The sequence below is a fragment of the Enterovibrio paralichthyis genome (assembly GCF_019209835.1).
In the GTDB taxonomy this organism is placed as follows: domain Bacteria; phylum Pseudomonadota; class Gammaproteobacteria; order Enterobacterales; family Vibrionaceae; genus Enterovibrio; species Enterovibrio paralichthyis.
The window spans coordinates 113,812-171,482 of record NZ_JAHUTS010000002.1 but is presented as its reverse complement, the minus strand read 5'-3'; the positions used below and the strand labels follow the sequence as shown (position 1 = coordinate 171,482).

Here is a 57,671-nt window from a genome sequence, read left to right as displayed (position 1 = left end):
TTGGCGACAGTACTGGCGCGCAGCAAATTCAATATGCAAGAGCGTGAAGCGGGTAAAGCGTCGTTTGTTCTGGGTCTGTGCTTTATCTCAGAAGGTGCGATTCCATTCGCAGCCCGCGACCCAATGCGCGTAATCCCAGCTTGTATGGTGGGTGGTGCGCTGACGGGTGCACTGTCTATGCTGATTGGTGCGAAACTGATGGCACCGCACGGTGGTATCTTCGTACTCTTTATCCCTAACGCAATTACACCTGCGTTGCTGTACCTGGGTACCATCGCAGTGGGTACTGTAGTGACGGGTGTATTGTATGCAGCACTGAAGCAGTCTGAAAGCGTTCAGCCTGTAACCCAAAACGCTTAATCAAGCGTGGAAAGACAAAGCCGACCTTAGGGTCGGCCTTGTGCGTTAATGAAGTAGATTTCTAGAGCGGTCGCTGTGGCTGATAGAGGTTGAGGTTGTTTTGACCCACCATAAAAGCGACATGCAGTTCGATGAGTTGCTTGCTTTCACTTAGCCAGCCAGCGTCGTTCTGATGCTGGCAAAATTCCATCATAGAAACAATCAGCTGATCGAGTTTCTTCAGGCTCCAGCGTCTGACTTCGGTTTCAATGTCTGTGCGTGATGCCAATGCCTGCAGTTTGGCGTAACAAAACTGAAGATAACTGTATGCATCGGTCGATTTGCCTTCAAATTCGTAGTGACGCTGTAACCGAATACAGCCATCCACAAAGTAGGCGATAGCATCACTGGAAGTATGGTCAATCGGTGGCTCAAACAGAGAGGCGGGCGCCTGTTCAATCACTGCCGAAAGTTGGCCGATGTCCCTGTGTTGTGGGTTTTCGTACCATTGCTGGATGTCCTGCAGCCATTTTTCTATGTGGTTCACAATGTCCTCCCGGTGACAGGCCATGTGTAAAACGGGGTAGCATGATAAGGGGAATGTTATATCCCCAGATCATCCATCAGTGAGTTTGCTTCTTCGGCGGCGTTGGCTTTCGATTTTTTCTTGCTGCTCTCAAGCTTACTCGCCGTTTCTTTTTCCAAAATTTCATCCGGATTGATTTCGTCACCTTCTTCAAACTCTTCCAGCTGAATGAATTCGGTGCGCTCCATCGATAGTTCGAGATAGAAGATGTTGTTGTCTTCCGTGCTGAAACTGACGCGGCGGGCTTGTGGGCGCTCTATATTGCTGTCTACGGTGACGTTAATGTTCTTGTTAATCGCCATCATTTTGGGCTGGTTCTGGGTAATGTTGGTTTGCAGTGAGCGTTTTACTTTGCCCGTAAAATCGCCCACGATCTGGTTCATCAGCTCGCCCAGAACATCTGCCACTTCGTCTGAGGTATGCAGGGTCGCCAGTTCTTCCTGCGGAATGCCCATGTGTGACATGTATTTTTGGTAGAGCTCAAGCGCGGCTTTCGCTTCGAAGTTAATAACGACCAGTCCTGAAAACCCGCCATCGAAAAGAACAAAGCAGCCGAAATCAGGTTTCAGGCTGGTTTTGGTGATCTTTTGAACCATTGCTGAATGATGAACCGAGGAGTCGGTTGCTTTTGTCAGTACGGCAGTAACGGATTGGCAGAGTTTCAGCAAAATATCTTCAGAGGTGACAATTTTTGTTTTTCTCATTGTTATTCCACTCGTTCCGGTGTTGATATTGGACTTTACAAGTGTGGCACCAAAACGCGCATTTTGCTGAAAACTCAAACATTCGGCGTGTTCGTTTCCTCCAAATCGTGGGATTGAACCAATGTCAGGTGTTTTCTGCGAACCGCAATGACGGTTTGGTTTAAATCCTCACGAAGGGCACTGAGTGGAATGGCGACATCGTCGCTTTCTTCAGCGGCGTACTGCTCTATCTGAAAACAAAGATCGGACAGTTCTATAGCGCCAATGCTCCGGGAAGAGGTTTTTAATTTGTGGGCAGTTGCTTTCAGCGCTGCGTAATCAAAAGGACGCCCCATTTGTACCATGTTGGTCAACTCAGGCACGCAATGCTTCAAAAACTCCAGCAGTACCTCTGCATAGGTCTCTTCGTCGCCCCAAAACAGCTTCTGTAATACATTTGGGTCCAGTTCGATGCGGGTGGGCGCTTCTTCTGGCTGTGCATCTACCTCGTCTTCCGGATCGAGCACGAGGGGGGCGAGAAGGTCATCAATCTTGGGTTCTTCGAACGGCAGGCTCTGCTGGCTCCATTTGCTCAGCACTTTCTGGATGACATCAATCTCAACCGGTTTGGCAATAAAGTCATTCATGCCGGTTTCAATGCAACGCTCGGCTTCACCGACCAGGGCATTGGCTGTCAGCGCGATGATTGGGACAAATTCGCTACGTTCTTTCTGAATTGCCCGAATGGCATGGGTTAACTCATAGCCATCCATGTTTGGCATATGACAGTCCGTCAGCACCAGTGTGAATGCCTGTTTGCGATAGGCACGCAGGGCTTCTTGTCCGTCAGCCGTCATCACCACGTCATAACCCAGATAGGTTAACTGCTTTTTGATGACGGTCTGGTTGGTGACGTTGTCTTCCGCAACCAGCACTATGCCTTTGTCTTTCTCACTTCGTTCAATAAAGGCTTCACGTGCCGAAGTATCCAGCGCCGGATAATCTGGGCTTTCCAGTCCGACACAAATGCGCAGACCACGCAGCAGGGTTGAAAGTTTGAGTGGCGAGGCATAGATGGCGAATACATCAATACCGCCGTAGCGCTTAACAGGCTGGCGGCGATCCAACTCCAGATAACGGATATCGACTTTATTGGGGAATGCGGCGGGCATAAGTCGCCTTGTCTGCAGGTAATCCCGACACAAAATAACGTACTTCACGTCCTGGCGATCGAATTGCTGCAAGTGCAGGGATTCAACGCTAATACTCTGGCTAACCAGGTTCATTGCCTGCAAATAGTTGTCGATGCTTACCTTCAGAGCGCCATTTTCAAGGGTGTTGATGCACACCGTCTTATCCAGCGATTTGGCTGCATGTTGTAACCACTCAATGGTGCAGTCTTCTGGCGCGTTGATTTCCTCGGTCTGAGGCAGTTTAAACTGCACAGAGAAGGTGGAACCGATGCCTTCCTCGCTCTCGGCTTCAATTCTACCTCCCATCAGGGATGCGATGTTGCGACTGATCGCAAGCCCAAGACCGGAGCCGCCATAACGGCGTGTTGTGGAGTGCTCTGCTTGCGTGAATGGGCGGAAGATGGATTGAAGCTTGTCTTTGCTGATGCCAATACCGTTGTCACGGATTTCTATATCAATTTCACATTGTCCATCTGCCGACAGTTGGCTGTTTACCCAAACCTGGACTTCACCGCGGTGAGGCTGTCCGCCGGAAAACTTAATGCCGTTTCCAATCAGGTTAAACAGGATTTGCTTGATGCGTGTCGGGTCTCCAATTAAAGAGGTAGGGAGGGATGGAGCGATAAAAAGGGTGAGAGAAACATTTTTCTCGGCCGCTTCCATGGCAAGGTTATCCATCACCTGCTCGGTAATATGGCGCAGGGAGAAGGTGACACTGTCGATGCGCATTTTTCCGGCCTCAATGCGTGAAAAGTCGAGAATGTCATTGATGATAGCAAGCAGCGAAAGGGCAGAATCGCGAACAGTGTTTGTCACGCTGATTTGTGCTGCATCCAATTTTGACCGGCGCAGGATGTCAATCATGCCTATCACGCCATTCATTGGCGTGCGGATTTCATGACTCATGGCTGCAAGGAACTGGGCTTTGGCTTTTGAGGCGGACTCGGCCAGCTCTTTTTGGTAAAGCAATTGCTCCCGCGCTTGGTTGCGCGAAATGATGTGATCGCGGAATGAGTTGATGGCGTGGGAAATCTGACCTACCTCATCCGTGCGCTCTTTGTAGAGAATAGGGATTTCTGTGTTTCCATCTGCCAGATCACGCATGGTTTCCGCGAGGCGCGCAATAGGTTGGGTGACCTTTTTGTAGATGTAGAATGTCACCAGCACAGAGACCAGTGTCATGATGACAAACAGGGAGAAGAATGAGAATTGGTTGTTTTTTAGCACATTATGTAAGTTTGCCATCGAGTTGGCAGCGCTGAAACTGGTTTCCCGAGAAAACTCGGTCAATGAAGACTCGAGTGTTTTGTATTCATCGTTGTTGATGGATTTCAGTGACCTGATTGCCTCCTGCTTCCGGGCTGGATTGTAATGGACAATAACGGTCTCAATGCGTGAAGCCATATCGTTTTCGACCTGCCTGAGTGTATTGAGTTTTGTCTGAATTTCCGCGTCGAGATAGTGTTGCTGCAGATAGCTGATATGACTATTGAAATAGGCGTGGTTAGTATAGAACTTTTCCTTTTGCCCGATATCGCCGTTGATGTAAAAAGTGAGTGAAGAAGAGATATCATCGGCGTCTTCTCGAAGCAACCACATAAGCTGTTCTTCGTAACGGAAAGGGGATCTGGAACGGAATACTTCGCTGGACGTCAGCGATTGGATGGCTTCGAATAACTCAGGTTCCAACACAGTAGATACGTGCATTTTTTCGCTTTTAGCCCACACCTCGCGCGCCGGATCATAACGCCCAGTTACCTCTGCTTCAATTTTGCTAACAAAGTCATTAAATATCATTGAGATATTGGCAAGGGCGCTGGACTCCATGCCATGCAGTTTGTGCAGTTCGTTCAGAGAGACTTCAAACTGGTTTTTGTTGCGGTAGTATGTTTCGAGGGAAGCATTTTCGCCCAAGGCGTAGCTCAATATGCTTCGGTTCATTTCACCGGCATAGCGCAGCATAGACACTGAAAGCAGAGCGCTGGGAATTTCAACGCGGCTGGTTCGGGTGGTGTCACTACTCGCAGTATCGTGCATGATGTATGTAGAAACTGAGAGCAGGGATGCGCACAGTGTCATCATTGCCATGATGAGTCCAACCTTGCCAACAATGCTCTTGGGAAACTGAAATCGGCTGGCCCGTTGAATACGATCTTTAGACATGAGACTTCCTTTTGTTGTCCAACTAATCATTGATAAGTCAATGCGTTGAACGACCACAAGTGATGCATTTTCTGTCGCTTTGATGACACGGCAACCCGGTGTTTTCCGGGTGGTTAACCGTCAAGGAACTTATAATGTAGACATGAAAATCTCAATAATGATACTTAAGATTCAATATAGTGACATGTGACGAAATATTTGATACCAATTTGAACACCTTCCCCATAAAATTAAGCGCAGAGAAATGTTCACTGGAGGTTTAAATGGTCGTTGAGTCAGAAGGATACGCAGCGCTGATTGAGTATTTTATCGAGAATCTAGGGCAGTTTTCTGCACCGGGTGACCAAGTCGGCTCTGAAACTATCGACGAACTCGTCCATGAGTTAGTAGCCAGCCAAATCATGGCTATCTGTGACCAGAACAAGGATATGCCTCAGGCTCTGCGCTTTGAGATTATGCGTGAAGCCGACCAGATTGTGGCTGACCTCGAAGAAATCCTCAGTTCCAAGTGGAAGCAAAAGCCGACCTACGCACAAATTAATATTCTGGAAGAGTTTATCGGGCTGGTGAAAAACCTGTTTGATGCGTCAGTTGCTGAAAGCATTTAGAAGTGCCGCAAGGTAATAATCTTATGTCCTGCCGCAACAAAATGTTGCACGTCTTTCTCCCCTGAATACAATGCGCCTTTTATCGATACTGGGCGCATTCAATGAAACTTCACGCCGTTCACAGGCTATATGAGCAACGCCTTGCTCAATCAACCCGTCCTTTCAAGGCTCGAGGTGCCAGTGTGGAGCGCTGCAAACACTGCATGTTGGTTACGCGCTTGTGTGTCTGTCGCGAACGAAAAACGCTGACGACAAATGCGGGTTTTCTGCTGGTGATGTATGACGATGAAGTACTCAAACCGAGCAATACCGGCCGTCTTATCGCTGATGTGGTAGAAGACACCTTCGCTTACATCTGGTCGCGCACTGAGCCGAATCAGGAGATGCTTGACCTGCTGGCGGATCCTAAGTGGTTTCCTATCGTCATATTCCCCGCCCAATATGCAGCGCCTGAGCGAGTGGTCTCTGAGCCTTCTGTGCCGGAAGGCAAAAGGCCGCTGTTTATCATGATTGACGGTACCTGGAGCGAAGCGAAAAAAATATTCAGAAAGAGTCCTTGGATGGACAAATTCCCGGTGTTGGGCTTTAAACCAGAAGCGTTGTCGCGTTACAAGGTAAGGGAAGCCGCGGGTGACAACCAGTTGGCAACGGCAGAAGTGGCAGCAAAAGTACTTATGCTGAACAGTGAGGAAGCGGCAGGTGCTTGTCTGGACGCTTGGTTTGATGTGTTTAGTGAGCATTACATCACCGGGAAAAAACAGCGCCAACTCCCTGAAAATGGGGCATTGCAGCGTTTTTGTACCGCTTTCAACGGCTGAAAAATGCGAGCTGATACGCATATTTAGCGGGTTAGGCGCTAAGGATAAAAGCTTAATTTGTCTCGAATCACATTCAGAGCGATGTGAAACAGGGATAATCCGCAGCAATATTGCGATTTTGATTTTTGGAACAACGGAGTAAAGGATGTATTACGGCTTTGATGTAGGTGGAACGAAAATTGAGTTTGGCGCGTTTGACAGCCAATTACAGCGTCAGGCAACGGAACGTGTACCTACACCGGGTGGCGATTATGATCAGCTGATTGAAACGCTGGCGTCACTGGTTGCCAAATATGATGAACAGTTTGGCTGCGAAGGCACTGTGGGTATCGGTATTCCGGGTATTGAGAAAGCGGAAGATGGTACTGTTCTGACTGTTAACGTACCTGCGGCAAAGGGAAGAACACTTCGCCGTGACCTGGAAGCAAAAATTGGACGTGCAGTTGCTCTGAACAATGATGCGAACTGTTTTGCGCTTTCTGAAGCGTGGGATGAATCCCTGCAGGGTGAGAAAATTGTTTTAGGCCTTATTCTGGGCACTGGCTTTGGCGGCGGTATTGTTGTAGACGGTCAGGTTCTTTCTGGCAAAAACAACGTCGCCGGCGAATTGGGTCATATGCGCATGCCAATCGATGCATGGCTGCATCTTGGCGAAAATGCGCCGATTTTTGACTGCGGTTGCGAGAAAAAAGGCTGTCTGGACAACTACCTCTCAGGCCGCGGCTTTGAAATGCTATACACCCATTACTTTGGTGAAGAGCGTAAAGCGATTGATATCATCAATGGCTTTAAGGCTGGCGAAGAGAAAGCAGCAGGCTTTGTTGACCGTTATATCGAAATGTTGGCGATGGTGTTTGGTGGTTTGTTCACCGGCCTGGATCCTGATGTGGTTGTGCTGGGTGGCGGTCTGTCTAACTTTGATTACATCTATGAAGAGATGCCGAAGCGACTGCCAAAGTATTTGCTGTCTATTGCCAATCCACCGAAAGTGATCAAAGCAAAACACGGTGACTCAGGTGGTGTGCGCGGCGCTGCATTCTTGAATATTCGCCACTAATTTATTGAAAATAATCTAATTATAAGTGCAAAGGCATTGGGTTAAACCGGTGCCTTTTGTGCAATTAAAACGACCGTTAAACGGTTTTTGAATTGTTGTTAGCAAGAGTTGTAGAAGCCTTTGTTTACCAAGATTTACTCGCGAACACTGTTCGTCATTTTTGTCTTACTTTTCTTTTCCGTTGCTGCGATTTCCTGGTTTATCTCGGGAGGTGCGCATTCCACCTATCACATCTCTCCGACTGAGTTTCAATTCCGGTATATCGATGACAACCCAATGGGTGGTGATACCCTTGGTGAGGTTTATCAAAACGAGGATGGGGATGTGGTGCTGGACTGCGAATTGGGCAAAGCCTACCGTTGGCCATTTTGTGAGTTGGCGATTAGCCTGACACCAAGCGCCATGAGAGGGGTGAACCTCGACAATTACCACTCAATGGTGATTGAGGCAGCCTACAAAGCGCCGGCACCGAATCAGCGTTTGCGGGTATACCTCCGAAATTACAATGAAGCGTATTCGACGCTGGAAGACCCTGTTTCCTTGAAATTTAATGGCATCGAATATAACCCGACGGACACATTTTCTGAGATTGTCCTTCCACTGAACTCATTTCAGGTTCTCTCCTGGTGGATTTCCGATCTCGCCGTGCCTATCGAACATGCAGGCCCGGAGCTCAGCAATATCTCACTGATTGAGATTGCCACAGGCAGTGCGCCAGTGATTGGCCATCATGAACTCATTATCAAAAGCATTCGTTTTGAAGGCCAGATGATCACGGAAGCGGGGTTTTTCCGTGTATTGACTTTCGCATGGCTGGCCACAGCCATGATCCTGTTGATGGTGAAGTATTGGCAGAGCCGGCTCATCTACCGCAGGGAGCGTTATCGCGCTGAGCGACTGAAACAAATCAACAATGCGCTGAAACAGCAAAGCGAAACCTTGTCGATCATGGCAACAACAGATGCTTTGACGAGCCTTCGCAATAGGATGAACATCTATCCTGAGCTGGACAAACTTATCGGTGCACGTACCAACAGAGCTTGTACCGCATTGTGTCTCGACATCGACCATTTTAAACAGGTCAATGATACCTTTGGGCACGACATGGGGGATAAACTGCTGATCGCTACCGCACGACTGTTAAAAGAGTGCGCCAGTGGCACCGATGTGGTGGTCCGTTGGGGTGGCGAGGAGTTCGTGATTTTTTGTCCAAGCAGAAACCTCGCCCAGGCTTCGTTCCTGGCGGAGAAAATCCGCGCGGCATTTGAGCAGACTGAGTGGTCGCATGGGCAGCCATTGACCTGCAGTGTTGGTGTATCTTCTATGCGTGAGGGCAGCATCGCAGCGATGATTGCGGATGCAGATGACGCCTTGTACCGCGCCAAGCAATCAGGCAGAAATCGAGTGGAAGTCTTTGCTGAATCTCTCGTTGCGTAGTTGGGTGTGAGACAAAAAAAAGCAGCATCAAATGATGCTGCTCTTTTTATAAATATCACTTTATTGCTGCTTTTCTGCGTTCGCTTTGCAGTGCGCAATCGCCTCTTGCAACAGACCCAGCGCGTCGGTTTCCGGCTCTCGAAGGGCAGCTTCCGGCGAATTTACCGGTGTGGTGCGTGAGCCCCAGCGAACAACCCCAGCACCCCAGGTCAGACCCGCACCGAATGCAGCCATCAAAATAGTGCTGTTAGGTGTAACTCGTCCTTCTTCCACAGCCTCACACAGTGCAATTGGAATGGTAGCAGCAGAGGTGTTGCCGTATTTGTGGATGTTAATGAACGCTTTTTCCAGTGGGATCTTAGCGTGATCGCACAGGGCTTCGATTATGCGCTTGTTCGCCTGATGCGGGATCACCAAGTCAATGTCTGATGCAGTCGTGTTGGCGCGTGAAAGCACCGTTGCGGCAGCAGAGCCCATACCTTTCACGGCGCGCTTAAAAATTTCGCGGCCGACAAAGTTAAAGGAAAAATAACCGGCATCCTGATCGAAGCGCTGCATTGCAGTACCGAACTTCGGAATAGACAATACATCACGGCCAGCTGAGTCGCAGCCCAATTGAGCTTCAAGCAGACCACTTGATTGTTCACTTTTGCTCAGAATTACAGCGCCCGCGCCGTCACCGAATAAAACGGCAGTGTCGCGTTTGCTCCAGTCCAAGTACCAGGAAAGACGTTCGGCACCAATCACCAGTGCATGGCGGTATGCGCCAGCCTGAATCATGCGGGTGGCCGTTTCCAAAGCGTAGAGAAAACCGGTACAGGCGGCATTCAGGTCAAATGCAGCAGCTTTGTGTGCGCCCAACTCAAACTGGACTTTGGATGCAATGTTTGGGATTAAAGTGTCTGGCGAGCAGGTGGCAACAATGATGAGGTCAAGCTCTGCGCCATCAATGCCAGCGGTTGCCAACGCATTCTGTGCCGCAACGACAGCCATGTCTGAGGTGTTTACGTGGCTGATGCGTCGGGTATTAATGCCTGTGCGGGAGGAAATCCATTCGTCAGATGTGTCGATAAAGGTGCTCAGGTCGTTGTTACTTAACTCGGCCGGTGGGAGACATTTTCCCCAGCCTGTAATTTCAGCGAATGCCATGCGAGTCTCTTTGTAATATTAATAGCTCAAAGCAGTGTACTCCCCTTAAATAGGAGAGACAAATGGAGGGCAGGAATCAGTGATTTAAAACAAAAAAGTGGCCCGAAGGCCACTTTCAGAGTGTGTTGTTGCGGTATTACCAGAACATCCAGGCAAACACTGCAAGCACTGAAATCGCTACGATATTGAGGTAGAAACCGGCACGCATCATTTCCGACTGTTTGATATGGCCAGAGCCGAAAACAATCGCATTAGGCGGGGTTGCTACCGGCAACATAAAGGCACAGGATGCTGCGACGGCTATCAGAGCTGACAGGATGATTGGTGAGACACCCAGCGCTTCAGCAACCGTGGCAAAAACAGGCACAAGAAGCGCAGCACTTGCCGTGTTACTTGCAAACTCTGTCAGGAATACCACGAATGCCACCACGGTCAGCAAGGTGAAGAAAATACCGGCCGAAGAGAGGAAGCCGCTCAGGGATTCTGCCAGGAATACGCTGGTACCTGTGGCTTTTAGTACATTGCTCAGTGTCAGACCACCTCCGAACAAAAGCAACACACCCCAGTCAGTGGTTTTCTCAACGTCTTTCCATTTCACCACGCGCGATGCGCCAAGCAGAACGATAGCGGTAATAGCAACCAACGTATCAAACTTGCTCAATCCACCCAGCATTTGGTTGATAGGTTTGCTGAATACCCAGCAAATCACAGTGAACGCAAAAATAGCCAAAGTCAGACGGCGAGGGTGTGTCCACTCGATGGGTTTGTGGTCAAGTTCAAAGGTATGTTTCAGGTTTGGTTTCGTCAGTGCGTACAGCAAGCCGATGGTCAGTGGTAAAAGCGTCAGAGTGATTGGCAAGCCGAGCTTCATCCACTCTGCGAAGTTAAGGTTAACCTCGGCAGCAGCGATGGCGTTTGGTGGGCTACCAACGATAGTCGCAATACCACCGATACTGGCACAGTAAGCTACCCCCAGAAGAACAAACACGAACGTGCCTCGCTCAGACTTCGCATTTACCTTGCTCAGCACACCTAAAACCAGTGGCAGCATCATGGCTGTGGTAGCAGTGTTTGAAATCCACATGGAAAGCCCCGCAGTCACACCAAATAACATCATCACCGCAACGCTCATGCGTCCCTTTGCCAAAACAAGCACCTTATCGGCTATCGCCTGATCCAGTTTCTGGGCGTGTAACGCTGCAGCCAGCGCAAAACCACCGAGGAAAAGGAAGATGATGGGGTTAGCGAAGTTGGCCAGTGCTGCCGGTGTAGAGAATACACCAAGCCCTACTGCTAACAGGGGAACCAATAGAGCGGTAATGCTGACATGCAGCGCTTCTGTCAGCCAAAGGATGGCCACAAAGACCAGCAGGCTGAGGCCGATGACCACATTTTTATCAAAGGGAAGGAAATTGAGCATCAGAGCAAACAGCGCGATGTCTGCGATAAGTATCAGGCTGTTCTTGTTAAACAGCCAGTCTTTGAAGGCTAGGGTTAAAGCTGTCATAGGGACTTCCTCAGTTTCAATGAAGGCGAACTTCTTATTGTCATTCCGACTTGTCAGTGCCAACTGAACGCCGGTTTGTTCAGAGCTGTTTCGCTCGCTGTGGGCGTATTATTGCGTAAAGAGAAAAACGGCAAGAGAGGCGGATGCCACGGAATTAACAAGATGTTGCGCGGATGTTTAAAACTGGGAGGTGGTGAATTTGAAATGGGTATTAATCCACCCATGCTGAATGGGTGGATGTATCAAAGTGTTTCTATCGGTCGGAAAGGGTCTCTGTCGGGATGCTTTCTTTGGGGCCCAAAAACTTGGGTTGTTCATCCAGCAGGTAGATATCAAGCACGGCTTTTACACGCGCCAGTGTTTCCCGTGCACGGATTTTCAGACCAGCCATGCCGCCAGGACTCGGCACTGCAAGGCAGATAGCATCAATGTCGTAGTAGTCTGCAATGAAGAGGGCCCGCTCACAATGAAAAGCCTGGGTTACCAGCGTGAATTCATTGGCGTCGAACACTTTCTTGGCGCGGATGATGGAATCAAGGGTTCGAAAGCCGGCATAGTCGAGGAAAATGCGGTCATCAGGGATCCCTGCTTTCAGCATGTCCCGTTTCATTGTCCACGGCTCGTTATAAGAGCGATGGGCGTTATCGCCACTCAGAAGCAATACATCAACTTTATCTTTCTGATAAAGCGCCTGTGCTGCATCAATTCGGTAGGTATAAAAAGGGTTGAGGGTTTTGCCGATGTATTTACTGGTGCCCAGTACCAGGCCGATATGGCGCGGAGGTATGGCATCTACTGAGTCATAAATACGATCTTTAGCCTGGAACGTTACCCAGAGATCCATGGTTGCAATTGAAGCAACAAACAATATGGCGGCAGAAACAAAAATAATCGTCGCTTTACGCAGAAACATCTCAATCAGAAAGGCAATAAACCAGAGGCAGAAACAGCAGGTTAAACCAAAATGTGTGAAATAACAAAAACAACCTCCGCAATCCCGGGGGATTGCGGAGGGCAGGGCTTAGAATGATGTGCGTTTGTACTGGCGGTATTTCGGTTCCCAGAAGGTATTGTCGATACGCTCAAGCAGAGCATCGTCAGCCAACTCCAGTGCGACACCTTGCTCGATAGCTTTCTTAGCGACAGCCAATGCAATGTGGCGAGATACCGAATGGATCTCTTCCAGTGCAGGCAGCAGTGGGCCACGGCCAAACTTCGCCAGCGGTGAACATTCTGCCAATGCACGGCTTGATTCCATCAGCATTTCATCTGTCACACGTTTAGCTTCGGCAGCCAGGACGCCCAAGCCGATGCCTGGGAAGATATAGCTGTTGTTACACTGTGCAATGTTGAAAGTGCAGCCACCGTCAAGAACAACAGGGTCAAACGGGCTACCCGTCGCCACCAACGCAGCACCATCTGTCCAACGTAAGACGTCAAACGGTGTTGCCTCTACGCGGCTGGTAGGGTTAGACAGCGGGAATACGATTGGACGCTCACAATGCGCGTGCATCGCTTTAATCACTTCCTCACTGAACAGACCCGGCGCACCGGATACGCCGATTAGCACTGTGGGTTTGGCGTTGTTCATCACATCCAGCAGGGAGATGTTTTGGTCAGTCAGCGTCCAGTCTTTAATTGCCGAAGACTTCTGTACCAGTTTTTGCTGGAAGTCGAGCAGGTTTGGCATGGCATCGAGCAGCAAGCCCCAGCGGTCTACCATGAACACACGTTGACGTGCTTCTTTATCGGTAATGCCTTCGGAAACCATTTGCGCGATGATAGCCTCTGCAATACCACAGCCTGCAGAGCCCGCACCTAGGAAAGTGATACGCTGATCAGACAGCTTGGTACCCGCTGCTTTACAGGCTGCAATCAGGGAGCCAACCGTTACGGCAGCTGTACCTTGGATGTCATCGTTGAAACAACATACGCGGTCTTTGTAGCGCTCAAGAATTGGCATCGCGTTCTTCTGCGCGAAATCTTCGAACTGGATCAGTGCATCCGGCCAGCGGCGTTGAACAGCCTGGATGAATTCTTCAATAAAATCGTCGTAATCCTGACCGGTAACGCGTGTATGGCGCCAGCCCATATACATAGGGTCAGACAGACGTTGTGGGTTATTGGTGCCCACATCCAGCACGATTGGCAGAGTGTATGCCGGGCTGATGCCACCACAAGCGGTATAAAGAGAGAGCTTACCGATTGGAATACCCATACCACCGATACCTTGGTCGCCCAGACCCAGAATGCGCTCACCGTCCGTCACAACGATAACTTTTACGTTGTGGCGTGACGCATTGTTCAGCATGTCGTCGATGCGGAAACGGTTCGGGTAGGAGATGAACAGGCCACGGCCACGACGGTAAATTTCGGAGAAGTTTTCACAGGCTGCGCCCACCGTCGGGGTATAGATGATTGGCATCATCTCGGAAATATGGCTGTTGACCAGACGGTAGAACAGGGTTTCGTTGGTATCCTGAATGTTGCGCAAATAAATGTGCTTATCCATGTCGTTTTCAAAACGCTGGAATTGCTTGTAAGCACGCTCTGCCTGCTCTTCAATGCTCTCGATTGCTTCTGGCAATAGACCTTCAAGATTAAAGAACATGCGTTCTTCAACAGAAAACGCGCTGCCTTTGTTCAGGAGTGGAGTTTCGAGCAACGCAGGGCCTGCGTAGGGAATGTAGAGAGGTCGCTTTTGATTATTCATGTATGAAGACAACTCGTTCTTTCAGTAAGAGATTATTTTGCGCGGTAATCGGCAAAGAACAGGACTGAAAGTGTAGAAGGGATGCTTGGGACTATTCAAGCGTATTTTGTTTTAAACACCATAGTTGGCAGCAAACGGTGACGCGGCTCTTACTTGCTGGGTGGATTATTACCCATTCGCGGATTTAAAGGCGCTTTACGGCGAGAATGCGGTACACTTGGCACTGTTATTTGTAACCCTCAAACCAGCTGTATTTTCATGCCTAATTCCACGCCTCTCACTTTGCCGATTGATTCGCTTCAACCTTTGGTGGAGCAAAAACTTCCCGAACGCCACCTCATTGTTCAATCTGACACCGGTACCGGTAAATCGACACGTCTACCTGTTTGGGCGATGAAACTGGGGCGGGTGTTGGTGATTGAACCCCGCAGGGTGGCATGTACCTCTTTGGCGGGATTTGTGGCAGAAACACTCGATTGTCACGTCGGCGAAACCGTAGGGTATGCCATAAAATTCGACCACCGTTTTTCGGAAGCGTCTCGCATTGTGTTTGCTACGCCCGGTGTTGTGTTGCGTTGGTTCAGTGAAGATTGCCTTGCCAATTTTGATGTGGTGATGATTGATGAATTTCATGAGCGCCGCGCTGAAACTGATTTGTTGGCAGCGTTGCTTAAGAAGGTGGATCGGCACCGGTTGATCATTACTTCAGCGACGCTGGATAGCGACAAACTGGCGCACTACTTCGATGCTGACGTGCTCAAAGCGGATGCTGTAAGTTACGGTGTCACTATCTCTCATCATGCTGAAAGTCAGCGAATGCCATCCGGCAAGTATATAGAAACCCGGGTAAAACCCTTGGTGGAGCTGGCCTTAGATCGCGGCGGTGACGTACTGGTGTTTTTGCCCGGTAAAAAGGAAATCAACCAGTGCCAGTCAGCGTTAAAAGAACTGGGCGCAGAAGTCATTCCCCTTCATGCCTCGGTTTCCGACTCTGACCGCCACCGAGCGCTGCATCAATCCGAAAACCAGCGTATCGTCCTGGCCACCAATGTCGCTGAAACGTCGCTGACCATTCCCGGCATTGTTACCGTTATCGATACCGGTATGGAGCGTCGCACCCATCAGCGTAACGGCCGCACAGCGTTGGCTTTACATGCGATTTCTAAAGCCAGTGCTAAACAGCGCGCAGGACGGGCTGGGCGAATCGCTGCGGGCTTTTGTGAGCGCCTTTATGGTGAGCACGCGCCATTGGAAGCGTTTACGCCCCCAGAGTTGGAAAGGGAAGATTTAACCGAAACCATGCTGGCATCGGCCTGTTGTGGTTATGCGTTGACGTCATTGGACTTTCTTACTCCGCTACCTGAAAAGTCATTGAAAGCGGCACAAAACCGTTTGCTGGAAATGAAAGCAATTGATGACACCGGCATTGCGACTGAACACGGGAAATTGCTCTATCCGCTTCCTATCGACAGCCTGTTTGCCCATTTGATTTCTGGAATGGCAGTCAAGGCACACAAAGAGGCGATGGTGGATTTGGCAGCAATTCTGCAAACGCCAATGACAGTTTGGAAGCGCCGGGGCGGGGAGATTGAACTGGATGAATTCAGACAATGGAACCCTAATTTGTGTGACGCTGTCACTTCAATTGCCGTGCTTCGTGGTGAGGCACCGCTAGAATTGCTTACTATTGATGAAATCGCCCTTGATGAAGCCAGAAAGTTGTCGGCTTCAATCCGGGAAGCAATGGCACTCCCGCAATGGGAGGTTGCCAGCCGGTACCAGCGTGAGAGTTTCCTTAAAAATGTTATGCAGGTAGCCCCTGAACTGGTGTTTGTGCGTCGTGAGCGACGCCAACAAGCTTTTGGCAACGGTATCAGTGAAGTTGTATTAAGCCGTGACAGTGATTTTCCGTCGGAGCCACAGGCTGCGATTGTTTTCGACCAGTTCCATCTTGCCGGTCGTGGCGCAAAACAAACAACCTCCTATGCCACGTGTATGGCGCCGGTGCCGTTCAACTGGATGGTTGATAGCGGCTTAGGCGAAGACATTGTTGCTGACTTTGTGAACGACGATGGCGTTGTGCTGGATTGCATCCAACGGGTATATGCCGGAAGGGTGATTGGCGAACATCAAAGTGAGTCCTCGGGTGAGAACCTTATCCGAGCACTGGCAACCCAAATTTTGCTCGGAGAGATTTTGTCTGGCGCAGGCGAGCGTCTTACAAGGGAAATCCGCTACTGGAATCTTTATCAAGCTCTTAAACTGAATAAGGTAGCCGAAATCGTTGATGAGCAGGTGTGGCTTGAGCAAGCACTGCTAGATTTAGGGGTTGAATCCGCAGAAGATCTGGAACTTATCGACGCGGGTGACCTGCAATTCAACGGTATCCCTGCGTGGGAGTTTGACGACTTTGCGGATAAATACCCGCTCGAGGTTAAGTTGCCTGAGTTGCATTTGAACGTGGAATACCAAAAAGGGAAACGAACGGTAGTGGTTCACCATGCAGGCGGGAATCGTAAAGACGGCCCTAAACGCTGGGAGTTGCCTTCTTGGAGTGGTTGGAAAGTGCAATATAGAAAAGCCAGCCGTCTTGTCGACGTGAAATGAAAAAAGGCCGATTTGATCGGCCTTTCTTGATTTCAGTGAGGGTATATACCCCAGCAACCTGATCTTACCGGACGCGACGGTAGTGGTTTTTGATCATGGCACCCAGCAAGACTTCACTGTTTACCAGTTCGTACGCTTGGTGCGCAGGCAAATCGCTGAACAAGCGCGAGCCGCCACCCAGCAATACCGGGATTTGAGTGATGATAAGGTCATCAATCAAATCTTCAGTCAAAAAGCTCTGCACTGTCTTTCCACCATCGATGTAAAGAATTTCAAAACCGCGTTTGTTTAGAGTATTGATAATCTCAGGCAAATCGCCTGACACCAGCTCAGCTTTATCCTGATAGTTTTCAGGAATCTCTGTCAATGTGTTGCTCAACACGAATACAGGCTTGTTGTAAGGCCAGTCGCAGTCAAATCCGCAAACTGTCTCAAACGTTGTTCTGCCCATCACAAGGGCGTCAACACCTGCCATAAACTCAGCCCAGCCGAAATCAGAGTGATCAGGGTTCGGAATGCTGTGCAGCCAATCCAGACCGCCATCTCTGTCAGCAATGTAGCCATCAAGGCTGGTGGCGATATAAACAATATTTTTCATAGCGGTTACCCGGTGTATCAAAAAGAAAAAGCCATTCACTGTGAGGTGAATGGCTTTGTCGTTTCTAACTTACTGATTAGTCGCGGAAGTTAGTGAACTGGAATGGCTGACCCAGGTCTGATTCACGAACCAGTTGCATGACTTCCTGTAGATCATCACGCTTTTTACCGGTTACGCGAACCTGTTCGCCCTGGATTTGAGCCTGCACTTTGATCTTGGCATCTTTGATTTTTTTGATGATTTTCTTAGCAATGTCAGCTTCGATGCCATTTTTAAAATGGACATCGCTGAAGAAGGTTTTGCCTGAGTGAACCATGTCTTTAGGTTCCATTGCACGTGCATCAACGCCGCGCTTGGCGAGGTTGCCACGCAGGATATACATCATCTGGTTAACCTGAAAATCTGACTCAGCAGCGACTTTGACCACTTCTTTGTTCAGTTCGAAACTTGCATCGACGTTACGAAAGTCGAAGCGGGTAGCCAGTTCGCGCTTAGCATTGTCTACCGCGTTTTTCAGTTCAACACTGTCTATTTCAGAAACGATATCAAAAGAAGGCATAGTTAAATCCTGATTAATCTTTATGTGTTTAGTATTGACTGTTACGTTCGGCGACGGCAACTGAAAGCATGTTCAACATGCGAGCCGTGTCGTCCCATCCGAGGCAAGGGTCGGTAATAGACTGACCATACGTCAGACCCGCGATGTTGTCTTTATCCACCGCTTGGTTGCCTTCTTCGATGAAACTTTCCGCCATAATACCTGCAATGTGGGTATCACCTTTCACGATTTGCTGGCAAATATCCTCTGCAACATCGATTTGACGACGATGCTGCTTTTCACAGTTTGCATGGCTGAAATCAACCACCAAACGCGGTGTAAGGTTAAATGCTGAAAGGTTCGCTGCAGCTGCCTCAACATCTTGACGCGCGTAGTTCGGCTGGTGGCCGCCACGCAAAATAACATGGCCGTACGGATTACCGCTGGTGCGGTAAATGGTCATGACACCGTTTTTATCTGGCGAGCAGAAAAGGTGCGAGGTCTGGCTAGAGCGGATCGCATCGATAGCGATTTTGATGTTGCCATCCGTACCGTTTTTAAATCCAACCGGACAAGAGAGCGCAGAGGCCATTTCACGGTGGATTTGTGATTCTGTCGTACGCGCACCAATTGCGCCCCAAGTAACAAGATCGGCGATGTACTGGCCGGTGATCATGTCGAGGAACTCAGTGGCTGTTGGCATGCCAAGCTTGTTGACATTCAGCAGGAACTGGCGCGCTTTAAACAGGCCTTCGCGCAGTTTGCAGCTGCCGTCAAGGTCAGGATCATTGATCATGCCTTTCCAGCCAACAACGGTGCGTGGCTTCTCAAAGTAGGTGCGCATTACGATGTGCAGGGTATCTTTGTGCTCGTCTGCAATCGCTTTCAGGCGCTTTGCATAATCGAGCCCTGCTTCGGTGTCGTGGATAGAGCAGGGACCAACAACCACCAATAGACGGTTGTCACGACCGGTCAGAATGTCTTCTGTAATTTTGCGCGCAACGGCAATGTGCTCAGCAACACTGTCAGTGATCGGTGAAGTATCTTCGACTTCAGCCGGTGTCGGCAGCGTATCAACGGCTAGTGTTCTGAGTTCGTCAGTTTTAATCGGCATGGAAACTGCCATCCTTACTTGTTGCGAAGGCAGTAAGATAGCAAAAAAACAGGGACAGAAAAGCAGGGATGTGATCTTTCAGCGATTTATTCTGCCTATCGCTCTAGATTTCACCACTTACCACCTGGAAATCCCCGCTTTTGTCCTGTCGTTTTAACTGGGATGTAAAACAAAAGCGAAATTCTGATTTTCACTTGTAACACTTCTGCTCTCTGGGTATGTTGATCAGCGGAAGGTCAAAAATCAGGCGCTTGCAAGCTTCTAGACAATTTTTCGCCTTTTCCGCTACGCCGCTTTGAAGGCACGTTTTTCACAAAAGCAGTATTGGTGCGCTATGTCTCAAATGGATTTGACTTATTCTTACGCTTTAAAATCTCCCTCCCAACTGGAAAATGCTGAAAAAGCATTTGGGTTGGTCTGTTTAGGAGAGCTGTTTACCCAGCTTGTCGGTGAACATCCTTCTACGTTGTCTGATGAGCAACAGGCAGTTGAGCAAATGCTCGCGTTTCTGGAACAAAATTATGCAGCGAACCAGAACAGACCGCTTCGCGTGATGCTGAATGATTTAACTTCTCAGGTTTTGGGGTCGCTGAAAAACGCAGATCAGGAGCCGCACGAGTTTAACCCGGCAATGGGGCTTCGCGGAGTTTCCCGTTTTGCCAGTGACATCGGCAAATTCGGCTTTGTCTTTGAATGCAAAGTACTCAAGCAAGCCATTGTTGAAAAGAATTTGCCTGTTGAAATCGTGGTGCCGTTTGTGCGCACCTCCAGCGAAGCTGCGACAATGATTGACTTATTGGCAGAGCAGGGGCTGTGCCGTGGCGCCAATGGATTGAAAGTACTGTTGGCTTGTCAGCTACCGGCAAACGCCATTTTGGCAGATGCGCTGCTGGCCTATTTTGATGGCATGATCATTGATGTTGATAACCTAGCTGCGTTCACGCTTGGTGTCGATTTTGAGGACGCCGCATTGCCTTACACATTCAACAAAGGCAATGAAGCAGTCAGAACCCTGATTTTGGAAACCGTGCGCAAGGTTCAGCTGGCTGAAAAACCGGTTCAGATCCTTGCTCAGGAAACGGACACCGCGATTATTGAGCTGGCAGAAGCCGCCAGTGTAGAGCTGATTTTTCACTGATCCGCAATGCTCGCCACAAGACGCCATGCTAAGCCGTGGCGTTTTTCGTTTCAGGGAGCGAGCAAGAATGAATCAATTGAACGTTTGTCCTTAAATTACTGCAAACTTACCTACGCAAATTTCGTATACTGCGCGGTAGTTAACGTGAAAGAGCAAGACATCAATGATTAAAATCGGTCAAATGAACACGCTTACCGTGGTCAAAGAGGTTGAATTCGGCGTATTCGTCGACGGTGGACGAGAGTATGGCAATATTCTTCTGCCAAAACGCTATGTGCCTAAGGGCACGTCTCTCGGCGACGAAATCAACGTGTTCATCTACTTTGACTCGGAAGACGATGTCATTGCCACTACCGAAAAGCCGCTGGCTCAAGTGGGTCAGTTCGCCAAGCTGCAGTGCGTGAGTGCTAACAGCGTCGGTGCTTTCCTGAACTGGGGGCTGCCAAAAGACCTGCTGGTTCCTTTCAGCGAACAACGTGTTCGCATGCAGGAAGGTAAAAACTATCTGGTTTACCTGTACGTTGACAATGCGTCTGGCCGTATTGTGGGCTCTACCAAGTTCAACAAGTTCCTGGATAAAACACCTGCGCGTTACAAGAAGGGCGACCAGGTGCATGTGACCATCGTTGAAGAAACGGATCTGGGTTACAAGTGTGCTGTTAATGATGCTCACTGGGGCTTGCTGTTCAAATCAGAAATCTTCGGCAAACTGTTTGTCGGTAAGAGCCTGAAAGCCTACATCAAGCAAGTGCGTGAAGATGGCAAGATTGACCTTGCACTGCAAAAGCTGGGCAAAGGTAAAGTAGACGACGTCGCGGATAAAATTATCCGTACACTGGAATTGAAAGGTGGCTTCTTGCCTGTGAATGACAAGAGCAGCCCAGATGCGATTTTCTCTTTGTTCCGCACCAGTAAAGCAACGTTCAAAAAGACCATTGGTGGCCTTTATAAAGAGCGCCGCATCCGCATTGAAAAAGAGGGTATCTACCTCATCAAGTAACATTATCACCAAGTGATAGCGCTTGAATAACACTTAAAAGCCGCGTTTGCGGCTTTTTTTGTGACTATAGAAACGTACGGATCGTCAGACAAAAAGAGCCCGGAACGATTCCTGTTCCGGGCTTAGGGGAATGGCTCGTTAAGAGCCTTGCGCTAACTGGTTTAAATGGAGATTTGTAACACTTCAAAATTTAGTTGGCGCAAGCTCCTCGGCGTGTTTCACCTTTAAGAAATTAACCAATGTCTAATCGACAAACAGGTTTACATCTCTAACCAACTCTCTTGGCAGACCATTTTTGATTCGGTTGCCCACCCATTTACCGATTCCGATAGGTTGGTTGCGGTAAGTAATAATCACTTCACCTGAACCTGAGAGGTTTTGTGGGCGAATATCCCGGCCCATATACCATTCTTTGGCGTCTTCGACTGTCAGGTCGATGCAGTTGTCTTCATTGCCTTTAGCCAGCGCCATGATGGTCTCATGTTGCCAGCGATATCCTTTCTTATGGGTTTCCGCAAGCTTCAGTCCGATGCGGTCAAACTTGATTTCCGGCAAAATAGCTTCGATTGGAGCAGGGAATAGCCATACTTCCTTGTCGCGCAGCCAGATATTGGAATCAGATGGCACGTCTAAGCCCAATGTATCGCGCAGGGCTTGTTTCGCTGCATCAGAATCTTTCGCGTTGGCTTTTTGGAATGGGAACTTGCGCGGGCGTTTTTTCACCATTTCGCTGTCTACGGCTTCAGTTTTGCGAAGCCTTGCTACGAAGAAACCTTCACTGTCGAAAATCTGTGGGAAGACGTGCAGGAAACCATCTTCTGTGCAGGCTTTGTCCGCACCCTCAAACAAACCATTCAGCGGTTCAAAAGCCACAGCATCGCCAAATGTCTCTTTCAGGTAGTGACAAATATCCTGATTTTCGTCGTGGTTCAGTGTACAGGTTGAATACACCATCACGCCGCCTGGTTTCAATGCGTGAAACGCGCTGGTGATCAAATCGCGCTGGGTGTCGGCAATCTCTTTGACGGACTCCAGGCTCCAGTTGCTGAAAGCATCGGCATCTTTGCGGATTGTGCCTTCGCCTGAGCAAGGGGCATCCAAAAGAATGGCATCAAAGGTTTCGGGTAGCCAGCCACCGAATACACGGCCGTCGTAGTTAGTCAGCGCTGAGTTGGTCACGCCGCAACGCAACAGGTTTGCGTGAAGCACCTTAACGCGGCTGGCAGAATATTCATTGGCAACGAGCAGGCCTGAATTGCCAAGTGCAGCAGCGATTTGGGTTGTTTTGGAGCCCGGCGCAGCAGCCATATCCAGCACACGTTCAAATTCCGGTGCGTTTTCAAACAGGGCGGTAACAGGCAGCATTGAGCTGGCTTCCTGAATGTAAAAAAGCCCCGCCATATGTTCAGCCGTGTTACCCAAAGGCACGATTTCTTCGTTATAGTCGTCAATCCAAAAGCCGGTGTCGCACCATGGAACCGGTGTTAGCTTCCAACCCTTCTCAGCGGCGCGTTCAAGGAAGGCTTCAACGGATATCTTCAGTGTGTTCACACGCAGGCTACGGCGCAAAGGGCGCTTACAAGCCTCAATAAAATCCGTCATGGAAAGATGGGAAGGCAGGATCTGTTCGATTTGTTGAAGGAACAAGTCCGGGATCTTGATATTTGGATGCACCTGAACGCACTCTTGCTGGTGTTAACGGAAGTGCGAAGTGTAAAAGGAAAGGGCTGGTGACGCCAGCAAACGGAAGCCGGATGGATAAAAAAGGCGCATCGGTATAAGCCGCTGCGCCTTTTTTGCTGCACTAATGCATTAGAACGATGGAATTGCCGTTCTCCAGGTCGTCCATTGCTCCTGAGGGGCGTTATGCAAGAGGAAGTGCTGGTCGCTGCGAGCTGGTTTTGCCAGGCTTTCACCCGGTGGTGTCGCAAACGAAATGCCGCCTTTTAGGATGCTTTCCAAGGTACCACTCTGGATCTTCGCACCTGTAATGCCAATTGAGACATCTACGCCGGACTGGTTCCAGAACACGGTGTTGTTTCGCACCAGATGTTTATAGTCATCGCTGATCTTCACTTCGATAAGCACGCGATCAGCAAAGCGTCCCAGACTGACATCGGTCACTGAACCGACTTCGAAGTCGCGGAATAGGATAGGGGTGCCAACACTGACCGAACCACGGGACTCGCTTTCAAGCACCAGGGTCAGGCCGCCTGAATATTCTGCCGACTTGTGCAGATGGAACTCCTGACGTTTTGCTCCTTTGCCGGGTACAACACTGATATAAGAGCCGAACAGGGAGTCCAGGTTCTCAGTTTTCGTCAGGCTGAGCGAAGGCTGGGCAACCCAAAAATAGCTGGTTGCTTTAGCTAGTTGGTCAGCAAATTCAGGGTAGATAATTGCTTTGATGGTAACGCCATCACGTTTGAATGCTGGGGACAACGCTGTCACTTCGCCCACATTCACGCCCTGAAAGCGGATGCCACTGCCGACTGTGAGGCCGCTTGCATCGTCCGCAGTAAAGGTTAGCGGGACACCGGCATTCTGCGCTTCAGCGAGGCTGTCGTAGAGTTTCCAGTCGCTGCCTTCGCGGTTTTCAATACCTTTGATGTCGCCAAATGAGATGCCGCCAGCAATGATGGACTTCATTGAGCCGGTATCGATAACCACACCGCTCAGGCTCGCTTTAATATCAATACCCGATTGGTTCCAGAATACCGTTGAAGGTGTTACAAGGTGCTGGTAACGGTTTTCTACTTGAACCGTGACTTCCACTTTTCCTTTTGACAGCTCGAAGCTTTCTACTTTACCTACGGTGAAGTTTTTATACATCACAGGGCTACCTTCAGAGACAGAAGGCAGCTTCTTCGCCACAAGCACATATCGCTTGAAGCCGACGGTTGCATTTTCTGCGTTACGCGCCTGAATTTCAGATTTGAACAGCGGGTAGGTTGGCAATACTTTGCTCTGGCCTTCACTGCTGAAGCTGATTGCCGGTTCTATCATTTGCGCAACAGCGGGTACGCTGAATTCAACGCCTTCAGCGCTGATTTGCCCAGACACACCACCAAGGGCAAAGAAGCGTGAATCGCTTTTCACCAGATGCTTGTAGTCAGGGTAAATCACCAGCTTCATGGTCACGCCATTCGCATCCAGGTTGGTTTCTGTCAGCACGCCAACCTGAACGCCGCGATAAAGGACTTTGGTACCAGCTTTAAAGCCCCAGGTCGAATCGGCCGTCAGCGTTACCGGGAGAGATTCAGGGTTCTGTGCCATCAACTCGCTGGTGGTGGTTGCTTCAAATTGTCGCGTTTCGTCGCCTTTACCCGGCACGATTGATAGGGTGTTCCCGGTAATGACGTTGCTTAGGCGTTTAACACCGCTGAGCGAGATTTCCGGTTGCTCAATAACGAACTCGCTGCCTGATGTCAGCATCCATGCCATGGATGGGTTGATGTTTGCACTGGCCACCGTTGCGGTGAAATCGCTGTTGAAGTGAATACCGTTCAACTGACCAATCTCGAGCCCTTGGTACATGATAGGTGCATGAGGGTTGGTGATACCGTGATTGGCAGGTAAATCCAGGGTTATCGCGATGCCACGGTCGGTGTCATTAATTGAAGGGTAGAGGTCAAACTCTTCCAGTGGCTTCGCAGGTTCTGCATCTTTTGGGGAGTCAAAAGCAATACCGCCGGCGATAACTGAGGCAAGATTTTCGATGTTTACATCCACACCCGAAAGGCCAATTTCTGCCTTCACACCGCTGACATTCCAGAATTTAGTGGTTTGTTTAACCAAACCTGCATGTTCTTTTTTGATGTTCAGTGACAGTGTCACAGCGTTGTTGTCTGCAGTCAGGCGGTAGTCTACGACTTCACCTACGCGGATCTTCTTAAAGTAAACGCCCGAACCGACACTTAAAGAACCCAAATCGGGTGATTTCAGCTGAATCGCCAATCCTTCATTGCCAAATGCATTTACGGGCGGCTCATCCGCTGCGATGAAAGTGGTTCTCGGGTCTCCGCTACCGGGTTGTACGGCGATGTAGTTACCGGAGACCAGCGCATCCAGACCGCTGATACCTGTAATAGACGCGCGGGGGCGTACCACCCAGAACTCCGTGTTCTGGCGAAGAATTTTAGTCGCTTCCGGATAGATTTCTGCCTGCGCGGAAATGCTCTTTAGGTCATCAGACAGAGTCACCTTACGGATAATCCCAACTTCCAGGCCTTGGTAGCGGATTGTGGTTCGTCCGGCTTCAATGCCTTGCGCATCGGTAAAATAGATTTCGATGCGCTCGCCAGCCTCGTTAACAGACTTGTACAACAGCCATCCTGCCAGTACGAAAGCCAGAAGGGTGAATATCCACAGCGGAGAAAGGCTTTTGTCCTTTTTCATCACTGGGTCTTTGATTTTAGGGTCTTCAACGTTGCTCATGCTTATCCCAAATAAGTCGAGAGTCCAGGCTTTCGGCGGCGATCATGGTTAATACCACGACCAGTCCAAACGCAATAGCGCCGGGGCCAGGCGTAAAATCCAGTAGGTTTCCGCGGTCAATCAATGAAACCATGATGGCGATAACACAGAGATCCATCATTGACCATTTACCAATCCACTGTACAAAACGGTAGATTTTCATGCGCTGTGCTCTGCCACTGTCGACCTTAAATTGAATGCAAATCAGGATGTATCCAAGGAAGACAATTTTAGCCACGGGCACAATGATACTGGCGGTGAAAATGATAATGGCAATGCCATACATGCCTTGCTTTATAAGGCTGGCAACGCCGGAAAAAATGGTGTCCTCAAAGCGCTTTCCATTACTGAGAAGGATGGATATCGGGTACAGGTTGGCGGGAAACACAAAAACAGTGGCCGCGATAAGCGATGCCCAAGTTTTCTGGATGCTTTGGTAAATCCGCTTTTCCAGCTTTGCCCCGCAGCGATGGCAGTGATGGTTTTCACTGTTCTGGGTTAAACCACAGTGCTTACAACTGATGACGGCATCGTCTACCTCAGCAGCACCGGAAGAGAGTTTTACATCCTCTGATGAGTCACTGAAGGCATCCCAGTACTTCTTCGGGGACACTCGCGACAGCAACACAGCAATCAACACCTGCAATACCACAAAACTGAACAGACCAGATCCAACAGAGAGTTCAGCAATTTCGGTTACCTTGAATCCTGCTACCGCTAGGCTGACCAAAAACACGTCGATCATTACCCAATGCCTGAGAAACTTCATTGCGTAAGTCACGTAATAAAGAGAGCGGGCATGATGGAAGTGCAGGGCAAGATTAGCCAGTAGAATGCTCAGCAAATATGCAAATGGCGCGATAGCGGTAGAGAAGATAACCAGTGCACCGACAAACGGAAAGCTGTCTAGCAAGATAACGGCACCACTGGTGACACTGGTAGAAAGCGGTACGCCAAACAAATCAATGGTGACCAGCGGGAGAAGTTGCGCGGGAAAGAACAAAATGAAAGCGGCGATAGCAATCGCCAGTTCACCCGAAAGGCTCAGGGTTGAGTTTTTAACGACACGGGAGCCGCAATCTGGGCAGCGGGCACTGAAGCCCTTGGCGACAGGCACTTTGTGCAGCAGCAAATCGCAAGATGCACAACGTAAAACGTGCATAGCAGATTAACCTCCCTCAGTGGTTACATATCAACCGAAGTGCGACGCGCGCGCGAAGCCGCACCTAGTTATAACGTAAGTCATTGCGTTATTCGTTGCTAAAAAACCGTTCCGTGGAAGATTGCTTCCGGCTATTTGAACCGAAGCCTGAAAATTTGCCTACGCTCAATGTGGGCAAAATGCATCTTAATCAATCTCTTAGTCCAGAGCACGTGATTTCTTGTTGAATGTATCGGTTAACGGCTCAGGGATTCGCCAAGAAGGTTTTGTTATCTACTTCTTGAGGTTGAAACATATAAAAAGTGTCATCAAGATGCTTCATGATTGAATCATGCTCTAATTAGACCTATGGTATCCGCTCGAAGTAACGGAAGAAGTTATTCCATGGAAAGCAAAGACAAATTTTACTCTCTACTTACCCAGCAGGCTGTTGCATTAGTCAGCGGCGAACCTAACTTAATTGCCAATCTGGCCAATATCAGCGCGCTACTTTTTCAGGAACTGGAAGATATTAACTGGGCTGGTTTTTACCTGGACGATGGCAATGAGTTGGTCCTTGGCCCATTTCAGGGTAAACCTGCCTGTGTGAGAATACCTTACCAACGTGGTGTGTGTGGCAGTGCATTCAGCCATAACCGTGTAGAGCGGGTAGAAGACGTACACGAATTTGAAGGGCATATCGCTTGTGATGCAGCAAGCAACTCCGAAATAGTTTTACCTTTACATGTAGAGGGAAAACTTGTGGGTGTGTTGGATATAGATTCGCCTAAAAAAGCAAGATTTGATAAAGATGATGAAACCGGGCTCACTTTATTGGTCAGTGAATTGCAAAAACACCTCTAAATTTAAGCTTCTCTGTGGTTTTTCATGCACAGGTATCTATAATACGCAGCACTAAATTTGTTAACTCGTACACACTCTCTATTGTCGCAGTCGCGCAAAGAGACAGGAAGAAAGATGGAAAACACTGAAAAACTGGCCAACAGCAAGCAAGTCATCGCCTATATCGCTGAACGTTTCCCTAAATGTTTCACCTTGGAAGGTGAAGCCCGTCCACTGAAAATTGGCATTTTCCAAGACTTGGCAGAACGCCTTGCTGATGATCCAAAGGTCAGTAAGACTCAACTTCGTGCGGCACTTCGCCAATACACCTCTTCCTGGCGTTACCTGTACGGCGTAAAAGCCGGTGCAGTACGTGTGGACCTGGATGGCAACGATTGTGGCGAGCTTGAGCAAGAGCATGTTGATCACGCTCAAGCATCACTGGCAGAAAGCAAAGCGCGCGCTGCTGAGCGTCGCAAAGAGCAAGCTGCGAAAAACGGTGATAAAAAAGCAAACACCAAAGAAAAAAGAGCGCCAAAATCAAATAAATCAACAGGTAACCCAGCAAAATCTCGACCAGCTAAGGCAAAAAATACTAAGCTAGAGAAGAAGCCTGCGGAACCACGTCGCGAACTGAAGGCTGAAGACATTGTCGTAGGTAAGGACGTCAACGTTAACATGGGTAACGGCAACATGCCGGCAACCATTGTAGAACTCAACAAGGACGAGGTACGCGTTCGTTTAAGCAATGGCCTGACCATGCTGGTAAAAGCGGAGCACCTCAGTTCGTAAAGGAGATCCCTCGGCGCATGATCTGTCGAATCCGCTTATCTGTGATTGCTGCCAGCATTGTGCTGGCAGCGTCCGCTCAAGCCCTTGAGGCTAATTATACGACTGCTGACCTGCCTACTTTGGTTTCTGAACCACAGCATAAAACTGCCAGCAAGCGCATTACCCGTCGTTTTGAAAAGTCGCATTACAAGCAATTCCAGCTCAATGATGATTTCTCATCCAATGTGTTTGACCGCTACCTAGAAACGCTCGATTACAACCGTCTTTTCCTGACTCAGGAAGAGGTTGATAAACTGGCGAAATGGCGTTTCAGCATTGATGAGCAGCTTCGTGACGGTGATACCGCCGCGGCTTACGACATCTTCAACGAAACGCTCAAACAACGTTTCAATCGCTATCAATACGCGCTCAAGTTACTCGACAAGGAAATTACCTTCGACACTGACGAAGAGATGATCATTGATCGCAGTGAAGAGCCGTGGGCGAAGAATGATGCAGAGCTTGATGAGCTTTGGCGTCAACGTGTTAAAAATGACGCGCTGAATCTGAAGCTTGCAGGAAAAACCTGGCCGGAAATTCAGGAAACCCTGTCCAAGCGCTACAACAATGCATTGAAGCGATTGACGCAGACCAAAAGCGAAGATGTGTTTCAGGTTTACCTGAATGCTTTCTCCCGTGAAATTGATCCGCACACCAGTTATCTCTCTCCACGCAACGCCGAGCAATTCCAGTCAGAGATGAACCTTTCTCTGGAAGGTATTGGCGCAGTGTTGCAGGTTGAAGATGATTTCACCGTGATCCGTTCACTGGTGGCAGGTGGCCCGGCATCCAATTCGAAGAAACTCTCTCCGGGTGACCGCATTATCGGTGTTGGCCAGGAAGACAAGCCTGTCGTGGATGTGATTGGCTGGCGACTGGATGACGTGGTTCAACTGATTAAAGGGCCAAAAGGAAGCAAGGTTCTGCTACAGATCTTGCCGGATGGCGCGAACACTAAGAGTTACACTGTCACTCTTGTTCGTGAAAAAATCCGCCTTGAAGACCGTGCAGTGAAGTCGGAAGTGATTGAGCAGGGCAATAAGAAAGTGGGTGTGATTTCTGTACCTAGTTTCTACGTTGGCCTGGCTGAAGACACTAAGAAAGAAATCGAAAAACTCAAAGGCGACAAAGTCAGCGGTGTTGTGATTGATCTTCGCAATAACGGTGGCGGTGCATTGAGTGAAGCGTCTGCGTTGACAGGATTGTTTATCAACAGTGGTCCTGTTGTGCAGGTTCGTGATAGCTATGGTCGCGTCAAAGTGAACAGCGACAGCGACAATATGGTTTATTACGATGGTCCGTTGACTGTGTTGATCAACCGTTACTCAGCATCAGCTTCAGAGATTTTCGCTGCTGCACTGCAAGATTATGGCCGTGCAGTGATCTTGGGTGAACAATCGTTTGGTAAGGGGACAGTGCAACAACACCGTTCTCTGAACCATATTTACGACTTGTTTGATAAGCCGCTTGGTCACGTTCAGTACACCATCCAGAAGTTTTACCGCATTGACGGTGGAAGTACTCAACACATGGGTGTGGTACCAGACATTCCATTCCCAACTGCGGTTGACCCGGAAGAAACCGGTGAAAGCGTAGAAGACAACGCACTCCCATGGGACAGCATCAATCCTGCTGCTTATGAGGAAGTGAGCGCGTTGGCGAAGCTGGTGCCAAACCTGGATAAGGCGCATCAAGTGCGTATTAAGTCTGACGAGGAGTTCGGTTTTATCTTAGCTGATATTGCACAATACAAAGCCATTAAAGATAAAAATACGATTTCCTTGAGCGAAAAAGCGCGTATCGCCCAGCAAGAAAAAGAAGACAAACAGCGTCTTGAACGTTTGAATGAACGTCAAACGATGATGGGTAAGAAACCTTTTGCTTCGCTGGATGATGTACCAAGTGATTACGAAGAACCGGATGCTTACCTTGATGAAGCTGCGGCAATCACTTTGGACCTTGCCAAGAAAGTAAATAGTTGATAGTTCTACCAATAATAGCGAAAGCGGGCAAATTGCCCGCTTTTTTCTTTTCTTTACCACCGTTTACAAAATTCTTTTTAATTTCACCACCTTGCTGCAAGCCACGTATCCTGCAGCATGCAGGCAATCTGCTTCAGAAAATCAAGATATTACGTGACAAAAATTATTCTCATTCGCTTTACCTCTGTGATATGCGTCTAAAATTAAAGAGTCAGCCACAGAATGAAGGGGAAGCCTATGAAGAAGTTGATAACGCTAATGTTTATTTTCTTCTCCTTGTCATCAACTGCGAAAGCCTCTGATCTCACACAATTTGATTTCCCACTTTTAATTGGAGATTGGTATTGGTTTAGCCCGGATCAGCACGACAACCCGAAGGCGGAGAATCCTTACAAAGCGATCAATATTTCTTTCACTTCCGAGTATCGCTTTAAGGTAAAACTACTCAAGCGTGATGGATCAGTGGAAGAGGCCGAGGGTGTTTACGATTTAGATGAAAACACACTGGTGCTGAGTGATGACTATGGTGACACGCAACACCATGAGTATCAGCTAAACCACAACCAGTTAATGTTGAAAGGTGCTTTGTTCACCAAGATTTTGCCCAGTGATTTGTCTGGCGCTTGGCAAAGTGATGAGATTGGTGGCGGTGATGTCGACGACAGAGTCTCAAACCTTGATCTGTTGTTAAGACCTGACTTTTTGTTCTCTGTACGTGTGCAGGGAAAAGAAGGGGAGTCAGTCACTCACCGAGGTGTTTATTTCCTAGAAGATGATCATCTGGTGCTTATCTATCGGGGAGGACAGCAGGATTCACAATTCGAGCTGGATGCAGACACATTAACCCTTACCAATACCCAATTTGGTATGCAGGCAGTGCTGAAAAGGCAAGTCCCGTAACGAATGGTTTCCCAAAACAGAAAGGGCGCAAAAAGCGCCCTTTGTTTTTGTTAATGCTTAGCTAAATATTGAAAGCCTTTCTCAACGCATCAAGATAGCTGTCATCACGACAAATTGATTTACCAGGCTCATCTGAAATTTTCGCGACAGGTTTACCGTTGCAAGTCACCAGTTTGATCACCACGTTAAGCGTTTCAACATCTGGCAAGTGACACGTCAGTTGGGTGCCAATACCGAAGGAAGTGTTGATACGTCCGCTGAAGTGTTGGTGAATCGTCAGCGCTTTTTCCAGTGTCAGACCATCTGAGAAGATCAGCGTTTTAGCCAGCGGATCAATATCCAGACTTTCATAGTGGCGAATAGCTTTCTCACCCCAGGCAATTGGGTCGCCACTGTCGTGACGCAATCCGGCAAATTTCTCGCTGAGGTTGCGGTTAAAGTCATTCAAGAAAGCATCCATATTAATGCAATCGGTAAGGGCAATCCCCAGCTTGTCAGGGTATTCCTGCAACCAGCGGTTCAATGCCAGCTGTTGCGAATCAGCCAGATCTCCGGTCAGTTGCTGATGAGCCTGGAACCATTCATGCGCTTGCGTGCCCACCGCAGGAATACCATGCTGTTTGGCAAGAAAGAGGTTAGAGGTGCCGCTAAAATGACTGCAATGCTGAACCAAGTGGTTAACGATCGCGTGGTGTACCGCTTTAGAGAAACGACGACGGGTACCAAAATCCACGAAATGGAAATCTTCGTTAGTACCTGAAAGCAGTGTGAGTTTACCTTCCAGCAATTCAACAGCCTGACGAACCGTTGTCTCTGGGTATTTATCGTGACAACGTAACTCACAAATAATGGCCAGTAGCGGGACTTCCCACAAGATGACATCCAGCCATTTACCTTCAATGTGAATGGCCAGTTGGCCGTCAACAATTGACACGCGAACCTGGTGAGCCTTCAAGGAAAATTGGCGCAGATACTCCAGATAATCTGGCTGATAGAGGTTAAGGCTCGCGAGATAATTCAGTTCATCCTCGGTAAAGGAAAGGGAAGCGAGAGCTTGAATTTCTTTTTCTAAACGTTCTTTAAGCGCAACGAGGCTTTCATCGCTTCGGCAATGAAACTCTGCAGTCACTTCGACTTCCGGATAGTGATGGAAGATCGCCTGCTGCATATTTAGTTTGTAGGCATCCGTGTCTAATAATGACGAAATAATGGGCGTATGCATGCCTTAAAAATGACCTCTATAACGGGTTTTATTTGAACGTCCGGTGCTGCGCGGCGGGCTGAAAACCGTGCTTACGTTTATACCTAAGCATCCGGAAAAGTGCATGTTCAGGGTGTTTGGGTATAAGGGTGCAAATTTAACGCCAAATAGACGGCTCGAGTCAACCCGTTCACCACGTTTACAGTGTATAGACTGTTAAAGTTGAATACATTTACAGCAAGCGCAAAAGCAACTTTTGGTTGTTGGTCATACAAAAGGGTTTGATTGATTAAACCTTGCGCAAGGTGTGTGGTAATGCTCCGTGGGAATGAGTATCTTAGGTGCATTATTCTAAATGAAGGACGGACACACAGAATGTCTGTCTTCCGTTATGCAACAAAAGGAATCTGACATGACGCAACAACCTCAGGCGAAGTATCGTAAAGACTACAAATCGCCAGACTTTACTATCACCCATCTTGATTTAGCGTTTGACCTAGAAGCCTCTCAAACCCGTGTGGTTGCTAAAAGTCGTGTTAAGCAACTGACTGAAGGGGCTGATTCCCTGTTGCTGGATGGCGATAGCCTTGTCCTGAAGCGTGTAGAAATCAATGGCAGTTCATGGTCAAACTATGAAGAGACAGAAGAAGGGTTGCTACTTTCCGATCTGCCAGCCCAGTTTGAGCTATTGATTGAAACCGAAATCAACCCAGAAGCGAATTCCTCATTGGAAGGGCTCTATCTTTCTGATGGTGCGTACTGCACCCAATGTGAAGCCGAAGGTTTCCGCCGCATTACTTACTATCTGGATCGCCCGGATGTTCTTGCAAAATTCACCACCAAAATCACGGCAGATAAAGCAAGCTTCCCATTCCTGCTTAGCAACGGTAACAAAATTGGTGAAGGTGAATTGGAGAATGGCCGCCATTGGGTTCAGTGGGAAGACCCATACGCAAAACCAAGCTACCTGTTTGCACTGGTAGCGGGCGACTTTGATTTATTGGAAGACACTTTCACCACGAAAAGCGGCCGTGAAGTCGCGCTGCAAATCTTCGTTGATAAAGGAAACCTGAACCGCGCGCCGCACGCCATGACTTCGTTGAAAAACTCAATGAAGTGGGACGAAGAAAGATTCGGGCTCGAGTACGATCTGGATATCTATATGATCGTCGCTGTCGACTTCTTCAACATGGGCGCGATGGAGAACAAAGGGCTAAACGTCTTTAACTCAAAGTTTGTTCTTGCCAACTCTGATACTGCAACCGATACCGATTACTTGGGTATTGAAGCGGTGATCGGTCACGAGTATTTCCACAACTGGACGGGTAACCGCGTCACGTGCCGCGACTGGTTCCAGCTGAGCCTGAAAGAAGGCTTGACGGTTTTCCGTGATCAGGAGTTTTCTTCCGATCTGGGTTCCCGTGCAGTGAACCGCATTAATAACGTCCGAATTATGCGTGGCCCTCAATTTGCTGAAGACTGCAGCCCGATGGCGCACCCGATCCGTCCGGAAAAAGTGATTGAGATGAACAACTTCTACACCCTGACGGTCTATGAAAAGGGCAGTGAAGTTATTCGCATGATGCATACCCTGTTGGGTGAAGCCAATTTCCAGAAAGGCATGAAGCTTTACTTCGAACGTCATGACGGTACCGCAGCTACCTGCGAAGATTTCGTGAAGGCGATGGAAGATGCATCCGGTATTGATCTTGGCCAGTTCCGTCTTTGGTACAGCCAGTCCGGTACGCCGGTGTTGGATGTGACAACCGCTTATGATGCCAGCGCCAAAACCTTCGCGATGACAGTGAAGCAACATACGCCGGCAACAGCTGATCAAAAAGAGAAGCAACCTCTGCTGATCCCATTCGACATCGAGCTGTATGCACAGGATGGCAGTGTTATTGAGTTACAACGTAACGGTCAAAAAGTTGATAACGTACTGCACGTTACAGACGCTGAACAAACCTTCGTGTTCGAAGGCGTTAATGAAGCGCCAAAAGTTTCTATGCTGCGTGAATTCTCCGCGCCGGTAAAACTTAACTACGACTACAGCGATGAAGAGCTGGCATTCCTGATGGTGCATGCACGCAACGAGTTTGCGCGTTGGGATGCAGGGCAGATGCTGTTGGCAAAACACATTAAAGCCAATGTCGCACGTGTTCAGTCAGGCGAGTCTGTTGAGATCCCGGCAGATGTGATTGATGCATTCCGTGGCGTGTTGCTGAACAAAGAACTCGATGTCGCGTTGATTGCTGAAGTCATGACGCTTCCGAGTGAAAATGAAATCGGCGGCTGGTTTGACGTGGTCGATGTTGATGCGATCAATCTGGTGCGTGATGCGTTCAAGTCTGCATTCGCAAAAGAATTGGAAGATGAACTGAGCGCCGTGTATCACACACTGGCACAGGATGAATATTCCATTGACCATGCCGCCATCGGCAAACGCACGCTGCGAAATGTATGTCTAGGTTATTTGGCATTAAACGGGCAGGGTGATGAACTGGTCAATGCTCACTATGCTGGTTCAAAGAACATGACAGACACAGCGGCGGCACTGGGTGCGGCGAATCACGCTCAACTGCCATGCCGCGCGGCGCTGATGCAGTCATTCAGCGACAAGTGGCAGCATGATGGTCTGGTGATGGATAAATGGTTTATGTTGCAAGGCTGCAATCCAGCGGCAAATGCCCTGGAAAACGTGAAAGCGCAGATGTCGCACCCAACGTTCAGCCTGAAGAACCCGAACCGCACCCGTTCACTGATTGCCTCGTTCTGCAATAACAATCCGGTGCATTTCCATGCGAAGGATGGTTCAGGCTACCAGTTCCTGTCAGATATACTTATTCAGTTAAATGAATCGAATCCTCAGGTCGCTTCACGATTAATTGATCCGCTACTTAAACTTAAGCGTTTTGACGAGCAACGACAAAAACTGATGCGAGCCGAATTAGAGCGTTTGGCATCGTTGAATAATCTTGCGAAAGATCTCTACGAGAAAATCAACAAAGCACTCGAAGCCTGAACCTTTCGCTTGAGAAATTAGCACTAACAGGTATTTTAAAAGCCGTCTTTCACTGACGGCTTTTTTTATGAAATCGAATGTCTATCTGTTTAATCTTGATATTTCCTACCATACTTTCCAGCACCATTATTCCGGCGCTGCCTCTTCAGTTATTGTCCATACAGATAGTGGGTTAACACTGCAACTTCCCGCAATGCGACTTCGTCCTTTCCTTACTCAACTGGGGGTGAGAGGGCGCTTCAGGCTTACTGTAGATTCGAACAATCGTTTCAAATCCCTCGAACAAATAAGCTAAACCGTACGACAGTCACATATCTTAAAAATCGGCTCTATTTAACGATAATTGATGTAACGCTTTTATTAACGAACCCGTAAACTACTCCATACGTCGCAAAGACTATTTAACCTCTATACTCATAGCGATCACATAAAAAATAAATGGAGTAAACCATGACCGCGCGTGACCCTATTGTGCCGGTGTTGCTTGAAAAGGTTTATCATCTTATTGCTGAAAAACTGGACAAGAAACAACAACCGTTAGTGGAGACTTTGGCAAAAAGGATTTTGGGTCCCATCTCTGATGATGATTTACAGGAAAGGAATGAATCCGACCTCTACGGCGCTGTTATCAGCCTGTGGCATCATCTAAATACTTTCGAACAAGACAAGATCTTTGTTAAGGTCTTTAACCCTACATTGAGTGGTAACGGTTGGCAGTCAACCCACACCATCGTTGAAATTCTCACTCCTGATGCACCTTTCCTCGTCGATTCAGTCCGTATGGCGTTGAACCGTTTGGACATTGCCACGCACTTGATGCTGAACGGCCCAATAAAAGTACAAAAAGATGCGAAAGGAAACGTCACGCAAATTGGCACCGAAGAGGGTGTAAGCCAGACGGTTTTCCATCTGGAAGTTGACCGCATCAGCAGTAAAAAAGAGATGGCGGCGCTGGAAAAAGAGCTGACCGAAACGCTGACGGACGTTGCTTTGGTCGTTCAGGACTGGCAACCCATGCAAGACAAGATGCTGAGCATTATCGATTCGTTGAAAAAGGAAAAAGCAACGATCGACAAAGAGCGCAGACAAGAAGGGATTGAGTTCCTTCAGTGGATTGCATCGCACAACTTTACCTTTATGGCGTACAAATATTACGAGTTGAATGCCATTGAAGGGGACTATGAGCTGGTGGCTTCTGCGGAAGAAGGGCTGGGATTGGCGAAGAAGCTGGATCCTAAGCGTCCTGGACAGAAACTCTCTGAGGTTGCCGAGTCAGCACGTCACGCTGCACTGAGCAAAGACCTGCTGATCATAAATAAAGCCAACTCCAAATCCCGTGTTCACCGTCCGGCCTATATGGATTACATCGGCGTTAAGTGTTTCGATAAGAAAGGCAACGTCATTGGTGAGCATCGCTTCCATGGTCTCTACACGTCCTCGGCCTATAACCAGTCCACCAGCAATATCCCGGTATTGCGTAATAAAGCGAGACGGATCCTTGAGATCAGTGGGTACTACGAAGGATCCCATTCGTGGAAGGCGCTGGCCAATATCATCGAAAACTTCCCCCGTGATGAACTGTTCCAGGCAACCGAAAGCGAAATGCTGGACATCGGCATGGGTATTGTTCAGGTGCAGGACAGGGATATGCTTCGTCTGTTTGTGCGCAAAGACCCATTCGGACGCTTTTTCTCCTGTATGGTTTATGTTGCGCGTGAACGCTACACCACAGAGTTTCGCCGTATTACCCAGCGTATTTTGGGTAGCTACTTTGGCTCAGATCAGGATGTAGAGTTCAACACCTTCTTCTCTGAAAGCCCGTTGGCGAGAACCCATTACATTGTGCGTGTAGACAACAATAACTTTGACATTGACGTGAAGAAATTGGAGCAAAACCTGACGGAAGCGGCGTCCTCCTGGGATGATCGTCTCAAGCAAGCGGTTATCACTACATTTGGTGAAAACCACGGCACACCGATTGCCAAGCGCTACCACTACGCATTCCCACGCTCTTATAAAGAGGCCATGTTGCCAGGGTCAGCAGTTGCGGACATCGAACGTCTGGAAAACCTGAGCGATGAGAAAAAGCTGGATATGCTTTTCTATCGCCCTCAAGAAGAGCCGTCAGCGTCTTGTGCTGTTCGCTTGAAGTTGTTCCAGAAAGATGAAGCCATTCACCTGTCTGATGTTATGCCAATGCTGGAAAACCTTGGCTTGCGTGTGATTGGTGAATCACCATACCGGGTTGAAACCAAAACCGGTGAAGTGTTCTGGATCCTTGATTTCTCCATGCTTCACAGCGCGCGCAATGGGTTTGATCTTTCAGAAGCGCGTGAGCGTTTCCAGAATGCCTTTGCCGGAATCTGGTATGGCCGACTGGAGAATGATGGTTTCAACCGTTTGGTACTGAATGCCGGACTAACAGGACGTGAAGTGACGATTCTGCGTGCTTACGCGCGATATATGCGTCAAGTTGCATTCCCGTTCAGCCAGTCCTACATCGAAGAGACATTGGCATCACACGCTGATTTGGCGAAACTGCTGGTCAGTCTGTTCAACAAGCGTTTTTCTCCTACCAAACACAACGAGCGCGAGCAAAACAAGATCATCCAACAGATCGAAGAATCGTTGGAACGTGTAGAGAGTCTGGATGACGACCGTATTATCCGTCGTTATATGGAAATGATCCTTGCTACGCTGCGCACCAACTTCTTCCAGAAAGACAAAGAGACAGGCGAGAACAAAGACTACCTGTCGTTGAAAATGCAGCCGAAAAATATTCCGGAGATCCCAAAGCCGGTTCCTGCGTTTGAAATCTTTGTTTACTCGCCGGATGTTGAAGGTGTCCACCTGCGTGGTGGCAAAGTCGCACGTGGTGGTTTGCGCTGGTCTGACCGTCAGGAAGATTTCCGTACCGAAGTCTTGGGTCTGGTGAAAGCGCAACAGGTGAAGAACACGGTTATCGTTCCAGTTGGCGCGAAAGGTGGCTTTGTCTGTAAGAAACAACATTCGCTCAGTGGGCGTGATGAAATTTTCGCAGAAGGCCAACGCTGCTACCGCATCTTTATCCGCGGTCTGCTGGATATCACCGATACCATTGTCGAAGGTGACCTGACGCCGCCGGTGAATGTGGTTCGCCACGATGAAGATGACCCATATTTGGTTGTTGCTGCCGACAAAGGAACCGCAACATTCTCCGATCTCGCTAACTCGGTATCAGAAGAATACAACTTCTGGCTGGGTGATGCGTTCGCATCCGGTGGTTCTAATGGTTATGACCACAAAGCGATGGGTATTACCGCCAAAGGTGGTTGGGAATCGGTGAAACGTCATTTCCGTGAGATTGGCATTGACTGTCAGGAGACGGATTTCACGTGTGTGGCGATCGGTGATATGGCCGGGGACGTGTTCGGTAACGGTATGCTGTTGTCGAAGCACATTCGCCTGGTGGCCGCTTTTAACCATATGCATATCTTTATCGACCCGAACCCGGATTCAGCGAAGTCCTGGGTAGAGCGTGACCGTTTGTTTAAGCTTCCACGTTCAAGCTGGGAAGATTACGACGCCAAACTGATCTCGAAAGGCGGCGGCATCTTCTCTCGTAAGTCTAAATCGATTGAGCTGTCGCCGGAAATTCAGAAGTTACTGGGTGTGCGTAAGCAGTCAATGACACCGAATGAGTTGATCAAACAGATCCTTAAATCAAAAGTGGATCTACTTTGGAACGGTGGTATCGGCACCTATGTGAAAGCGGAAGAAGAAACACATACTGATGTGGGCGACCGTGCGAATGACGCTTTGCGTGTTAACGGCAATGAGCTGGGCGCACGCATTGTTGGTGAAGGCGGTAACTTGGGTATGACCCAGATGGCGCGTATCGAATATGCCATGAGTGGTGGTCGTGTGAATACCGACTTTATCGATAACGTGGGCGGTGTGGATTGCTCGGATAACGAAGTTAACATCAAGATCCTGCTTAATGGCTTGGTGGCAGCCGGTGATCTTACTTACAAACAGCGTAATGAGCTGCTTGAGCGCATGGAAGATGAAGTTGGTGAAATCGTCCTGGACGATGCCTACCAACAAAGTGAGTCGATTTCTGTCACTGCCGAACAGCAGGTAGCTTTGCTGAAAGAGCAGATCCGCTTTATCCATTACCTGGAAAAAGAGGGCAAACTGGATCGTCAGTTAGAGTATCTGCCAGACGACGAAACCCTGTCTGAGCGCCAACTGCATGGCAAAGGACTGACAAGACCTGAAATCGCGGTGCTGGTGGCTTATGGCAAGATGGTGCTGAAAGAGCAGCTGGTGATTGAACAAATTACTCAGGATCCGCACTTTGGCAAGTTACTGCCAGATTATTTCCCTAAAGAGTTACAACGTAACTACAGTGCGGCAATGGAAAACCACCCGCTACGTGGTGAAATCATTGCGACAAGCCTTGCCAATCAGATGTCGAACATCATGGGCTTTAACTTCGTTACCCGCATGCAGGATGAAACGGGCGCGAGTGTCGGTGACATAGCTGCGGCATACGCGATTGCCCATGAAGTGTTTGATTTTGGCCATACGTTCGAAGAACTGCGAGAGCTGGACAACAAACTGCCGGCGCAAGTGCAGTATGCATTGATGTTCCGTTGTCGCCGTATGCTTCGTCGTGCCACCCGTTGGATTCTGCGTAATCCAATGAAAGGCAAGGGGATTGAAGACCAAGTGGCCTTCTACAAACCTGCGGTTAAGAATCTGGAAGAGAATCTGGAGAAATACCTGGTTCCATCTGAAATCAAGGAACACGAAGATCAGGCTGAAGAGTACACCACATTGGGTGTGCCTAAAGCGATTGCGGACAAAATTGCCCGCCTGACCAGCTTCTATGCCGGCCTCGATTTGGCACAGGTTTGTGATCAAATGGATAAACCGTTTGAAGTGGTTGCAAGATTGTACTTTGTGCTTGGCGATACCTTGTCGCTGCACTGGTTCCTCAAGCAGATCACCAACCAACCGGTCGAAAACCACTGGCAGGCACTTGCCCGCGCTTCATTCCGCGAAGATTTGGATTGGCAGCAACGTATGCTGACAGCGCATATCCTCGAAGGTATGGAGAAAGGCGAGAGCGCAGAGCTGGGTCTGGAGACCTGGATGGTTGAGCATGCAGTCAGTTTAGGGCGTTGGGAGAGCATAGTGGCAGAGTTTAAAGTGGGGACAGCCCATGAATTTGCGAAATTCTCCGTTGCTTTGCGGGAACTTACGCTTTTAAATTTGAATTAAGTCGCTAAAGCGTTAATAATACAGCCCCGTTTATACGGGGCTTTTTTTCGGAGGTTACATGATGTACCGCCTCGCCAGATCGGCAATCTTTCAGTTGGATCCAGAACATGCTCATGATCTGGCAATCAAAAACCTTTCACGCTTTACCGGCACTCCTCTCGATCTTTTCTACCGTCAAAATCTTCCTCCTCGTCCCGTTCAGGTAATGGGTCTGCATTTCAAAAATCCGGTTGGCCTCGCTGCAGGTCTTGATAAGAACGGTGAGTGTATCGATGCATTCGGCGCGATGGGTTTTGGTTTTGTCGAAGTAGGGACAGTCACCCCCCGTCCTCAGGATGGTAATGACAAGCCTCGTCTTTTCCGCGTAATTCCCGGAGAAGGGATCATCAACCGTATGGGTTTCAACAACCATGGTGTTGATGCGCTGGTGGAGAATGTTAAGAAGGCCAAATACGAAGGCGTGATTGGCATTAACATTGGTAAAAACAAGGATACACCGCTGGAAAACGGTAAAGACGATTATCTGATTTGCATGGATAAAGTCTATGACCACGCCGGCTATATCGCCGTTAACATTTCGTCACCAAACACACCGGGACTGCGTTCACTGCAATATGGTGAAGCGTTGGACGATTTGCTGGGCTCATTAAAAGCACGCCAGAATCAACTGGCAGGTGAGAAAGGCAAATATGTTCCGCTGGCATTGAAAATTGCGCCGGACATGAGTGAAGACGAACTGGTACAGGTTGCTGATGCGCTGGTTCGTCACGGCATTGACGGTGTCATTGCTACCAATACCACCTTGGACCGTACACTGGTGGACGGCATGCCACACGCACACGAAATGGGAGGCTTGAGTGGTCGTCCTGTTCAAACCAAGAGCACAGAAGTGATTCGCCGCTTACACCAGGAGCTGAACGGTAAATTACCGATCATTGGTGTGGGTGGTGTTGATTCAGTGATCGCTGCCAGGGAGAAGATGATGGCAGGTGCAGAGCTGGTTCAGGTTTATTCTGGTTTTATTTATCACGGGCCACGTCTGGTTAAAGATATCGTCCGCAATATTTAAATCTATTAATAAAGAATTCCGAGCGAAAGGGGAACTTTGTTTCCCCTTTTTTTTTGCCTGAACCCGATTAAACTCCTTCGAAAGCACCTTTATTTTCAATGGTCACGGACCGATTCTCTGCAATCGCAGGAGCGAAAACGATGTTGAAACCCAATAACGCATGGAAGTGGTACTTCGACGAAGTAGGCGAGTCGTTAATGCTGGATTTGGGTCAAGAGATGGTTTTTCGCGTTGCCATTGAAAAGAAACATCTCATCCCCGATGCGTTTATCGAGAGCCCATTCTCAGTAGATGACGCATCTCTTTTTCAAACATACTCAGAAGCGGTAAGCGTTCTGGGTTTGTCTGGCCCTCGCAAGGCTGAATTGATTTTGAACGCAGTGGCAGCAAAACGCTTCCATAAACCGCTCCTCCCAAAAAGCTGGTTCTTCCAGGGGCAAGAAGTCCAAATTTCTCCGGAAATAGGGCAGATTGTTGAACTGAAGACCGAGCACGGCAGTGAAGCTTTCCTGGTGATTGAAAATGCTGGTACAGCAAGCCTTTGCATGCATGCCAGTGAGTCGCCGTTAGCGCTGACCGACACAAAACAAATGCGGTTCTGTGAAGCGATAAAAGTAATGAATGATCGGCTATCTACATACCAACAGCAATACGATAGCGGCAGTGGTCATTATGCGTTAGTGGGCTGACAGTATCCTTCTGTCAGCCCACGTTTTCTTCTCTTTCCCCTGAGTTTCCCGCTTCTGTGTACACGCCCGTATTGTGGCTGTATGCCCCAATGGGGCTACAAATACTTCCTATCCATACCAAACCAGCTGCCTTAGCTCTAACCCTTAATATTAGTATCCTGGGGTTCTTGTTAAGAACTGCGGTGCCTATTCACCAGACAAAGCCGTCCGAGACAAACTAATGGCGCAGGGCGAGTTCAACATCATTGCTGATTAAAGCGTGCTCAATCCGCCATGTAATAGCCTCATTTAGACATTAATTCCCGTCAAATTTAACGTGATTCGAATCACAAAAACGAAAGGCGTGCTACGTGCGGTTGCTCGCAAATTGTTCGCATCTCAGCCTGAAATAGTCGCTATTTTGGAAACGATAACGCCATAACTTCCTCCTTTAAGGGGCTCATTTTTACTGTTTCTATCATCTGGTATAGTCCAAATATTCTGGTCATTTGTGTTTCCAGTCGGGAAAGAATACTTTCTGGAGATAGAACATACCTTCATTCATTGTCTGGCCTTGTGGATAAGTGTGTGCTCACTTCGTAAGCAAAGCTTCAGGTTTTGGTGTGTCTTTTAGGTTGGTTGCTATTGGTTTTATTGGGTTAAGTACAAGAGTTTCCTGAAGGAAACAAAATTATGGGTGTGGATATGTAGAGTTCGACGGCGAGACGCTATGGTTTTACGTGCCCCAAAAGCGGGTTTTTAGATTGGGTGTGTGGTGTGTGTGAGGAGCCTTTGATTAAGTTTAGGTCGGTTAAGAGATATCACGTGCCTGTGTGTTGTGAGGCTGGAAACGGCTACAAGATGATGAGGGTCTTGTTGTAGAAGATGAACGAGAAATCGTGAGTTTAATCACCCTTGATAGAGCGTAGTGGTGTGAATTCAGTTATAATCGCGCCCAAAATTCCACAGAATCCATTTCCATGAATCAATATTTAGCTATTACCTCCCGCGGTCTCGAAAACCTGCTCGCAGAAGAACTCGTAAAACTGGGCGCAAGCGATGTCAAAGCTGTCAGCGCCGGTGTACGTTTTCGTGCCGACGAGAAAACCCTTTACACGTGCTGTTTATGGAGCCGCACGGCATCGCGTTTCATCCTGGTACTGAGTGAGTTCAACGTACGCGATGATATGGACCTGTATTTGGGCGCGACAGCGATTAACTGGCCTCAGTACTTCAGCGAGAGAAAACGCATTGCAGTTGATTTCAACGGTACCAACCGTGAAATTCGGAACAGCCAGTACGGTGCATTGAAAGTCAAAGACGCCATTGTTGACCGCTTTGTAAAAGCCAACCTGGATCGTCCAAGTATCGACCGTGAGCAACCTGATCTGCGAATCCATATGCGTCTTTCTAAAGAAAAGGGTCTACTGGGGATCGATATGGTGGGTAGCGGTATGCACCAACGTGGCTACCGCACAGAAGCAGGCGCGGCACCACTGCGTGAAACCAACGCTGCGGCACTGGTGCTGAAAAGCGGCTGGACATTTGACAAGCCGCTGCTGGACCCAATGTGTGGTTCGGGTACCTTGCTGATTGAAGCTGCGATGATGGCGGCACAAATCGCGCCTGGCCTGAAGCGTAAGCGCTGGGGCTTTGAATCCCTGAAATCTTTCAACCGCGAAGAGTGGATGGAAGTACACGCAGAAGTGACGGTTAAATCGAAGAAGGGTCCTTCTAAGTGTGAAACCCGTTTCTTCGGCTTCGATAACGATCGCCGTGTGCTGGAAACAGCAAAAGCCAACGCCCGTCGTGCTGGTGTTGCTGACTTGATTCAATTCGAGTTGGGTGATGCTGCTGAATTGACACGTCCTGAAGGCTTTGAGGAAGGCGTTATCATCTGTAACCCTCCATACGGTGAACGTCTTGGCACTACACCTGGCCTGATTGCACTTTATACCCAACTGGGTGTTCAACTGAAAAGCCAGTTTAAAGGCTCAGTAGCATCGATTTACTCCGGTTCAGAAGAATTGCTGAGCTGTATTCGCATGCGTGCAGAAAGCACTTACAAGCTGCGTAATGGTGCGCTTGATTGTGTGATGAAAACTTACCAAATCACTGCCCGTGGTGAGGTGACAACGTCACAAGATGGCGAGCAAACACAACAAGTAGCGGACGTAGCACCTGAATTCTCAAACCGTCTTCGCAAGAACATCAAGAAGCTTGAGAAGTGGGCGAAGCAGCAGGGCGTTGAATGCTACCGTCTCTACGATTCCGATTTGCCAGAGTACAACGCAGCGATTGACCGCTATAACGATCACATTGTGATCCAGGAATACGCGCCACCTAAGTCTGTACCAGAAGAGAAGGCACGTCGTCGTCTGCTGGATATCGTGCGCGCGACTATTGCTGTGACCGGTGTTAATGCCAACAACGTGGTTTTGAAAACCCGTGAAAAGCAAAAAGGTACCAGCCAATACGAGAAACTGGGTGAAGCGAAGCGTTTCATGAAAGTGCGTGAGTACGGCGTGACGCTGGAAGTTAACCTGTACGACTACCTTGATACCGGCTTGTTCCTGGATCACCGCTATACCCGTAAAATGCTGGGTGAAAAAGCGAAAGGGAAAGACTTCCTGAACCTGTTCGCTTACACCGGCACAGCCACTGTTCACGCAGCAGTAGGTGGCGCAAAATCAACAACCACGGTTGATATGTCCAAAACCTACTTGGCTTGGGCCGAGCGCAACATGAAACTAAACGGCAAAATTGGCCGTCAGCATATGTTCGAACAAGGCGACTGCCTGAAGTGGTTGTCCATGGCGAAAGGGCAATATGACCTGATCTTTATCGATCCGCCTACGTTCTCAAACTCTAAGCGTATGTTGGATACATTTGACGTACAGCGCGACCACATCAAGCTGATGACGGATCTTAAGCGTCTGTTGCGTCAGGGTGGCGAGATCGTGTTCTCCAACAACAAGCGCAACTTCAAGATGGATATGGAAGCGTTGGATGCACTGGGTCTGAAAGCACAGAACATCACATCACGCTCAATCCCGATGGATTTTGAGCGTAACAAACATATTCACAACTGCTGGATTATTACTCACAAGGAAGATTAATGGCATTGGTCCTCTACAGCACGGAAGGGTGTCACTTATGTGAAGAGGCAATGGCGCTTTATGAGGCAGCGGAGAAATCCGCTGCCTTGCGCGTTATAGACATTGCGTTCGACGACACACTGTTTGAGCGTTACGGCGTCACTATTCCTGTACTTTCTCTCCAAAACAGCGACAACTCGGTGATTGACGAACTGGGTTGGCCTTTTGATTCCTCAGTATTACAGACATGGTTAGCAAAACATGGCATTGATTAATATCACTAACGCACAACTCGCTTACGGTGACAACCCGCTTCTTGATCACGCTGAATTCGTACTCCAACCGGGGGAGCGTGTGTGTTTGGTTGGCCGTAACGGCGCGGGTAAATCTACCCTGATGAAAGTCATCCACGGTACCGTCCAACTGGATGACGGCAGCATCAACCGTCAACAAGATCTGAAAGTGTCCCGTCTGGAGCAAGATCCGCCGCGTGATGCGGAAGGAACAGTGGTCGACTATGTTGCAGAAGGACTGGCGGAAGTTGGCGCTCAGCTGAAGGAATACCACGAGCTGTTGGCGCTGATTGAACATGATCCGAGTGAGAGAAACATCAATCGTTTGTCCCGCGTTCAGGAACAACTGGAACATTCAGGTGCATGGCGTTTTGAGAACCAACTCACTACTGTACTTGGCGCGTTGAACCTTGACGGTAACAAGAAACTGTCAGAATTGTCAGGTGGCTGGCAACGTAAAGCGGCACTGGCGCGCGCACTGGTGTGTGACCCGGATGTTCTGCTGCTTGACGAACCGACAAACCACCTGGATGTTGCGACCATCATCTGGCTTGAGAATTTCCTGAAAGATTTCAAAGGTGCGATTGTCTTTATCTCGCACGACCGCGCGTTTATCCGCTCTATGGCGACCCGTATTGTCGACCTTGACCGTGGCCAACTGAGTTCATGGCCGGGTGACTACGAAAAGTACCTGGAAGGTAAGGAAGAAATGCTGCGCGTCGAAGCGGAGCAGAATGCTGAATTCGACAAGAAACTTGCCCAGGAAGAGACTTGGATCCGCCAGGGTATCAAAGCTCGTCGCACCCGTAACGAAGGCCGTGTACGCGCATTGAAACAACTGCGCCGTGAACGCGCAGATCGTATCGAAGTGCAAGGCAACGCAAATCTGCAACTGGATGAAGCAGCACGCTCAGGCAAACTGGTCTTCGAGGCCAGTGACATTTCCTACAGCTGGGACGGTAAGAAGATTATCGACAATTTCAGCTTTAACGTGATGCGTGGAGACCGGATTGCACTAATTGGTCCAAACGGTTGTGGTAAAAGTACCTTGCTGAAACTCATGCTGGGTCAAATCCAGCCTGATTCAGGCAAGTTCCACGTCGGCACCAAGCTGGAAGTGGCTTACTTTGACCAGTACCGCGAGAAGCTGGATCCAGAGAAGACTGTTGTCGACAACCTTGCGGAAGGGAAGATGGAAGTCGATGTTGGCGGTCGCAAGCGTCACGTTCTTGGTTACCTGCAAGACTTCCTGTTCCACCCGCGTCGTGCCCGTACACCGGTAAAAGCGCTGTCGGGCGGGGAAAAGAACCGTTTGCTTCTGGCGCGTATTTTCCTTAAGCCATGCAACCTGTTGGTGCTTGATGAGCCAACCAATGACCTGGATATCGAAACGCTGGAACTTTTGGAAGAATTGCTTGCCAATTATCAGGGCACACTTTTGCTTGTCAGCCACGACCGTCAGTTTGTTGATAACACAGTAACAAACAGCTGGGTGTTTGAAGGTGAAGGTGTCATTCATAAGTTTGTTGGTGGTTATCACGATGCGATGCAGCAGCGTGAGAATTACCGTGCAGTGATTGACGCTGAGAAACCGAAGTCTAAAGCGGTTTCTAAGGAAGAAGCGCCTAAAAAACAGGCTAACAGCAATAAGCCAGGCAAAAAACTGTCTTACAAGTTGCAAAGAGAGTTAGAAGCGCTTCCCCAGCTGATTGAAAACTTAGAGAATGAAATTACAAATTTACAGGATTCGGTGAACGATCCTGCGTTCTTCCAGAAAAGCAACGAAGAAACTCAGCCTGTCTTGCAAAGACTGAGCGAGGCGGAAGCTGAATTGGAAACTGCTTTTGAACGCTGGGAAGAACTTGAAGAGATGCAAAAGGAATCGTAATGCAGTTCAATAAATTCAAACTATCTGCTATCGCCTTGGCGGTAGCGGGTATCCCTACAGTGGCGAATGCAGCGCTTTATAGCGTCACCAAGCTTGATGTTGCATCCAATGCTAATTCGGCAGCCGCTACAGCTATTTCGCCTGATGGTTCAAAAGTCGCGGTAGAAGTACTAAGTGGACCTGTTGGGTTGGACTACTCGCAAGAGCTGCCATATATGGTGGACTACGAACACTTCATCAACAGTGTTGATGATCTGATTAGTTACTGTGATAACAACCTGAATTACAACACCTGTGATACCTGGGCAGATGAGCGTTGGTATGGACTGAAAGCGGGTGGTGCGGTCTGTGACAGCAGTGATTATGACGCTGGCCAGTGCCTGGGTGGTTTGAAAAAAGAAGTGGACGCCTGGAATGATGGCTTTACTTCCAACAGCACTGCAACGGTTAACGGTTCATCTGTGAATCCGTTTACTGATACGTACGACATCTCCCCAACAGGGACGCCAGATCCAAATTCCACCAATGTGGTAGTGAATTCCGTAACCGATGGAGGAATTCCCGTCGGTGCTTCAAGTAGCCCGTATTACGATAACAACTCCATTTATGCCCGTGCTTTCCAGCGCCGCGGTTTTTATGGCGACGCAGAGCTGATGCCTGCATCGAGTGCAACCAGTGTTATTCCTGGCATTGGACAAACTAACGCCAAAGGGGTAATTGATGCCGCCGGAAAGACCATTGTCTTCGGTTCTGCATCAGTAGCTGTTATGCACAATTCAACCGACGGAAATAAGGTACCTGAAGGTTCTGGGCTTGGTAGTCTCGGAAGTTGCTCTACGACGTTAGATTATAGTGACCGTGCTTGCCAATATATCCAGTTTGCTAATCAGGCTGCCGTTTGGTTTGCATCGGGTACAAGCAATACGGATGCTGACAATGCAAAAATTATCGCATCATTCCCAAGCGGTACCACTGGGCACACCTACGACTCTGCGCAGGCAAGCGTTAACAGCGCGGCGCTGGTCAGTGGTGCTACAGAGCCAACTATGGTCGGTTTTTCAACTTATGACGACAGTGATTTCTACGCCCGCGCGGTGAAGTTTACACCGACAACAACGGAAGATTTCGCTACCTGTCTGACAGCATTTGAGACTGACGCAAGCAAACGCTGCTGGACCATGTCATTGATCCCTGGCATTGAAATTCGTCAAGATGGCAATATCGTTTATCGATATACCCAAGCGAGCGATATCAATGAAAGCGGGGTAGTTGTCGGTACGGTGAAGAATGCACGCTTGGACAGCGGTTCTTATGCTGAAAACGTGTTTATAAACCAAGGTACCTCAACCCAAATTTTGGGTTCAGGACAAAGCAGCCTGTTCTTCAAAGGCTACAACGCCACAGCTGCAGCCATCAACAACAGCAATGAGCTGGTGGGTAAAGTTGATGTAGAAACCAACCGTGACCGTGAGCGTCGTCAACGTGGCTACATTTACGGACATGGCAGCAACTTCACTGCTGATTTTGACGGTCAGCGTGGCTGGTTGTTGGATGATCTGACAAACGGTGCTGCTGGCGCCAACGAGTTCCGTATTGCAGAAGCATTCGATATTGCAGACAACGGAGATATTGCTGCATCAGCATTCTACTGTGCTGGCGGTTATAGCTCGACTGCACATGATGCACTATGTAATGGTGAAGAAGAGCTGGTGGCAGTGAAGCTGACTCGTCAGTCGGGTGATATTACACCTCGTCCATACGAAGAAAAAAGTATCTCACGTAGCGGCGGTGGGTTAGGCGTTCTGGGCCTTGGATTGCTGGCATTTGCGGGTTTCTGGCGCCGTAAAAAGTAAACCTTATTTCTGGCTCGTCCTCACAGTTTTTTGTCGGATGAGCCAGTTGATGCTTGATTATTTATTGACCATGCGTGACTCTTAATATGTGAGTTTCATAAAAGATCAACTTGAATGAAACGTCACTGCAAGATACATCCATCAAAGGATACGAGGGCGATATATATGAAAAGACAGAAGCGAGATCGTTTAGAGCGAGCACAGGCGAAAGGCTTTCAAGCTGGTGTAAACGGTCGATCCTCTGAAACATGTCCCTATCAAGCCACGGATGCGCGAAGCCAATGGCTAGGTGGCTGGCGCGATGGCCGAGATACCAAAGCATCATCGATGAAGTAACTTGAACCCACAATCTTAACCACTACAAGCCCCGAATCGGGGCTTTTGCTATTCTAGATAATGCACTATAACTTTAAAGTGCGTAACGAATGACAAGTATTGGGGACAGTGGAAGCGGTCAGCTAAGTCAGCGCAGCAAAAGGGAAGGATGTGTCGCTTGTATGTAGGCAAAAAAAAGCCGCTCGAAAGCGGCTTTATCAATGTTAGGCGTGTCGAACTTGCTCTTAGAAAGAAGAAGTATCCTGGAACAAACCTACTTTCAGATCTTTAGCGACGTAAATTTCTTTACCGTCTACCAGTACGCGGCCATCAGCAAGGCCCATAACCAGTTTGCGGTTGATAACGCGCTTCATCTGGATTTCATAAGTCACTTTCTTTGCCGTTGGCAGGATTTGGCCGGTGAATTTCACTTCACCTACGCCCAGGGCGCGGCCTTTGCCTTCGCCACCTGACCAACCCAGGAAGAAACCAACCAGTTGCCACATTGCATCCAGACCCAAACAACCAGGCATTACCGGGTCGCCAGGGAAGTGACAATCAAAGAACCATAGGTCAGGAGTGATATCCAATTCTGCGACGATGAAACCTTTCCCAAAATCACCACCTTCATCCGTGATGTTAGAAATGCGATCCATCATAAGCATGTTCGGTGCTGGTAGTTGAGGACGACCTGGGCCAAATAGCTCTCCTTGGCTTGAAGCCAGAAGGTCGTCTCTGTCGTAAGATTGGCGTTTCATTAGCATTATACTGCTCCTGCGAAAAGATAGGAGCAGATTAGCGTACACGTGTAAGCCAAACAACTCGGATCAGTTGTGGTTTAACCAGTTTTTCAGCCTGTTAATTAACGATGTGTGACGGTGTTCACCATGATGGAAGGTGTCGATACGCTGGGCGATTTTATCCAGCAAGGTTTCTGTTTCAGTTTCTTCATCGCCACTGAATGGTAGCCCAGTGATTAACGGGAAAGCCTCTTCTACGTGCTCTACTGCCCAAATATGGAAGTTGCCATCTCGGATAGCGTCCGTCACATCTTTGTTCAGACAAAGTGCATTCAGGTTGGTCTTTGGCAGGATCACACCCTGTGAGCCGGTCAGGCCGCGATGCTCACAGATATTATAGAAACCTTCGATTTTCTCGTTGATGCCGCCCACAGCTTGTACACGGCCGAACTGGTCAACAGCGCCGGTGATTGCGATACTTTGGTTGATTGGCTGTAGGGAAAGGGCGCTGACAAATGCACACAGCTCCGCCAGAGAAGCACTGTCACCGTCTACCTCACAGTAAGACTGCTCAAATACGATAGAGGCGGAGTAAGGAAGTGGCTCATCCAAGTCCAACGCTGCGCTGACAAACGCCTGCATGATCATCATGCCTTTCGCATGGATGTTGCCGCCCAGCTCTGCTTTGCGTTCAACGTCAGCAATGTCGCCATCACCGAAGTGAACCACACAAGAAATACGCGCAGGCTCGCCGTATGCCATAGGATGCCCAGGCATTTCGATGACGGTTAAGCCGTTAACCTGACCGATGTGCTCGCCACGGGTATCAATAAAGACCTGGCCTTTGTGGATATCATCTACAGCGCGCAGAGGCAGGTAGGACTCGCGGAAGTATTTTGCTTCAATCGCTTTTTCTACATCATCCGCCGTGATGATGTCGGCGTCGGATTGATAATCAGATTCACGCAGCAGTGTTTGTATCCACAAAGGGCATAAAGGCAAACGTTCTTGATCTTCGGTATAGCGGGCGCCCGCTTGAAGTACACGTTTTGCTGCTGATGCATCGAGCGGTTTCAGGCCGTGAGCAGTCTGGTAGCCTTTGAGGACAGCAAGGTAGGTATCTATGTTTTCATCCGTCAGGTACATGTCCTGTTCGAACTCGGTATAGCTTGCCAAACTATGCAGTTCAGGTTCACCGTTTTCAAAATCCGACATTAACGCGCGATCACCGACGACAATCACCCGCAGCGTAATGTCAGAAGGCTCTGGCAACTCACAATAAACATCCGGTTTAGCGCTTCGCCATGGCAACTTGGAGGTAGAGAGGAGGGATTTTAACCTGCTCCATATGTGCGGTTGGGAAAGGATGCATCCCAAAGAGAGAAGAAGTACACCGCCATTGGCTTGATGAACCAATCCGTTTACTGAGCGTGACGTTGTCACGTCATTTGAATTCGGATACACTGCGCCAAACAATTGAACCTCATCGACATTTTCTGCAACGACGATAGGGCAGTCAGGATTGTCCTGCACGTTTTTGACCATATTTTCCAGTAATTTGAAATAGTCATAAACGTCAGGCGCCGTGACCAGAAGAAGGCGCGGAAAATGGTCTTCATGAACGAGGCGCTGGATGCTATCCGTCAGTCTTGTTTGCAAAGCACAGGGAGAGGTCGCTTCAATATCAGCGTAATTGAGAATGTGCTGCTCAACGTGAGCAAACTGAGGAACAACGGATTGCCAGGATACTTCTTGCATACGTCTGGTTATCTACCTTTTAGGTGTATTAATTACCGCAGAGTATAAATGAATACGGCCTGGCAAAGTAGCGAAGTTGAGCCTCTGTTGACGGTAAGGAAACGGCAGGGACATTTCGTGCGGTCAGTTAACCGAATTGCGATCACCAAATCGAAAAAAACAAAGGGATATAGCGGCTCCAGTTTGCTTAAAAACTAATCTACTGTTACGCTGTCACTGTATCTTTCTTTTTCTTTTGCTCTCAACAAAAAACAAATCGAATTATGAAATATCAACAACTTGAAAACCTTGAGGCCGGATGGAAATGGCACTATCTGGTCAAGAAACACAAAGAAGGCGCCAACGTCACACGTCATATTGATAGAAGTGAAGTTGATGCGGCTGTGAACGCTTTGTTAGCGCTGGAGCACGAGCCTACAAAAGTGATTGAGTGGATTTCTGAGCACATGTCAGAAGAGCTCGATAACAAGCTCAAACAGGCAATTCGCGCCAAGCGAAAGCGTCACTTTAATGCAGAACAAGAACACACTCGCAAGAAATCGATAGATTTGGACTTCCGAGTGTGGGAAAAACTCTCTATAAAAGCACAAGAGCTTGATGCAACGCTGTCAGATACCATTGAGTATTTGATCGGCGAAGCAAACCGCTCGCAGAATGCCAACAAAAAAGTTGATGCACTCAAAAAGGATCTCAGTAGTTTGCTTGATATGTAAGGTGACAGCATGGAGCTCTTTCTGGCAGCAAGTTTTATTGCCTTGTTTGTATTTATCGCCATCGACCGCCCAATTTTGCTCATCAAATTTAAAGATGGTCAGATAGTGAAAAAGAAAGGGAAGATCCCTCAGGGATTCCTCCATGATTGCACCGAGATAAGCAAAAGAACGCCATTCAGCGGTACCGTCAAGGTTTACCGTAATCGCTTTAAGCCAGCCAAGCTGGTGTTATCTCGCGATATCGACCACAAAGTGCAACAGCGCATCCGTAACGTATTTCCGCACAAATCCTTCAAATGAAGATGAACAGCTCATCAGCAAAGCCCCTGGTGTTTCGGTTAACCCGAGGGGCTGATCTAAAGCAATCCATACTCACTGCAATCCAAAATAACGACATTAAAGCTGGTTGTGTTGCATCTGTAGTAGGTTGCGTTTCAAAGCTCGTCATTCGGCTGGCAGACGGTAATTCAACGCTCTCTCGGGAAGAAGATTTCGAGATAATTTCTGTATCTGGCACGCTCACTCCAGAACATGCCCATCTGCATATCTCCGTCGCTGATGCACAAGGTGCAATGTTAGGCGGCCACCTTTGCGATGGAACCATTGTCAGTCACACGGCGGAAGTCTGTCTTTTGGTTTTCGACAGCTACGAATTTTCCCGCGAGCCAGACCCTGACACCGGGTATACCGAACTGGTTATACGGCAGAGATGAAAACGGACGCTAAAAAGCGTCCGTTCATTTTTACTGCCTTTCCTTTTAATGCTTTAACGAAGCAGCTTCTTTGATAGTAACGCTAGGTATATAGGCTGGTGGATCGATAACACGTGTCGCCAGAACTTGGTCATCACAGACTATTTCAGCTTGGACAGGATCAAGCGCCCGCTCAATATTGACGTTAAACTGATTCATCGAGTCTTTGGAAAGACGTCTACTGCTAAGCGCATAGCTGATGACGCCGGCTTCGGTTGTCTCTACATTCAGCTGGCAGCGGTCATCGCCATTGTCTGGCTCAAACACCATGCCGTATGCACCGTGTGTTGCCGGGTAAATATAACTGGTCAGCTTGTTTTCAGGATCGTAGAACCCAAGCAAGGTAGTAGTAGCAACACCTACTTTTTGCGGGATCCTCGCCACATCCTGAACTGCAGGCTCTTCATCCAAACTTACCCAGCTTTCACCATCAGAACGGAAGAGAAGCGCTTTACCCCCATCTAAACGCAGTGATGAGCCATTGATATGAAGATTGGAGTAGAAAGTTGCTTGGTGGTTGATTTTAATCAGCTTACCTGCGTTCTCCTCGTTCGCTTCAGGAACATAGATATCCCTTGTCCAACTGCCATCGTAGAAGTTGATCAAGACAACGTCAGAGGCATCAAGCAGCGAAGAGAGCCCATCTTCACTCACTTGATAAGGCGAAGCATTCAATGTCACCCGTGAAGGGGAAACCATCAGCGTCCAAGGCTCCATCTTGCCGCTTGTAGCATTCCACTTGGAGTAACCCGTTGGCGAAGACGAATCAAACACCGCTTTGTTTTCCAGAAAACGCTGGATAGTCGCGGCACTGTAAGGTGTATGGAGCGTGTATTGATTGAACGCGCTGTTATAAGGGGAACCGCCCGCCATGGCATCTCTATTGAACGCATAGCCGTTAAAAGGACTCTGACAGACGTCATCCAGGCACGTATCCTCATAGGACTGATTCCGCCCAAAGTTAGGCAACCAAAAGTTGTTGTCTGCATCCCATCCCCAGGTAGAGTTGATTTGATCGGCCTGACGATGCACAGAGCCATCGAACCCTTTTGGATAATGCCCCAATCCATAGTTGTGGCCCAGCTCATGGCTAAACTAATTGCCGGTACTGTTCATGAGCGTAACAATGCCACCGCCACCTGAAAGACCGTGAACAACCACGCCGTTCTCATAGCGTCCAATCGTATTGTGCGCAGTAATTTGCGCTGCGGCATAGGGATGGTTCTTCTCACCCGGTGCTGTTGAGTGGATACCATAGTTAGCGTTATTGATCCCGAGCGAAAATAGTTGCTTGCCTATAGCCTGTCGCATGCTTCCCTGATGCACGGTTCCTGTGTCCTGCGCATAATCAGTAAGAAAAGTGCCATCTGGCATCATGATTTCTGTCAGGTAAAGCGGCGTGAATTCATTCACGATCAATTTGGAAACCGGAATTGTCTGAAAGTACTGTCGAACCAGTTCAGGGTTCTTCTGCATTTCAAACTGCCCACGGTTCGGGGTAAGCATGCCGACGTCGATAGTGTTAAGCAGCAATTCAGTCGGCGCACCAATCTCAACATCCTTCAACACGCTGTATTTGCCATTTGTGGCGAAATAGATACGCATTCCGGGCTTAACTAAGGCGGCAGGGATTTTTCTCGACCAGAACTCGCCATAACCTATGTTGCCAATTTTTGCGTCGTTTTCGCTGGCCCATTGCCCATTTTCAAAGCGGAACACCAGCGTTGTACCGCGTTGCAGTGGCTCGCTGCGTTCGCCATATTTGATGGTGGAGTTGTAGCCTGCGTTTGAGTGAAACACCAAGGTTCGGCCTTCCAGAGACTTATTGACAGGCAAATTGAAAGTTCTTATCCAGCGACTGTCGCCGGTTTCAATCTTCACTCTGGGGTTTTTCTGCAACAGAGAGAGAAACTGCGAAGCATCCTCAAGATCATTTAAAGCCGCCTGGTCGTAGACTGTCGCATCGAATTCCGTGGGTGCCACAAAATCGTTGATATCGAGGTCAGCGCCGTATTCGCTACCGGCAATTTTTGGCAAAGAGGCTGGTGGGAACATGGCAAATTGTTTGATGATTTTATTGTTCTCATCAGCAACAGCCATAAACACCCGTTCTGCAGTATCACGATCTGATTCGGATAGCTTCATCATTACCAGCGTATCGCGCTCAGCAGTAAGGTGGGGCTGTACATCCCCATCAATATGCTGTTTGGCAGGGATGATGGAGTGCTGCGCAAACATGACATAGCCCTCGAGAGAGCCTTTCAGGTCATTGTAAAAGTTATTGTTGAAGTAGGCTTTGTCGGGTGACGTCACTTCCAAAGCCAGTGGGGCACTGCTGGATACCATCGCCAGGACGATCCCCATCGCCAGGCGACGATGTTTAAACAAACGCATTTCCATGTAATAAGTTTCCTGAAACTAATCGCGTAAGAGAGGCGACATAGTATGGAAATCCTGACAAAGCCGGTGTCTTTAAATTGAGATAGTGATGTTAAATCCACCAGAACCCGATAGGGAGTGCACATCCAACATATTGCTTCATAGAAAGGTTATATATTTCCAACCAAACACTCTCAATGTCTGATTAATTGACTAATTAATCACTTTGATTGGAAAAATCTCGGGGAAATAAAATGGGTTTTGCATGAGATGACGGATAATGTGCATATCATGGCTGGTGGCTATCACTCTTTAATGCACTATAACTTAAGATTGGTGGTGCCATAATTCATCATAATTTGCCTTATTTGAACATTTTCATTCCCCGTCATAGACACATTGATTTGCTCTACTGGCCTTAACGCTTATTAAAGGAAAGGCCAGTCAAATGGGGACATTCAACGTGGTGAGGAAAGCTGTTAAGTGCGGCAGTGTTGTCATTGCATTTATCTTAAATTTGCTTCCATTAGGCGCGAGTGCGCAAGAGAGCGGTTTGTTTATTCAGGAGGTTGAGCGGCGGGGACAAAACACCTGGCTTGCAGCGCCGCAGCTATCAACTTCCGTACAAATGAAAGTGACCGGGCTGATAACCCGCGCAAAAGTGGAGCAGCGGTTTACAAATCCCAGTGATGATTGGGTCGATGTGCGCTACCTGTTTCCTTTGCCGGAGGATGCTGCAGTTGATCACCTTCGAATTTATGTCGGCGAGCGGATAATTGAAGGAGAAATCCAGCCCAAAGCAAAAGCGCGTGAACAGTTCAACCAGGCTGCAACGGAAGGCAAGAAAGCCTCCCTGGTTGAACAACACCGCGCCAATCTGTTTTCTACCCAATTGGCCAATGTAGCTCCGGGCGAGACCATTCGTGTGCTTATTGAGTATCAGGATACAGTGAGGTATGAAAACAGCCATTTCAGCTTGCGTTTTCCGACAACATTTACCCAGCGATACATCCCGGGCCCGCCAGAATCTGAACTGATTACGCAGGCAGATTCTGAGTCAGCTTCCGACACGCCGTTAACCAGGCTTCATAACGGCTGGGCGATACCGACTGAAACCGTGCCGGATGCCACTGAAATTACCGGTGAGTACCGCGATCCGTTGCTCGACGATCCCATTGATTTCACGCTGGAAGTGGATTTGAATGCGGGGCTTCCGATTGAAAACATCCAAAG

42 protein-coding genes and 1 pseudogene (2 of these 43 only partly in view) are annotated in these 57,671 nt (G+C 48.6%); 26 read left to right on the top strand and 17 right to left on the bottom strand.

Annotated elements, in window-relative coordinates:
* On the top strand, positions 1 to 360 hold the end of the coding sequence (gene fruA, locus KU854_RS03115) for a PTS fructose transporter subunit IIBC (RefSeq protein WP_218357022.1). The gene continues 1,371 nt to the left of window position 1, outside the view; 360 of the gene's 1,731 nt are visible here — the last part of the coding sequence; its start codon lies off the left edge, out of view; the stop codon is at positions 358 to 360.
* 61 nt (positions 361 to 421) lie between these two features.
* Here fruA and KU854_RS03110 read toward each other — a convergent pair whose 3' ends face one another.
* From KU854_RS03110 to KU854_RS03100, 3 genes are all read right to left on the bottom strand, one after another.
* A complete protein-coding gene (locus KU854_RS03110) occupies positions 422 to 886 on the bottom strand; it encodes a hypothetical protein (protein ID WP_218357021.1) in 465 nt (154 codons plus the stop codon).
* A 56-nt stretch (positions 887 to 942) separates the two neighbouring features.
* Positions 943 to 1,629, bottom strand: a complete 687-nt coding sequence (locus KU854_RS03105; RefSeq protein WP_054779279.1) for a DUF3334 family protein — start codon at positions 1,627 to 1,629, stop codon at positions 943 to 945.
* 74 nt (positions 1,630 to 1,703) lie between these two features.
* On the bottom strand, positions 1,704 to 4,964 hold the full coding sequence (locus tag KU854_RS03100; protein ID WP_218357020.1) for a hybrid sensor histidine kinase/response regulator: 3,261 nt from the start codon (positions 4,962 to 4,964) through the stop codon (positions 1,704 to 1,706).
* A gap of 263 nt (positions 4,965 to 5,227) precedes the next feature.
* On the opposite strand from KU854_RS03100, the gene KU854_RS03095 reads away from it, so the two are divergent.
* The 4 genes from KU854_RS03095 (at position 5,228) to KU854_RS03080 (ending at position 8,884) form a co-directional block, all read left to right on the top strand.
* Positions 5,228 to 5,572, top strand: a complete 345-nt coding sequence (locus KU854_RS03095) for a DUF3802 family protein (RefSeq protein WP_218357019.1) — start codon at positions 5,228 to 5,230, stop codon at positions 5,570 to 5,572.
* A gap of 101 nt (positions 5,573 to 5,673) precedes the next feature.
* Complete coding sequence (locus tag KU854_RS03090) at positions 5,674 to 6,390, top strand: tRNA-uridine aminocarboxypropyltransferase (RefSeq protein ID WP_218357018.1); 717 nt, start codon at positions 5,674 to 5,676, stop codon at positions 6,388 to 6,390.
* A gap of 145 nt (positions 6,391 to 6,535) precedes the next feature.
* Positions 6,536 to 7,447 carry an N-acetylglucosamine kinase gene (nagK, locus tag KU854_RS03085; protein WP_218357017.1) on the top strand — a complete coding sequence of 304 codons (912 nt, stop codon included), beginning with the start codon at positions 6,536 to 6,538 and terminating at the stop codon, positions 7,445 to 7,447.
* A gap of 120 nt (positions 7,448 to 7,567) precedes the next feature.
* Entirely contained in the window at positions 7,568 to 8,884 is a 1,317-nt protein-coding gene (locus tag KU854_RS03080) for a GGDEF domain-containing protein (RefSeq protein WP_255555376.1), read from the top strand.
* Positions 8,885 to 8,944: 60 nt separating this feature from the next.
* Here KU854_RS03080 and KU854_RS03075 read toward each other — a convergent pair whose 3' ends face one another.
* The 4 genes from KU854_RS03075 to KU854_RS03060 all read right to left on the bottom strand — a co-directional run bounded on the left by KU854_RS03075 (position 8,945) and on the right by KU854_RS03060 (position 14,253).
* Entirely contained in the window at positions 8,945 to 10,033 is a 1,089-nt protein-coding gene (locus KU854_RS03075; RefSeq protein ID WP_218357016.1) for a ketoacyl-ACP synthase III, read from the bottom strand.
* Positions 10,034 to 10,169: 136 nt separating this feature from the next.
* Positions 10,170 to 11,540 carry an SLC13 family permease gene (locus KU854_RS03070; protein WP_218357015.1) on the bottom strand — a complete coding sequence of 457 codons (1,371 nt, stop codon included), beginning with the start codon at positions 11,538 to 11,540 and terminating at the stop codon, positions 10,170 to 10,172.
* 253 nt (positions 11,541 to 11,793) lie between these two features.
* Positions 11,794 to 12,453 (bottom strand): SanA/YdcF family protein, encoded by a 660-nt coding sequence (locus tag KU854_RS03065; RefSeq protein WP_218357014.1) that lies wholly within the window; start codon positions 12,451 to 12,453, stop codon positions 11,794 to 11,796.
* 108 nt (positions 12,454 to 12,561) lie between these two features.
* Positions 12,562 to 14,253 carry an NAD-dependent malic enzyme gene (locus KU854_RS03060; protein ID WP_218357013.1) on the bottom strand — a complete coding sequence of 564 codons (1,692 nt, stop codon included), beginning with the start codon at positions 14,251 to 14,253 and terminating at the stop codon, positions 12,562 to 12,564.
* A gap of 258 nt (positions 14,254 to 14,511) precedes the next feature.
* Between KU854_RS03060 and KU854_RS03055 the strand changes: the two genes are divergently transcribed.
* Entirely contained in the window at positions 14,512 to 16,860 is a 2,349-nt protein-coding gene (locus KU854_RS03055) for a helicase-related protein (protein WP_218357012.1), read from the top strand.
* A 64-nt stretch (positions 16,861 to 16,924) separates the two neighbouring features.
* Here the strand turns inward: KU854_RS03055 and KU854_RS03050 are convergent, their stop codons facing one another.
* The 3 genes from KU854_RS03050 to KU854_RS03040 form a co-directional block, all read right to left on the bottom strand.
* On the bottom strand, positions 16,925 to 17,458 hold the full coding sequence (locus KU854_RS03050; protein WP_218357011.1) for a dihydrofolate reductase family protein: 534 nt from the start codon (positions 17,456 to 17,458) through the stop codon (positions 16,925 to 16,927).
* A 76-nt stretch (positions 17,459 to 17,534) separates the two neighbouring features.
* Complete coding sequence (locus KU854_RS03045; RefSeq protein ID WP_218357010.1) at positions 17,535 to 18,017, bottom strand: YajQ family cyclic di-GMP-binding protein; 483 nt, start codon at positions 18,015 to 18,017, stop codon at positions 17,535 to 17,537.
* A gap of 28 nt (positions 18,018 to 18,045) precedes the next feature.
* Entirely contained in the window at positions 18,046 to 19,110 is a 1,065-nt protein-coding gene (locus KU854_RS03040) for a 3-deoxy-7-phosphoheptulonate synthase (RefSeq protein WP_218357009.1), read from the bottom strand.
* Positions 19,111 to 19,453: 343 nt separating this feature from the next.
* On the opposite strand from KU854_RS03040, the gene KU854_RS03035 reads away from it, so the two are divergent.
* Entirely contained in the window at positions 19,454 to 20,248 is a 795-nt protein-coding gene (locus tag KU854_RS03035; RefSeq protein WP_255555375.1) for a putative PEP-binding protein, read from the top strand.
* 163 nt (positions 20,249 to 20,411) lie between these two features.
* Entirely contained in the window at positions 20,412 to 21,248 is an 837-nt protein-coding gene (locus KU854_RS03030; protein WP_218357007.1) for a CvfB family protein, read from the top strand.
* A 243-nt stretch (positions 21,249 to 21,491) separates the two neighbouring features.
* On the opposite strand, the gene rsmF is transcribed toward KU854_RS03030, so the two are convergent.
* From rsmF to KU854_RS03015, 3 genes are all read right to left on the bottom strand, one after another.
* Positions 21,492 to 22,922, bottom strand: coding sequence for a 16S rRNA (cytosine(1407)-C(5))-methyltransferase RsmF (rsmF, locus tag KU854_RS03025; RefSeq protein ID WP_218357006.1), 1,431 nt, complete (start codon positions 22,920 to 22,922; stop codon positions 21,492 to 21,494).
* A gap of 138 nt (positions 22,923 to 23,060) precedes the next feature.
* Positions 23,061 to 25,685 (bottom strand): PqiB family protein, encoded by a 2,625-nt coding sequence (locus KU854_RS03020; protein WP_218357005.1) that lies wholly within the window; start codon positions 25,683 to 25,685, stop codon positions 23,061 to 23,063.
* Positions 25,672 to 26,886, bottom strand: a complete 1,215-nt coding sequence (locus tag KU854_RS03015; RefSeq protein WP_218357004.1) for a PqiA/YebS family transporter subunit — start codon at positions 26,884 to 26,886, stop codon at positions 25,672 to 25,674. Before KU854_RS03015 ends, KU854_RS03020 begins: the two co-directional genes overlap by 14 nt.
* A 384-nt stretch (positions 26,887 to 27,270) precedes the next feature.
* On the opposite strand from KU854_RS03015, the gene KU854_RS03010 reads away from it, so the two are divergent.
* The 4 genes from KU854_RS03010 (at position 27,271) to KU854_RS02995 (ending at position 31,421) form a co-directional block, all read left to right on the top strand.
* Positions 27,271 to 27,729 carry a GAF domain-containing protein gene (locus KU854_RS03010; protein WP_218357003.1) on the top strand — a complete coding sequence of 153 codons (459 nt, stop codon included), beginning with the start codon at positions 27,271 to 27,273 and terminating at the stop codon, positions 27,727 to 27,729.
* A gap of 114 nt (positions 27,730 to 27,843) precedes the next feature.
* Entirely contained in the window at positions 27,844 to 28,500 is a 657-nt protein-coding gene (gene proQ / locus KU854_RS03005; RefSeq protein ID WP_218357002.1) for an RNA chaperone ProQ, read from the top strand.
* 17 nt (positions 28,501 to 28,517) lie between these two features.
* Positions 28,518 to 30,521 carry a carboxy terminal-processing peptidase gene (gene prc, locus KU854_RS03000; protein WP_218357001.1) on the top strand — a complete coding sequence of 668 codons (2,004 nt, stop codon included), beginning with the start codon at positions 28,518 to 28,520 and terminating at the stop codon, positions 30,519 to 30,521.
* Between the two features lie 237 nt (positions 30,522 to 30,758).
* Complete coding sequence (locus tag KU854_RS02995) at positions 30,759 to 31,421, top strand: lipocalin family protein (RefSeq protein WP_218357000.1); 663 nt, start codon at positions 30,759 to 30,761, stop codon at positions 31,419 to 31,421.
* Positions 31,422 to 31,482: 61 nt separating this feature from the next.
* Here the strand turns inward: KU854_RS02995 and pncB are convergent, their stop codons facing one another.
* Positions 31,483 to 32,643 carry a nicotinate phosphoribosyltransferase gene (gene pncB / locus KU854_RS02990; protein ID WP_218356999.1) on the bottom strand — a complete coding sequence of 387 codons (1,161 nt, stop codon included), beginning with the start codon at positions 32,641 to 32,643 and terminating at the stop codon, positions 31,483 to 31,485.
* A gap of 391 nt (positions 32,644 to 33,034) precedes the next feature.
* Here pncB and pepN point away from each other — a divergent pair, with 391 nt between their 5' ends.
* From pepN to rmf, 10 genes are all read left to right on the top strand, one after another.
* Positions 33,035 to 35,644 carry an aminopeptidase N gene (gene pepN / locus KU854_RS02985; RefSeq protein ID WP_218356998.1) on the top strand — a complete coding sequence of 870 codons (2,610 nt, stop codon included), beginning with the start codon at positions 33,035 to 33,037 and terminating at the stop codon, positions 35,642 to 35,644.
* Between the two features lie 67 nt (positions 35,645 to 35,711).
* On the top strand, positions 35,712 to 35,939 hold the full coding sequence (locus tag KU854_RS02980) for a DUF2835 domain-containing protein (RefSeq protein ID WP_218356997.1): 228 nt from the start codon (positions 35,712 to 35,714) through the stop codon (positions 35,937 to 35,939).
* 155 nt (positions 35,940 to 36,094) lie between these two features.
* Positions 36,095 to 40,912 carry an NAD-glutamate dehydrogenase gene (locus KU854_RS02975; RefSeq protein ID WP_218356996.1) on the top strand — a complete coding sequence of 1,606 codons (4,818 nt, stop codon included), beginning with the start codon at positions 36,095 to 36,097 and terminating at the stop codon, positions 40,910 to 40,912.
* A gap of 58 nt (positions 40,913 to 40,970) precedes the next feature.
* On the top strand, positions 40,971 to 41,981 hold the full coding sequence (gene pyrD, locus KU854_RS02970) for a quinone-dependent dihydroorotate dehydrogenase (RefSeq protein ID WP_218356995.1): 1,011 nt from the start codon (positions 40,971 to 40,973) through the stop codon (positions 41,979 to 41,981).
* 140 nt (positions 41,982 to 42,121) lie between these two features.
* Positions 42,122 to 42,670, top strand: a complete 549-nt coding sequence (locus KU854_RS02965) for a cell division protein ZapC (RefSeq protein ID WP_218356994.1) — start codon at positions 42,122 to 42,124, stop codon at positions 42,668 to 42,670.
* A gap of 959 nt (positions 42,671 to 43,629) precedes the next feature.
* Positions 43,630 to 45,768 carry a bifunctional 23S rRNA (guanine(2069)-N(7))-methyltransferase RlmK/23S rRNA (guanine(2445)-N(2))-methyltransferase RlmL gene (rlmKL, locus tag KU854_RS02960; protein WP_218356993.1) on the top strand — a complete coding sequence of 713 codons (2,139 nt, stop codon included), beginning with the start codon at positions 43,630 to 43,632 and terminating at the stop codon, positions 45,766 to 45,768.
* Entirely contained in the window at positions 45,768 to 46,022 is a 255-nt protein-coding gene (locus KU854_RS02955) for a glutaredoxin family protein (protein ID WP_054780558.1), read from the top strand. The genes rlmKL and KU854_RS02955 overlap by 1 nt, the downstream gene beginning before the upstream one ends.
* On the top strand, positions 46,009 to 47,928 hold the full coding sequence (gene uup / locus KU854_RS02950) for an ATP-binding cassette ATPase Uup (RefSeq protein WP_218356992.1): 1,920 nt from the start codon (positions 46,009 to 46,011) through the stop codon (positions 47,926 to 47,928). The genes KU854_RS02955 and uup overlap by 14 nt, the downstream gene beginning before the upstream one ends.
* Positions 47,928 to 49,781 carry a DUF3466 family protein gene (locus KU854_RS02945; RefSeq protein WP_218356991.1) on the top strand — a complete coding sequence of 618 codons (1,854 nt, stop codon included), beginning with the start codon at positions 47,928 to 47,930 and terminating at the stop codon, positions 49,779 to 49,781. Before uup ends, KU854_RS02945 begins: the two co-directional genes overlap by 1 nt.
* A 165-nt stretch (positions 49,782 to 49,946) precedes the next feature.
* Positions 49,947 to 50,117, top strand: coding sequence for a ribosome modulation factor (gene rmf, locus KU854_RS02940; protein ID WP_218356990.1), 171 nt, complete (start codon positions 49,947 to 49,949; stop codon positions 50,115 to 50,117).
* Between the two features lie 224 nt (positions 50,118 to 50,341).
* On the opposite strand, the gene fabA is transcribed toward rmf, so the two are convergent.
* Positions 50,342 to 50,860 carry a bifunctional 3-hydroxydecanoyl-ACP dehydratase/trans-2-decenoyl-ACP isomerase gene (gene fabA, locus KU854_RS02935; RefSeq protein ID WP_218356989.1) on the bottom strand — a complete coding sequence of 173 codons (519 nt, stop codon included), beginning with the start codon at positions 50,858 to 50,860 and terminating at the stop codon, positions 50,342 to 50,344.
* A gap of 63 nt (positions 50,861 to 50,923) precedes the next feature.
* A complete protein-coding gene (locus KU854_RS02930) occupies positions 50,924 to 52,594 on the bottom strand; it encodes an AAA family ATPase (protein WP_218356988.1) in 1,671 nt (556 codons plus the stop codon).
* A 263-nt stretch (positions 52,595 to 52,857) separates the two neighbouring features.
* Here KU854_RS02930 and matP point away from each other — a divergent pair, with 263 nt between their 5' ends.
* Genes matP through KU854_RS02915 form a run of 3 tightly spaced genes read left to right on the top strand, consistent with a single transcriptional unit; the run spans position 52,858 to position 54,020 of the window.
* Positions 52,858 to 53,307, top strand: a complete 450-nt coding sequence (gene matP, locus KU854_RS02925) for a macrodomain Ter protein MatP (protein WP_218356987.1) — start codon at positions 52,858 to 52,860, stop codon at positions 53,305 to 53,307.
* Positions 53,308 to 53,316: 9 nt separating this feature from the next.
* The gene (locus KU854_RS02920; protein ID WP_054780556.1) at positions 53,317 to 53,607 is read left to right on the top strand and encodes a DUF3634 family protein; all 291 of its coding nucleotides are present in this window, start codon (positions 53,317 to 53,319) and stop codon (positions 53,605 to 53,607) included.
* Entirely contained in the window at positions 53,604 to 54,020 is a 417-nt protein-coding gene (locus KU854_RS02915; protein WP_255555374.1) for a PPC domain-containing DNA-binding protein, read from the top strand. The genes KU854_RS02920 and KU854_RS02915 overlap by 4 nt, the downstream gene beginning before the upstream one ends.
* A gap of 45 nt (positions 54,021 to 54,065) precedes the next feature.
* On the opposite strand, the pseudogene KU854_RS25125 reads toward KU854_RS02915, so the two are convergent.
* A pseudogene (locus KU854_RS25125) lies at positions 54,066 to 56,114 on the bottom strand (M66 family metalloprotease).
* An 877-nt stretch (positions 56,115 to 56,991) separates the two neighbouring features.
* On the opposite strand from KU854_RS25125, the gene KU854_RS02900 reads away from it, so the two are divergent.
* Positions 56,992 to 57,671, top strand: partial view of a marine proteobacterial sortase target protein gene (locus KU854_RS02900; protein WP_255555373.1) — the 5' end (the start) only. The gene runs 1,303 nt beyond the window's last position; only the first 680 of its 1,983 coding nucleotides appear in the window; its start codon is at positions 56,992 to 56,994; its stop codon lies beyond the right edge, outside the window.

What these genes read in the sequence shown, in the direction of transcription:
- KU854_RS03105 (WP_054779279.1), bottom strand. Translation starts at nt 1,629, where the DNA reads ATGAGAAAAACAAAAATTGTCACCTCTGAAGATATTTTGCTGAAACTC.
- KU854_RS03100 (WP_218357020.1), bottom strand. Translation starts at nt 4,964, where the DNA reads ATGTCTAAAGATCGTATTCAACGGGCCAGCCGATTTCAGTTTCCCAAG.
- KU854_RS03095 (WP_218357019.1), top strand. Translation starts at nt 5,228, where the DNA reads ATGGTCGTTGAGTCAGAAGGATACGCAGCGCTGATTGAGTATTTTATC.
- KU854_RS03090 (WP_218357018.1), top strand. Translation starts at nt 5,674, where the DNA reads ATGAAACTTCACGCCGTTCACAGGCTATATGAGCAACGCCTTGCTCAA.
- nagK (WP_218357017.1), top strand. Translation starts at nt 6,536, where the DNA reads ATGTATTACGGCTTTGATGTAGGTGGAACGAAAATTGAGTTTGGCGCG.
- KU854_RS03075 (WP_218357016.1), bottom strand. Translation starts at nt 10,033, where the DNA reads ATGGCATTCGCTGAAATTACAGGCTGGGGAAAATGTCTCCCACCGGCC.
- KU854_RS03070 (WP_218357015.1), bottom strand. Translation starts at nt 11,540, where the DNA reads ATGACAGCTTTAACCCTAGCCTTCAAAGACTGGCTGTTTAACAAGAAC.
- KU854_RS03065 (WP_218357014.1), bottom strand. Translation starts at nt 12,453, where the DNA reads ATGTTTCTGCGTAAAGCGACGATTATTTTTGTTTCTGCCGCCATATTG.
- KU854_RS03060 (WP_218357013.1), bottom strand. Translation starts at nt 14,253, where the DNA reads ATGAATAATCAAAAGCGACCTCTCTACATTCCCTACGCAGGCCCTGCG.
- KU854_RS03055 (WP_218357012.1), top strand. Translation starts at nt 14,512, where the DNA reads ATGCCTAATTCCACGCCTCTCACTTTGCCGATTGATTCGCTTCAACCT.
- KU854_RS03050 (WP_218357011.1), bottom strand. Translation starts at nt 17,458, where the DNA reads ATGAAAAATATTGTTTATATCGCCACCAGCCTTGATGGCTACATTGCT.
- KU854_RS03045 (WP_218357010.1), bottom strand. Translation starts at nt 18,017, where the DNA reads ATGCCTTCTTTTGATATCGTTTCTGAAATAGACAGTGTTGAACTGAAA.
- KU854_RS03040 (WP_218357009.1), bottom strand. Translation starts at nt 19,110, where the DNA reads ATGCCGATTAAAACTGACGAACTCAGAACACTAGCCGTTGATACGCTG.
- KU854_RS03035 (WP_255555375.1), top strand. Translation starts at nt 19,454, where the DNA reads ATGGATTTGACTTATTCTTACGCTTTAAAATCTCCCTCCCAACTGGAA.
- KU854_RS03030 (WP_218357007.1), top strand. Translation starts at nt 20,412, where the DNA reads ATGATTAAAATCGGTCAAATGAACACGCTTACCGTGGTCAAAGAGGTT.
- KU854_RS03020 (WP_218357005.1), bottom strand. Translation starts at nt 25,685, where the DNA reads ATGAGCAACGTTGAAGACCCTAAAATCAAAGACCCAGTGATGAAAAAG.
- KU854_RS03015 (WP_218357004.1), bottom strand. Translation starts at nt 26,886, where the DNA reads ATGCACGTTTTACGTTGTGCATCTTGCGATTTGCTGCTGCACAAAGTG.
- KU854_RS03010 (WP_218357003.1), top strand. Translation starts at nt 27,271, where the DNA reads ATGGAAAGCAAAGACAAATTTTACTCTCTACTTACCCAGCAGGCTGTT.
- proQ (WP_218357002.1), top strand. Translation starts at nt 27,844, where the DNA reads ATGGAAAACACTGAAAAACTGGCCAACAGCAAGCAAGTCATCGCCTAT.
- prc (WP_218357001.1), top strand. Translation starts at nt 28,518, where the DNA reads ATGATCTGTCGAATCCGCTTATCTGTGATTGCTGCCAGCATTGTGCTG.
- KU854_RS02995 (WP_218357000.1), top strand. Translation starts at nt 30,759, where the DNA reads ATGAAGAAGTTGATAACGCTAATGTTTATTTTCTTCTCCTTGTCATCA.
- pncB (WP_218356999.1), bottom strand. Translation starts at nt 32,643, where the DNA reads ATGCATACGCCCATTATTTCGTCATTATTAGACACGGATGCCTACAAA.
- pepN (WP_218356998.1), top strand. Translation starts at nt 33,035, where the DNA reads ATGACGCAACAACCTCAGGCGAAGTATCGTAAAGACTACAAATCGCCA.
- KU854_RS02980 (WP_218356997.1), top strand. Translation starts at nt 35,712, where the DNA reads ATGAAATCGAATGTCTATCTGTTTAATCTTGATATTTCCTACCATACT.
- KU854_RS02975 (WP_218356996.1), top strand. Translation starts at nt 36,095, where the DNA reads ATGACCGCGCGTGACCCTATTGTGCCGGTGTTGCTTGAAAAGGTTTAT.
- pyrD (WP_218356995.1), top strand. Translation starts at nt 40,971, where the DNA reads ATGATGTACCGCCTCGCCAGATCGGCAATCTTTCAGTTGGATCCAGAA.
- KU854_RS02965 (WP_218356994.1), top strand. Translation starts at nt 42,122, where the DNA reads ATGTTGAAACCCAATAACGCATGGAAGTGGTACTTCGACGAAGTAGGC.
- rlmKL (WP_218356993.1), top strand. Translation starts at nt 43,630, where the DNA reads ATGAATCAATATTTAGCTATTACCTCCCGCGGTCTCGAAAACCTGCTC.
- KU854_RS02955 (WP_054780558.1), top strand. Translation starts at nt 45,768, where the DNA reads ATGGCATTGGTCCTCTACAGCACGGAAGGGTGTCACTTATGTGAAGAG.
- uup (WP_218356992.1), top strand. Translation starts at nt 46,009, where the DNA reads ATGGCATTGATTAATATCACTAACGCACAACTCGCTTACGGTGACAAC.
- KU854_RS02945 (WP_218356991.1), top strand. Translation starts at nt 47,928, where the DNA reads ATGCAGTTCAATAAATTCAAACTATCTGCTATCGCCTTGGCGGTAGCG.
- rmf (WP_218356990.1), top strand. Translation starts at nt 49,947, where the DNA reads ATGAAAAGACAGAAGCGAGATCGTTTAGAGCGAGCACAGGCGAAAGGC.
- fabA (WP_218356989.1), bottom strand. Translation starts at nt 50,860, where the DNA reads ATGCTAATGAAACGCCAATCTTACGACAGAGACGACCTTCTGGCTTCA.
- KU854_RS02930 (WP_218356988.1), bottom strand. Translation starts at nt 52,594, where the DNA reads ATGCAAGAAGTATCCTGGCAATCCGTTGTTCCTCAGTTTGCTCACGTT.
- matP (WP_218356987.1), top strand. Translation starts at nt 52,858, where the DNA reads ATGAAATATCAACAACTTGAAAACCTTGAGGCCGGATGGAAATGGCAC.
- KU854_RS02920 (WP_054780556.1), top strand. Translation starts at nt 53,317, where the DNA reads ATGGAGCTCTTTCTGGCAGCAAGTTTTATTGCCTTGTTTGTATTTATC.
- KU854_RS02915 (WP_255555374.1), top strand. Translation starts at nt 53,604, where the DNA reads ATGAAGATGAACAGCTCATCAGCAAAGCCCCTGGTGTTTCGGTTAACC.